This window comes from Mesorhizobium sp. CA6, assembly GCF_020165035.1.
GTDB lineage: Bacteria > Pseudomonadota > Alphaproteobacteria > Rhizobiales > Rhizobiaceae > Mesorhizobium.
The window spans coordinates 221,362-279,032 of record NZ_JAIUHI010000007.1 but is presented as its reverse complement, the minus strand read 5'-3'; the positions used below and the strand labels follow the sequence as shown (position 1 = coordinate 279,032).

Genomic DNA, 57,671 nt, shown 5'->3' with positions numbered 1-57,671 from the left:
GCCGACGTCCACTACACCGCGGCGCATTACTACAATCCCGACAAGGCGCAGTTCCAGGATTTCAATCCGTTCTGGGAATTCGTCTCCGGCCCGATCCACGCCGGCACCTTCGGCCCCAACGACCTCGACATGACCTTCGGGCCGGAGCTGAAGTTCATCAAGGCGCCAACCGCCGAGCAGGGCCAGAACCTGCCGCCGTCGGCCGGGCTGCAGTTCTTCGGTCTGGTCGACATTTCCGGCGCGACGGAACAGCTCACCGTGCGGCTGATGGATCGCGACGACAACGAGCTTTACAAGGTTACGCTCGATCCGGTGCGGTCGGCTTAGGCTGCGTTGATATTCAGGTGATGCCGGCCTGCGAACAATGGTTTCCTGCGCTTCCGGTGCTCACGTACTTTAAGTACGCTCCGCTCCGGTTCTCGGAAACCACCGTTCTCGGCCCGGCCTAACCTGAATCTCAACACACCCTGGGCCCAGCAGTCGCTCGGCCTAATGCCGCGATGTCAAAGCGCCGTGACAGTCCAGAACTGAACTCGGAAATGCCGTGAAGAGCGTCAATCCGGATAGCAAGCCGTGGGAATCTTCGGCCAGACTGCGGTGTCGCAGTTGGCATCCTTCTGGCGTTGCTTGAAGGCGGCGCTGACCGGGCCGGTGACGATCGGATCGACGCCGTCGGGGGCGTCGGCGAACATCTGCTGCGCGGTCCTGGCGTCGGGCGGTACGATCGGGTCGGTTTGCCGAAGCGCAGCCGCCGACTGCGCGGCACCGGCCGCGACGAGCACGCCAAGCGCCGCCCACGCGAAAACCGGACGCAATCTGGACATCTGATCGGTCATGAACATGGAACTGTCCGGCCCCTCAAAGGTTCCGCCTTGGTTAACGGAATCATTTCACACCAAGACGTTTAAGAATCAGTGACCATGTATTTGGGGTCGGCCTCCCCTTTCGCAATTGCGAAAAACCTTGTATGAGCCGCGCAACCGAAAAAGGCGGCGCCTCTGGGCCTGCTGCCTGCAACGCTCCCGAGACCAGACAATGAACCTCCGCAATATCGCGATCATCGCGCATGTCGACCATGGCAAGACCACCCTGGTCGACCAACTCCTGAAACAGTCCGGCGCCTTCCGCGACAACCAGCGCGTCGCCGAGCGCGCCATGGATTCCAACGACCTCGAAAAGGAACGTGGCATCACCATCCTGGCCAAGGCGACCTCGGTCGACTGGCATGGCACCCGCATCAACATCGTCGACACGCCCGGACACGCCGATTTCGGCGGCGAGGTCGAGCGCATCCTGTCGATGGTGGATTCGGCGATCGTGCTCGTCGACGCCGCCGAAGGGCCGATGCCGCAGACCAAATTCGTCGTCGGCAAGGCGCTCAAGGTCGGCTTGCGCCCGATCGTCGTCATCAACAAGATCGACCGTCCGGATGCCCGCCATATCGAAGTGGTCAACGAGGTGTTCGACCTCTTCGCCGCGCTCGACGCCACCGACGAGCAGCTCGACTTCCCGATCCTCTACGGTTCGGGCCGCGACGGCTGGGTTTCGGAAAACCCCGAGGGTCCGAAGGACCAGGGTCTCGCCCCGCTGTTCGATCTAGTCGTCAAGCATGTGCCGGCGCCGACGGTCCATCCCGGCCCGTTCCGCATGATCGGCACCATCCTCGAGGCCAATCCGTTCCTCGGCCGCATCATCACGGGCCGCATCGAGTCCGGCACGCTGAAGGCCAACCAGGCGGTCAAGGTGCTGCACCATGACGGCACGCAGATCGAGACCGGCCGCATTTCCAAGATCCTCGCCTTCCGCGGCCTCGAGCGCCAGCCGATCGAGGAAGCGCAGGCGGGCGACATCGTGGCCATCGCCGGCCTGTCGAAAGGCACCGTCGCCGACACCTTCTGCGATCCGGCGGTGAGCGATCCGCTGCATGCGCAGCCGATCGACCCGCCGACCGTGACCATGTCCTTCCTCGTCAACGACTCGCCGCTTGCCGGCACCGAGGGTGACAAGGTTACCAGCCGCGTCATCCGCGACCGGCTGCTGCGCGAGGCCGAGGGCAATGTCGCGCTCAAGATCGAGGAATCGGCGGAGAAGGATTCCTTCTTCGTGTCCGGCCGCGGCGAATTGCAGCTCGCCGTGCTGATCGAGACGATGCGCCGCGAAGGCTTCGAGCTTGCCGTGTCGCGTCCGCGCGTCGTCATGCAGAAGGGCGAGGACGGCCAACTGCTGGAGCCGGTCGAGGAAGTTGTCATCGACGTCGACGAGGAGCATGCCGGCGTCGTCGTGCAGAAGATGTCGGAGCGCAAGGCCGAGATGGTCGAGCTGCGTCCGTCCGGCGGTAACCGCCAGCGCCTGGTTTTCCATGCCCCGACGCGCGGCCTGATCGGCTATCAGTCCGAATTGTTGACCGACACGCGCGGCACCGCCGTGATGAACCGGCTGTTCTTTGCCTATGAGCCGTATAAGGGCGAGCTGCCCGGCCGCACCAATGGCGTGCTGATCTCCAACGAGCAGGGCGAATCGGTCGCCTATGCGATGTGGAACCTGGAAGACCGCGGCCCGATGATCATCGATCCGGGCGTCAAGGTCTACCAGGGCATGATCATCGGCGTCCATTCGCGCGACAATGACCTCGAAGTGAACGTGCTCAAGGGCAAGAAGCTCACCAACATCCGCGCCGCCGGCAAGGACGAAGCGGTGAAGCTGACGCCGCCGATCCGCATGACGCTGGAGCGGGCGCTGGCCTGGATCCAGGACGACGAGCTGGTCGAGGTGACGCCGAAGACCATCCGCCTGCGCAAGCTCCATCTCGACCCGAACGAGCGCAAGCGTTTCGAGAAGGCCGCCAAGGTGATGGGCGCGGCGTAAGCTTTCCCCGGAAGATTTGAGAGAGGGAGCGGGTGCTCCCTCTTTTGTTTCAGCCACAGGCAGCCGAGACGATCGCGGTGCAATCCGCATCCCCGGCCAGGTCGATGCGCACCGCCAGGCCATCGCGCACGGGCTTGCGCAAGGCCCTTCCGCCATCGGGCTCGATGGTCAATCGCTTGCGGTCGTCCAGGGCCTGAAGCCTTGACCGCGATAGGCCGAGCTCGCCGGCAAGCAGGCGGTCGAGCCGCAAAGGCGTCGTGCCCTCGAGCCGAAGTTCGAGCGCGAGCGTGGTCGCGCATCCCGGCTCGCCGGCCAGAAGCTCCTTTCGGATCGTGGCGCCGGGCGATTCCTCGATCCGGCCAGCCCGGTCGCGCAGCATCGCGCCGTCGAAGGCGTGGTGGCGGACAAGGTCCGGATCGTTGCTTTCGAGCGCGGCAAGCAGCGCCGGCTCGATGTCGCGGCGATTTCGCCGTTCCAGGATGGCGAAATTCCAGGAATTGTCGCAGTCGACGCAGCGATAGATCAGCCAGACGTCAATGCGCTTGCCGTTGGCATTGACGCGGAATTTCCCGCCGCATCGATAAGGCTTGAAGCCGCCGCAGCGATTGCAATTGATGAGAGGTCGAGGCGCGATTGCGGGCGCAATCGTCCAGCGTGCGCACAAGGTTCGAGACATGCCGGTAGGCCCTTCCCGTCGGGAAGTCCCCCAGGCCGGCGATGTCCGAGATGCCCTCACGGGCCACGGCGTGGCGAAGACTGCGTGTTTGAAAGTCAGGCGTCGGCGCGGATTGCACGCGACGGCGGCTCAGCAATGCCAAACCGGTCTCGAACCGCCGCCTGAAGAACACGTGAACAGATGCAGGGCCGCTAAAGCTGCGCCTGCGGTGCATTCAGAGGAGTTGGCGAGACCGGCGATTACTGAGGCAAAGTGATGCTCGAAATGGACGTCGGGATGGGTCTTCTAGCGGGACGTTGATGAAGGGGCAAGGTCTAGGGGGCCGAGGTTGGCGCTGCCCCTCATTGCCCTGCGGGGTATTTCTTCCCGTAAACGGGGAGAAAGAGGCTGGCCGCGACGCCGGCGCCCATTCTGCAACGTTCGCGACTGGCGAAATCGTCGGCGCCATGTCCCTTCGCTCCGTTTACGGGGAGAAGATGGCGGCAGCCAGATGAGGGGCGGCGCCGGCGCTGGCAGTTGTTGTCGCCTTGATGAACGGTCGCGCCTTGCCGGGGCGTGCCAAATATACTCTGATCGGCTATCGTTCTTTTCTATCTTATAGGAAGCGACCTCATGCATCTCGCCTCGCTGCTGATCTTCGCCGCCGCTTTGTTCGTTGCCGCCGGCTCACCCGGCCCGTCGATCGCAGCACTTGTGGCGCGGGTGATCTCGAAAGGATTCCGCGACGTCTTCCCGTTCCTGCTGGCGATGTGGATCGGCGAGGGCGTCTGGCTTTCGCTGGCGGTGTTCGGGCTCGCCGTCGTGGCGCAAACCTTCCACTACGCCTTCGTCGTCGTGAAATGGGTTGGCGTCGCCTACCTTGCTTATCTCGCGTTCAAGATGTGGACGGCGCCGGTCGAGGCGAAGGAGGGCGAGATGCCGCGCGAGGACTCGCCCCTGAAACTTTTCCTTGCCGGCATGGCGGTGACGCTCGGCAATCCGAAAATCATGATGTTCTATCTGGCGCTGCTGCCGACCATCATCGATCTGGCTTCGGTCAGCGTGATCGGCTGGGTCGAGCTGACGCTGACCATGGCGCTCGTGCTGATCGTCATCGATCTCGCCTGGGTGCTGGCCGCCTCCCAGGCGCGCCGGTTGCTGAAGAGCAAGCGCGCCATGAAGATCGCCAACCGTGTCAGCGCCACGACGATGGCGGGCGCTGCCGCCGCTATCGCCGCGCGATAGAGCGCCGGCCTCACATCATTTCGATGATCGGCGCGACCTCGACAGTGAAAGCCGGGTCCATCAGGATCGGGCAGTCCTTGGCTTTGGCGACGGCATCGTCGATATCCTTGGCTTCGACGATCGTGTAGCCGGCGGTCGGATTGCTGCCGCCATTGTTCTCGATCTTGCCGCCGGGCAGCACCGTCTTCGACATGCCGACCGGATTGCCGCCGTCGACCACGGCCGAGCCGAGCTTGTCGTACCAGCCGGTCCAGGCATCCATCGCCGCTTTGCGTTCGGCTTCGTCGGTCGGCATCTTGCCGGAACCATGATAGACATAGAGAAATTTCGCCATGTTCTCCTCCCTTTGTCGGCGGCGTCGAACCGGCATGCGGCCACGCCGCTTGCGATATGCAGTGATGCTGCAATCCGATATGCGGCCTTGCCGCAATCCTGATCATCGGACCAAAATGAAAAACAGGCAATCGATGTTAAGTTGAGTCTACTGTAACGAGCTCACCTTGCCATGGCGTGATATTCGGGATTGGGCCGCATGTCGACCGCGGCCGCCACCCGGTTCGACATGTTGAAGAAGGCGGCTGTCGAGGCGATGTCCCAGATGTCGCGGTCGGTGAAGCCGGCCTGGCGCAAGGCGGCGCGATCGGCCTCGACGATTTTAGCCGGCTCCTCGGTCAGCTTCACGGCGAATTCGAGCATGGCGCGCTGCCGGTCCGACAGATCGGCGGCGCGAAAATTCATCACCATCATCTCGCCGAAGGCCGGTTCGCCCGACAGCTGGCGCACTGCCGCGCCATGCGCGGTCAGGCAATAGAAGCAGTGGTTGATCGAGGAGACGACCACGGCGATCATCTCGCGCTCGAGCTTCGACAGACCGGACTCGCCCAGCATCAGGTCGTTATACATGTCGGTGAAGGCGCGCAGCTTCTTCTCGTCGAAGGCGTAGGCGAGAAGCACGTTTGGCACGAGGCCGAGCTTCTCCTCGCATTTGGCGAAATAGGCTTTTGTCGTCTCGCCGAGCTCCGCATGGACAAGGTCGAGCGCGGTTACTTTGCCGGTCATGGTTGTTCTCCTCGCGGGACGGCGGCGTCGGTTGGAATTTTTTTAAGCGCCGTCAAACCTTTGTCGCCAAACGGCGGTCATCTGGCTACCATAGTCGCAAAAGCATATAACGGGAGGGACTAAGCGTCATGGCCAGCGTGAAATCCAAGCCGAAGAGGAAAGCCGCCGCCGCGAAAGCGGAGGAGAAACCCGCAAGGCTTGCCGACTATCTGCTGGCGCGGGCGCCCGCCGAGGACATCGCGGCCTATGACGTGGCCGACCTCGAGCGCGCCGGCGAGCTCGCCGCCCAAGCAGTCGCCAGCCACAGGAAGGGCGAAAGCGTCGTTGCCGTCGAAGCCGATTCGGGCGTTGCCTGCGACGGCCGGCCGGTCACGGTCATCACCGTCGTCAACGACAACATGCCGTTCCTGTTCGATTCCATCCTCGGCGAAATCACCGAGACAAGCGGTGAGCCGACCTTGGTCACCCATCCGATCGTCACCGTCCGCCACGGCAAGACCGGTGTGGTCGAGGTGCTTGGCGACGGCGGCAAGGAGGATGACGACCGGCTGAGCGTCGTCCATGTGCATATCCCGCGGCTGACCGCCGAGCAGGCCAAGAGCCTCACCGGGCGGCTGCACAAGGTGCTTTCGCAGGTCCGGGCGGCCGTCGTCGACTGGAAGCGGATGCTCGCCCGCCTCGACCAGGCGATTTCCGAATTCCGCTATTCGGCGGTGCCGCTCGACAAGAAGAGCGTCGCCGAGGCGATCGCCTTCCTCGAATGGCTGCGCGACGACAATTTCACCTTCCTCGGCATGCGCGAGTTCAAATATACCGGCGGCGAGGAAAGCGGCTCGCTGGAGCGCGCCGACAAACCCGGCCTGGGCATCCTGTCGGATCCGGATGTGCTGGTGTTGAGGCGCGGCACCGAGGCGGTGACGACGACGCCGGAAATCCGCGCCTTCCTGCACGGGCCGGAGCCGCTGATCGTCACCAAGGCCAATGCCAAGTCGTCGGTGCATCGCCGCATCTATCTCGATTACATCGGCATCAAGACCTACACGTCGAAGGGGGCGCTCGCGGGCGAGCTGCGCATCGTCGGCCTGTTCACCTCGACCGCCTACACGCGCTCGGTGATGAAGATCCCCTATCTGCGCTCCAAGGCCGAGACCGTGATCTCGAAATCCGGCTTCGATCCGCACGATCATTCCGGCAAGGCGCTGATCAACATCCTGGAAAGCTATCCGCGCGACGAGCTGTTCCAGGTTCCCATTCCCATCCTGCGCAAGCATGCCAGCGCCATACTCGGGCTGATCGAGCGGCCGCGCGTGCGGGCGCTGGTACGCGTCGACCAGTTCGACCGCTTCGTCTCGATCATCGTCTTCGTACCGCGCGACCGCTACGACAGCGTCGTGCGCGAGAAGGTCGGCACCTATCTCAAGACGGTGTTCGAGGGCCGTCTGTCGGCCTATTACCCGGCCTTCCCGGAAGGCGGGCTGGCGCGCGTGCATTTCATCATCGGCCGTTCCGGCGGCAAGACCCCGAAGGTCGAGCAGTCGGCGATCGAGGCGGCGATTCGCGACATCGTGCGCACTTGGGAGGACGCGCTCGCCGAAGCCGCGGAAGCCGCCGGCAGCGATCCGGCGCTGAAGGCGATCGCGGCGCGTTTCCCCGAAAGCTATCGCGACAGTTTCTCGGCCGCCGTGGCGCTGGCCGACGCCGGCCGCATCGCGAAGATCGGGGCCGACAATCCGATCGCCATCGACTATTACCGCCATGCCGACCAGAAGCCGCACCAGGCGGCTTTGAAGATTTACCATTTCGGCAGCCCTGTCGCGCTGTCGCGGCGCGTGCCGGTGCTCGAAAATATCGGCTTCCGCGTCATCAGCGAGCGCACGTTCGAGGTCGCCGACACCGGCTCCGGCAAAGTCTTCATCCACGACATGGAGCTGGAGAACAGCTATGGCGCGCGTATAGACATCTCCGATGGCGGCGCGTTGTTCGAAGACGCCTTCCTGTCGGTCTGGCGCGGCGATGTCGACAATGACAGCTATAACGGCCTGGCCCAGACCGCCGGCCTGTGGTCTGGCGAGATCGCCATCCTGCGCGCCTATGGCCGCTATCTGCAGCAGGCCGGCATTCCGCAGAGCCAGGATTTCATCGCCGCCGCACTCAATCGCTATCCCGAGATCGCGCGCGGCCTGCACGCGCTGTTCGTCGCCCGGCTCGGCCCGGCGGCCGAAGGCGAAGGCGCGGTTGCGGCCAAGCACCTCAAGGCCAAGATCAAGGACGCGCTGGAGGAGGTGCCCAACATTGACGACGACACCATCATCCGCCGCTATCTCAACCTCATTGAAGCCTCGCTGCGCACCAATCATTTCGTAACCGATACGAAACAGAAAGGGCAGTCGCTGGCGATCAAGCTCGATTCGCAGGCGGTCGAGGGACTGCCGGCGCCGCGGCCATGGCGCGAGATCTTCGTCTACGGATCCGAGGTGGAAGGCGTGCATCTGCGCTTCGGCCCGGTGGCGCGCGGCGGCCTGCGCTGGTCGGACCGCGCCCAGGATTACCGCACCGAGGTGCTGGGTTTGGTCAAGGCGCAGCAGGTCAAGAACGCCGTCATCGTGCCGGTCGGCGCCAAGGGCGGCTTCTATCCCAAGAAGCTGCCGATGAGCGCCGGGCGCGATGCCATCTTCGAAGCAGGCACCTCGGCCTACAAGAACTTCGTCTCCAGCCTGCTCTCGATCACCGACAATATCGGCGTCGACGGCGTCATCCCGCCGGCCGGCGTGGTACGGCGCGACCAGGACGATCCGTATTTCGTCGTCGCCGCCGACAAGGGCACGGCGACCTTCTCAGACACCGCGAATGCCATTTCCGAAAAACACCATTTCTGGCTGGACGACGCCTTCGCCAGCGGCGGCTCGGCCGGCTACGACCACAAGAAGATGGGCATCACCGCCAAGGGCGCCTGGGAAGCGGTAAAGCGGCATTTCCGCGAGATGAACCGCGACATCCAGACCTCGCCCTTCACTGTGGTCGGCGTCGGCGACATGTCGGGCGACGTGTTCGGCAACGGCATGCTGTTGTCGCCGGCCACCAAGCTGATCGCCGCCTTCGACCATCGCGACATCTTCATCGATCCCGATCCGGACATGGCCGCCTCGATGGCCGAGCGGCAGCGCATGTTCGCGCTGCCGCGCTCGTCCTGGCAGGACTACGACAAGTCGAAGCTGTCGGAAGGCGGCGTCATCGTCTCGCGCAACCAGAAATCGATCACGCTGCCGGAGGCCGCGGCCGCCGCGATCGGCCTCGCCAAGACCACGGCTACGCCGGTCGAGATCATGAACGCCATCCTCAAGGCGCCGGTCGACCTTTTGTGGTTCGGCGGCATCGGTACCTATGTGCGGGCTTCGGGCGAAAGCAACGCCGATGTCGGCGACCGCGCCAACGACGCCGTTCGGGTCACGGCGCTCGACGTCCGGGCCAAAGTCATCGGCGAGGGCGCCAATCTCGGCGTCACGCAACGGGCGCGCATCGAGTTCGGCATGAATGGCGGCCGCTGCAACTCGGACGCCATCGACAATTCGGGCGGCGTCAACTGTTCCGACGTCGAGGTGAACATTAAGATCGCGCTGGCGTCGGCGATGCGCAAAGGCTCGCTGGCGAGGCCGGCGCGCAACAAGCTGCTCGCCGAGATGACCGACGAAGTGGGCGCGCTGGTGCTCGCCAACAACTATCAGCAGACGCTGGCGCTTTCGTTGGCGCGCAGGCGCGGGCTCGCCGACATCGCGCACCAGGCGCGCTTCATGTCGGCGCTCGAAGCGCGCGGCCTGCTCGACCGGGCGGTCGAGACGCTGCCGTCGCCGGCGGCGCTTGCCGAACGCGAGGCGCGCGGCGAGCCGCTGACCAGGGCCGAGCTCGGCGTGCTGCTCGCCTATGCCAAGATCGTGCTGTTTTCCGACATCGTCGCCAGCGACGTGCCGGACGATCAGCATTTCGACCGTGACCTGATGGGCTATTTTCCGGAGCGCATGACCAAGAAATTCGCCGGCGAGATCCGCGACCACAGGCTGCGGCGCGAGATCATCGCGCGGGTCGTCGCCAACGACCTGGTCAATCGCGGCGGCCCGTCCTTCGTCAACCGGCTGCAGGAATCGACCGGCCGCACGGCGGCCGATGTCGTGCGCACCTTCGCCGTGGTCCGCGACGGCTTCGCGCTGCCCGCGCTCTATAAGGAGATCGACGCGCTCGACAACCAGATCGACGGCCAGATCCAGCTCGATCTCTATCAGGCGGTTAGCCGGCTAATCTTCATGACCAGCGGCTGGTATCTGAAGACCGAAGCGAGCTCCGCGCCGCTCGGGCAGCGCATCGCCGAATTGCAGGAAGCCCGCAAGGCGCTTGAACCGAAGCTTCTCTCGCTGCTGCCCGCATTCTCGCGCGAGCGCATCGAGGATCGGCGGCACGGCCTGTTCAAGGGCGGCGCACCGGAAAAGCTCGCCGGGCAGCTCGCTCTGACCGAGGTGGCCGAACTGATCCCGGATATCGCGCTCACCGCACGCACCGCCAATGCCGATATCGTCAGCGCGGCCAAGGCGTTCTTCGCCGTCAGCGATGCCTTCCGCATCCCGCGCGTCGAGGAAGCCGCGCGTTCGATCATGCCGGCGGATTATTATGACCAGCTGGCGCTGTCGCGCGCGACCGACACGATCGGCGTGGCGCGTCGCGGCATCACGGTGGCGGCGCTCACCGGTTACGGTACGGCGGCGGATCCGGTCGCGGCCTGGCTGGAGGCCGGCGGCGAGCGCGTCGCGCGCATCCGCGAACGGCTGCAGGCGTTGACCGAAGGCGGCGACATCACCGTGTCGCGGCTGTCGGTGGCGTCCGGCCTGATGAGCGACCTGACGGGGATGTGAAGTTCCTCGCCCCACGAAGTGGGGAGAGGTGCCGAGCGCAGCGAGGCCGAGAGGGGCCTTCGCAGGGCGGAGATCTTCTTTGAATGATCAACCTGCCGGAGGTCGCCGCATTCCCCTCTCCGTCTCGGCTTCGCCGAGCCACCTCTCCCCACTTCGCTACGGCATGCACACATTTCCAAGCGGCTGGTCTTTGGCGATAGCGTGCATGGCAGCTTGGCGCATGCATTATCTTATGCAGCGCTGGTCGACCCCCACTCCGTCTCGGCTTCGCCGAGCCACCTCTCCCCCGATCGACGGGGTAGAGGAAGGCGCCAAGCTTTTTGCCGTCAACGCTCGTCCGGCAAGGCTCCCTTCCTTTCCCTCCGGAGGGGGAAAGGTGGCGCTGCGAAGCAGCGACGGATTGGGGGAACCACCGGGCAATCAAGCCTCGGCCTGATCAGTCGCGCCAGTCACAGAAGATGTGTGCATAGCATAGCCCACTTCGTGGGGCGAAGAATTGTCGCCATGCTTGTCCGTTTGCATCGGTGCCTGAAAACATGCAGACATGGCGCCCGGCGCGGGCGATGCCAGGGGAATCAGCATGGCGGCAGTAGAGACAGTGCAGCGGGCATCGGGGCGCGGCATCTGGGGCTGGATGTTCTTCGACTGGGCGGCGCAGCCTTTCTTCACCGTCGTCACCACCTTCATCTTCGGGCCCTATTTCGTCTCGCGCATGGCGAGCGACCCGACCGCCGGGCAGGCCGCCTGGGGCTACGGCATTGCCGCCGCCGGCCTGATCATCGCGGTGCTATCGCCAGTGCTCGGCTCGATCGCCGACCAGACCGGGCCGCGCAAGCCCTGGATCGCCTTTTTCGCGGCGATCAAGATCGTCAGCCTTACGTTGCTGTGGTTCGCTGCACCGGGCTCGAACCTGTTCCTGGTTGTGCTGTTGTTCTCGCTGGCCTCGGTGGCAGCCGAATTCTCGACCGTGTTCAACGATTCCATGATGCCGCGGCTGGTGCCGAAGGAAGAGATCGGCCGGATTTCCAACGTCGCCTGGGGGCTCGGCTATCTCGGCGGCATGGTGGCGCTGATCTTCGTGGTGCTGTTTCTGGCCGGCAATCTCGAAACGGGCAAGACGATCATCGGCCTCGACCCGCTGTTCGGGCTCGATCCGAAGCTCGGCGAAGACGCGCGCTTCACCGGGCCGATGTCGGCCGGCTGGTATTTCCTGTTCATCCTGCCGATGTTCTTCTTCACGCCCGACGCAATCAAAGGAATCCCGATCGGGCCGGCGGTGCGCGAGGGCCTGTCTGAATTGAAGTCGACGCTTGCCGAAGTGCGCCGGCGCAGCGGCATCCTGCGCTTCCTCCTGGCCCGCATGGTCTATCAGGACGGTGTCAATGCGCTGCTCGCGCTCGGCGGCACGTTCGCGGCCGGCATGTTCCATTGGTCGATCACCGAGATCGGCATGTTCGGCATCATCCTCAACGTCGTCGCCATCTTCGGCTGCTGGATCGCGGCGCGGCTCGATACAGCGCTGGGCTCGAAGCATGTGGTGATGATCGCGCTGGTGATGCTATCGGTCGCCACCATCGGCGTCGTCTCGACAGGGCCTGGCTTCACGCTGCTCGGCCTTGTCCCGCTGCCGACCGCCGATTCCGGCGGCCTGTTCGGCACAGCGGCCGAGAAAGCCTATATCCTCTACGGCCTGCTGATTGGGCTCGCCTTCGGGCCGGTGCAAGCGTCATCGCGATCCTACATGGCGCGTAGCGTGACCGCCGCCGAGTCCGGCCGCTATTTCGGCATCTATGCGCTGGCCGGCCGGGCGACGAGCTTCCTGGCGCCGTTCATGGTGGCGAGCATCACCACCATCAGCAATTCGCCGCGGCTCGGCATGGCGGCGATCATCCTGTTCCTCGGCATCGGCATGGCGATCCTGGCGGGGACGCCGTATCCGGCGGATAAGCCGAAGAGGTAACGCGACTTTTCCTTCTCCCCTTGTGGGAGAAGGTGGATCGGCGCGGAGCGCCGAGACGGATGAGGGGTGCTCCAGCTTGGCGAACATGCCCGTCGAAAGCTGCAATCGCCCACGCCTCATTCCCTGGAGCACCCCTCATCCGTCGCCTTCGGCGACACCTTCTCCCACAAGGGGAGAAGGAAGAAGCGCTAATGCCTGAAATGCCTTACGCCGGTGAACACCATGGCGATGCCGTGCGCGTCGGCGGCGGCGATGACGTCCTCGTCGCGCATCGAGCCGCCGGGCTGGATGACCGCCGTGGCGCCGGCCTCGATAGCCGACAGCAGGCCGTCGGCGAAGGGGAAGAAGGCGTCCGAGGCGACGACCGAGCCTTTGGTCAGCGGCTCGGCGAGGCCCGCCGCTTCGGCAGCGTCGAGCGCCTTGCGGGCGGCGATGCGCGAGGAATCGACGCGGCTCATCTGGCCGGCGCCGATGCCGACGGTCGCGCCGTCCCTGGCATAGACGATGGCGTTGGACTTGACATGCTTGGCGATGCGGAAGGCGAATTTGAGGTCGGCCATCTCAGCCGGCGTCGGCGCGCGCTTCGTCACCACCTTGAGCTCGAGATCGTCGACGACCGCATTGTCGCGGCTTTGCACAAGCAGTCCGCCGGCGACGGATTTCACCGTCGTGCCGGCGGCGCGGGGATCGGGCAGGCCGCCGGTGACCAGCAGGCGCAAATTCTTCTTCGCCGCGACGATGGCGGCGGCCTCGTCGGTGGCGTCGGGCGCGATGATGACCTCGGTGAAGGTCTTGACGATCTCTTCCGCCGCCTCGGCGTCGAGGATGCGGTTCATGGCGACGATGCCGCCGAAGGCCGAGACCGGATCGCAGGCCAGCGCCTTGGCGTAGGCCGCCTTCAGCGATGAGCCTTCGGCAACGCCGCAGGGGTTGGCATGCTTGATGATAGCGACCGCCGCCGAGCGCGCCGGATCGAACTCGCCGGCCAACTCGAAAGCGGCGTCGGTGTCGTTGATGTTGTTGTAGGAGAGCTGCTTGCCTTGCAACTGCTTTGCCGTTGCCACGCCCGGCCGCTTGTCTCCCGACAGGTAGAAGCCTGCGCCCTGATGCGGGTTCTCGCCATAGCGCATCACCTGGTCGAGCCGGCCGCCGAACGCGCGCCATGTCGGGTGCTCGATCTCCAGCGCCTCGGCGAACCATCCGGAGATCGCAGCGTCATAGGTGGCGGTGCGCGCAAAGGCCTTGGCCGCCAGCATCTTGCGGAAATCGAGCGACAGCGAGCCCAGATTCACCTCCAGCGCGTTGACGACGGAAGCATAGTCGGCCGGGTCGGTAACGATGGCGACGTAGGCGTGGTTCTTGGCCGAGGCGCGGATCATCGCCGGCCCGCCGATGTCGATGTTCTCGACGATCGAGGCATAGCCGGCGCCGGAGCGGCGGACGTCCTCGAACGGATAGAGATTGCAGACGACGAGGTCGATCGGCTCGATGTTGTGGTCGTGCATGGCCTTGGCATGCTCGGCGTCGTCGCGGATGCCGAGCAGCGCGCCATGCACCGACGGATGCAAGGTCTTCACCCGCCCATCCATGATCTCGGGAAAGCCGGTGAGCTCGGAAACGTCGCGGACCGTCAGGCCCGCCCCGGCGAGGGCCTTTGCCGTGCCGCCGGTCGAAACCAGCTCGACGCCGGCGGCGGCGAGCGCCTTGGCGAAATCGACCAAGCCTGTCTTGTCGAAGACGGAAAGCAGCGCGCGGCGCACCGGAACGAGGTCGGGCGCCGGAATGTTTTTTGTGGGCACGGCCATGGTGGGCGGCCTTTCAGAGCTGTTGGCAGGGACGTTGGCCGGCCCTAGCATATGAGCCCCGGAAATCAAGTGAGTCCGGGATCAGGCGCGCAGCCGTTTGCCAGCCAGCCTCAGTTGTTTTCGGAATAGCCGGAAATAACTGTGCGGGTCAGCTGCCAGTGGACCTCGGCAATTTCCGAGGCCTTGAAGGCGAGCACGATCTGCCGGCTGCGGCGCGGCCCGCTCAGGCCGGCAAAGTAGATCGATTCCTCGACCTCCGGCACCACTTCGGCGCAGGTGAAGACCCAGCTGTCGCCCTGCGCGCCGGCGAGCGTCAGGCGGTCGTGGTCGTCCTGCAGCAGGCTGATGTCTGGGTGGACGTGGAAGCGCACCGTGACGAAGTCGCGGCCGTTGTTGCGGATCGCGGCATTGCCCGGGCGCAGGAACCGATCGCGGCCGGCAAGCACGTTGCCGTTGCTGGTCAGCTTCAACTCGCGCTCATGCAGGAAGCCGAACTGCTGGACATAGCCGTCATGGCGGGCGACGAAGCCTTGCATGCCCTTCTGGTCGAGGCGCCTGCAGGGCACATGCTGCGGGCCGCCGATCAGCGGCGATCCCAAAAGGTCGCTGACGCGCAGCGAGTGGCTGAAGCGCGCCGACGAGGTGTCGTTGAGCGTCGCGGTCGAGTGCGCGGCGGTGGCGCGGGCCAGCGGCCGGAATTCCGGGGCGCCGTAAGTGTCGATGCCGGCATTGACGATGAAGTGCTGGCGCCCGGAGGAGAGCTCGAAGGCGAGGCAGCCGGCATGTGCTGCGTTGGAGACGTCGAGCGGCGGCGGCAGGCCGGTGTCGGCGATGACCGTCACGCCGCCCATCGACAGGCGCTCGTAGCCGGAGTGCGGCGCGTGCAGCAGCGGCGCGCCCACCGTGTCGTCATGGCGCATGATGGTGGCGATGCGGTCGTGGATGGTGGCGCCCATGCCGTTGAAGCGGGCAAGGCTGCCGTCCTGATGGCGAAAGAAACGCAGCGCCGGCAACATCCGGTCGATGGCGCCGATCAAGGCCGACGGCGGCGCCTCGGCCTGGTTGGCATAGGTCTGGCGCAACGGCAGAAGATCGGCCAGCAGCTCGAGCACCGCCATCGGCTTGCGCGAGATATGGCCGCCATCGGGCAGGATCTGATGCTCGAGCTCCTCGGCCAGGTTGCGTGTCGCGGCACGCAGCGCCGAGGCCGGCGCCGGCAGGGACAGCGCGGCGAAGGCGAGCGCGATGCGGGCGCGCAACCTGGCCTCGCCATCGGGCATCTCGCGCACCATCGAGCGGAGATAGCGGATCTGCACGGCGAGCGATTTCAGGAAGGCGCGATAGAAAGGGAATTCGGCGCCCTGCAGCACCACCGAGGAGTGCTGCAGCCAGGCGATCACCCGCTTGGCCGTCGTTCCCGGCTCCCAGGCGATGCCGGAGATCTGGTTGCCATGCATGGCGATCCAGTCGGTCACCAGGGCTCTCGCGTTGGCGGCGGCGAGCTCGGTGCCGGTGGCGCGCATGTGGCGCAGCCAGCGGAAGCCATGCAACGATTTCTGCCAGCCGCGATTGGGCACGTCGAGCTGAAAAGGCGACTTGCCGCCGGTCTCGACCAAGTGGCCCGACAGAGGATAGCGGCCGTAATAGATCTCCAGCGCGATCTGCGGATCGGCAAGCCGCAGATCCGGCGGCGCGATCAGGACGCGCTCGGGCGTGCGGCCGGAATAGCGCCAGCGATAGACCGGCCCGGCGCGGAGGCGCCGGCGCGTTTTGCGCCAGAACTCCCTCGCGACAAGCGTCCAAAGACGCGTCGTGCTGCCGGCAACAAGTGCCAATAGCCCTCCTGATGTCCCCATAACCCAAGCACAAGCTTATGCGATTCAAGAACTTATGCGAAGGCGGATTTCGCCGAAGTGAACCGCTTCACGCCGCCTTGCCCGTGCCGTCGCTAAAAAAGTCAGCAAATTTTATGAGATAACGTCTCAATCGGCCCGTCTCATCCGCGCGGCAAAGAAGCCGTCCAGGCCTGAAATCCCGGGCGTTTCCAGCGCGAGGTCGGCCGGCGTGGTGCGCAACATACCCTCCGGGGTCAGAAACGGATCGACGCCGGCAAATTCGCCAGGCCGGATCGGATCGGCGACGACGCCGGGGCTCCCGGCGAGGAAATCGCGATAAAGCTCCTCGCCTTCGATCGGGTCGAGCGAGCAGTTGGAGAACACGATCCGTCCGCCGGGCCTGACGAGGGTAACGGCATGGGCAAGCAGCCGACGCTGGAGGTCGGCGAGCTTTTCGACGTCGGCCATGGTCTTCGTCCATGGCACGTCGGGGTGGCGGCGCACCGTGCCGGTCGAGGAGCAGGGCGCATCGAGCAGCACGGCGTCGAACAATTGTGCCGGCCGGTAATCCAGGAGGTCGGTCTGGACGAGCTCGGCGGTCAGGCCAAGGCGCTCGAGATTCTGACTGAGCCGCGCCAGCCGGTTCTTCGAGGTGTCGATCGCGGTCACCTCTGCGCCGGCCAGGATAAGCTGCGCCGTCTTGCCGCCGGGCGCGGCGCACAGGTCGGCGACGCGCTGGCCTCTGATGTCGCCGAACAGGCGTGCCGGCAGGCTTGCGGCCGCATCCTGCACCCACCAGGCGCCGTCGGCGAAACCGGGGAGGTCGATGACATTGGCGGCGAGCTTCTCGACGCGTACGGTTCCGGTCGGCAGCACGATGCCGCCCAAACGCTCGGCCCAGAGCGCCGGATCGGCCTTGACGGTGAAGTCTACGGGCGCCTCGTGGCGATGGGCGGCAAGGATGGCGCGCGCCTTGTCGGCTCCGTAAGCGGCGGTCAGCCGTTCGGAGAACCATTGCGGCGCCTCGCTGGTGGCGGCAAGCGCCGGGCCAAGCTCAGCCTCCTTGGCGCGCGCCAGCGAACGCAGCACGCCGTTGACGAGCCCGGAGAAACGCAGCGTTCGCGGATCGGATTTGGCATGGGTGACGGCAAGGTCGACGGCGGCGCTGTCGGGAACATCCAGAAACAGGATCTGCGCGGCGGCGACATTGAGGATATGCGAGAGCGCCGTGGCATTGGCCGGCAGCGGCTTTTCCAGGCGCTTGGACAGCAGCCCGGCAATGGTCATGCGGTGGCGCAGCGCCGTGACCAGGATGGCGCGCACCAGCGCCCGGTCGCGGCCGTCCAGCGCCTTGTATTGCGGATGGCCATGCTCGTTGTCGGTCAACCCATCGAGCGGCGAGCCGGCATCGATGACGGCGGCAAGCAGCCGCGCCGCCGCCTTGCGTGCGGCAAGGCCGGCGACGTTCTCGTCACCAGCCCTGTGTTGCGGATTGCCTGACTGTCCGCGCCTCGGCGGCGTCACGACCAGGGACCCTTCGACCGGACATTGCGCGGTCCGGTCGGGTTGCGGCCCCAGGGATTGGGCTTTGGCGGCGCCGGCTCAGCCTCCGCTGGCGGCGGGTCCGCCGGCTTGCCCCATGGCCCCGCCGACGGCTCCTCGGGCTGAATGGGTGGCGGAGAAGCCCGGCGCCGGGCGGCCGGCGATGCGCCACCCATCGCGCGCGCCATCTCCTGCAGCGCGGCTATGCGGTTCTCGGTGCTCGGGTGGGTCGAGAACAGATTGTCCATGCGCTCGCCATGCAGAGGATTGATGATGAAAAGATGCGCCATCGCCGGATTGCGCTCGGCATCCTCATTGGGGATCCGTTCGGCGCCGCGAGCGATCTTGTTGAGCGCCGAAGCCAGCCACAACGGGTTGCCGCAGATCTCGGCGCCGCGCCGGTCGGCTTCGTATTCGCGGGTGCGGCTCACCGCCATCTGCACGATCATCGCGGCGAGTGGCGCAACGATCATCGCTACAAGCACGCCGACAAAGCCGAACGGATTGTTGTTCTCGCGGCTGCCGCCGAAGAAGAAGGCGAAATTGCCGAGCATCGAGATGGCGCCGGCGAGCGTCGCCACGATCGTCATGGTCAGCGTATCGCGATGCTGCACATGGGCAAGCTCATGCGCCATCACCGCCGCGACCTCTTCATGGGAGAGCCGCTCGAGCAGGCCGGTGGACGCCGCAACGGCAGCATTTTCCGGATTGCGGCCGGTGGCGAAGGCGTTGGGCTGCGGGTTGTCGATCAGATATGTCTTCGGCATCGGCAGGCCGGCCTGCTTGGCCAGCGCCTGCACGATCGCGTAATATTCGGGCGCGTTCTTCGCGTCGACCTCGACGGCGCGGTTCATCGACAGCACCATCTTGTCGGCGTTCCAATAGCTGAACAAATTGGTGCCGGCGGCGATCAGAAGCGCGATGACCATGCCGCCCGAGCCGCCGATCAGATAACCGACGCCCATGAACAGCGCCGTCATCGCGGCAAGAAGCATGGCGGTGCGAAGCGTGTTCATCGTTCCATCCGTCTGGTCTGATGGCGGAGGGGGTGGCGAATAGGGGTCGATCCTTCTGTCGTCATGGCTATATGATGGGAGGCGCCGGTCTTCGTTTCAATCGGCGGGAGTATCGCATGACTGAAGAACCCAGCAAAACCGAAGCAGTTGCAACGACCAAAGAGCCGCAAAAAACGCTCACCCCAGCGGCGCAGCGCGCGTTGACCGAAGCCGAAGCGCGTCGCCGGAACTACCGAGCGGCCGAAGCGCAATTGCCGAAGGAAATCGGCGGTCGCGGCGGCAAGGAGCCCGGCCGCTACGGCGACTGGGAGGTGAAGGGGCTCGCCACCGACTTCTAAGCAACCGCACGCTCGGGCGCGAGCGCGATCCAGCCACTGACGTCCGTAGCGATGCCGATTTCGTCATAGGAACGGATTGTCGGGTGCGGCGTGACCAGCGGGTGGACATGCGTGGCGCTGATCACCACCACCGACGCGCCGGAGGCCTCGCCTGCCGCGATGCCCGCTGGCGCATCCTCGAAGACCAGGCAGTCGCGCGCCTCGACGCCGAGACGGCTTGCCGCCAGCAGGAAGCAGTCCGGCGCCGGCTTGCCATGAGTGACATCTTCCGCCGTGACCATCATGGCGGGAACCGGAATACCGGCCGCCTCGATGCGCAGCAGCGCCAGCTCGCGCGGCGCCGAAGTGACGATCGCCCAGCGCTCCGGCGGCAGCGATTGCAGAAACGCGATGGCGCCAGGAATCGGGACGATGCCTTCGAGGTCCTCCGCCTCGGCCTTGAGCAGGGCATCGGCTTCGGCGACGGCGTCGACGCCCGGCAGCTTCAGTCCCGCGATCGTCTCGATCGCGCGCTTGCCATGGATCGTGGGCAGGAAGCTCGTCACGTCGAGGCCGTGACGCTCCGCCCATTTTGCCCACACCCGTTCTGCCGCGGCGATCGAGTTGAGCACCGTGCCGTCCATGTCGAACAGGAAGGCAGCGAATTTTGAGCCTGCAAACATCGAATGTCCTGGAGAATCGTTTTCGGGAGGGGCGAAACGCAAAGCCCAGTTTAGACCGGCCGGCACCGCCTGAGAAGGCGAAAGGCCCGCCATTTCATCCCGGCACGGGAACAAGCTTCGGCTCGCGGCGTTGAACGGGCAGTCTTTCCAAGATCATCAAGGGGGCATGCGATGCTGATCCGGCTCGGCTATGAAATCGCCATCGAATGCGCGGCCGTGACGCCGATCATCTCGCTTCTCGACATCCATCCGGACCGCCATGCCGACATCAAGCGGCAGACACGGCTTCTGACCTCGCCGTCGGTGCCGACCCGAACCTATTGCGACCGCCACGGCAATATCTGCCGTCGTTTCACGGCGCCGGCAGGCAACTTCCGCATCCTCTATGACGCAGCGGTCGAGGACAGCGGCGAGACCGACGAGGTGAACACGCTGGCGCACGAAACGCCGGTCGCGGAACTGCCGGACGATGTGCTGGTCTATCTGCTCGGCAGCCGCTATTGCGAGACCGATCACCTCAGCGACACCGCCTGGCAGCTTTTCGGCCAGCTGCCGCCCGGCTGGGCACGCGTCCAGGCGATCGTCGATTACGTCAACAGCCGGCTTTCCTTCGGCTACGGCTATGCGCGCGCCACGCGCACGGCGGCCCAGGCGCATGAGGAGCGTGTCGGGGTGTGCCGCGATTTCGCGCATCTGGCGATCGCGCTTTGCCGATGCATGAACATTCCGGCGCGCTATGTGAACGGCTATCTCGGCGATATCGGCGTGCCGGCCGACCCGGCGCCGATGGATTTCTCGGCCTGGATGGAAGTCTACCTCGACGGCAAATGGTACACGTTCGATCCGCGCCACAACCGGCCCCGCATCGGCCGCGTCGTCATCGCGCGCGGGCGCGACGCCACCGACGTGCCGCTGCTGCACAGTTTCGGCCCGCACCGGCTCACCCTGTTCAAGGTCTGGACCTACGAGCAGGAAGGCAACCGCTTCAATCCCCCGCATCATGGCGTCGATCGGACGGCCAGCGCGCAGATGCTGGGGTAGGTTCTGTCGATATTCAGGTGAGGCCGGCCTGCGAAGGACGGCCTCCTGCGTTTCCGGTGCTCACGTACAAGTACGCTCCGCTCCGGTTCTCGGAAGCCGTCCTTCTCGACTCGGCCTGACCCGAATCTCAACAGACCCTGCGCTGCGCCATGTTTCACCGGAGCCGCTGACCCGCTTCGGCACAGTTCGATTGTGCCGAAGAGAGAACGACCGCGACAGTCTTCAAGACTATGGTAAGCGCTTCATGAAGGTCGCGTTTCCAAGGCATTTTCGTTTACCGCCGGTTCACCTTCAGATTTGCCGAAAGTCAGCAAAAACAACGGATTAACCTCTTGTTAATCGCGTTACGGCGGCTTCTGGCCGAAATCCTGCAACGCCTCTGCCGAGCGGCACGGTGCCGCGGACAGTGGAGGCGGAAGGGATGCGGCAGTTCAGAGGTGTCGTTCGTGGGGTGGACGGCTTTGCCCGCAACCGCGAAGGCAATTTCGCGGTACTGTTCGGAGCTGCCGCATCGGTCCTCGCGCTGGGGGTGGGATTCGCGGTCAACATCTCGCAACTCTACAATGCGAGATCGAGCCTGCAGGGCGTCGTCGACGCCGCCGTGACCTCGACGGCCCGCGATCTCACCCTCGGCGTCATCACGGAAACCGATGCCAACAAAACGGTGCAGGCGTTTCTCGACGCCAACAGCACGGCCGGCATCCTGCAGGCCAACCAGATCGTGCTCGACAGGCTCACGGTCAACAGGACGGCCAACACCGTACAGGCGGATGCGCATGTCGATGTCGGCCTCTATTTTCCGCTGTTCAGCACCAGCACCATGCGCCGCGTGACTGCCTCGACCTCGGCGCTCTATTCCGACAAGACCGTTGAGGTGGCGATGATGCTCGACGTCACCGGTTCCATGGCGGGCCAGAAGATCAAGGACCTGAGGACGGCGGCGAGCAACGCGGTCAATTCCTTCCTTACCGGCCAGAACGCCGCCAATCCTCGGGTGCGGGTGGCGATTGTGCCTTATGCGAATTCCGTCAATGCCGGATCGCTTGCCGCAGGTTCGGTCTTCGTCGAGACCAAGGCCAGCGAGCGCAAGCAGGCGCCGGGCAATGACGATCCGCAGTATGTTTCGGCATCGACGCGGCCGGACAATTGCGCGACCGAGCGCAAAGGCGCCTATCAATATTCGGATGCTGGCCCCGAGGTCAGCATGGTCAACCGCGATCTCTTTTTGTCCGACTTCGCCAGGCAGAGCCGCACTCGGGCCTGTCCCCTCGCGACAATTCAGCCGCTGACCACGGATGCCTCGGCTCTGAACAACGTGATCAAAGACCTCGATGCCTCCGGCGGCACGGCGGGCCATATCGGCGTGCAGTGGGCCTGGTACATGCTGTCGGAAAACTGGGGCGGGGTGATGAAGGCCTCGGAGCGGCCGGCGAAGATGGATCCGAAGAAGGTGGCGAAATACGCGATCCTGATGACGGATGGCGAATTTAACCTGTCCTATTTCGACGCCAACGACCCGGATCAGGTCTACAACGATGCCGGCAAGGTACAGACACGCACCGCCGCGACGACACTGTGCGCGGCGATGCAAGACCAGGGCATCGAGATATTCACCATCGGCTTTGCGCTCACCGAGAAAAACGCCAAGTCGACGCTGCAGGCCTGCGCCAGCCCGGATACCGGAAACACCAAACATTTCTATCAGGCGGCCAACGGCGCCGAGCTCGATCAGGCGTTTCAGGACATCGTGCGCAACATCGACAAGCTGACGGTAACCAGATAGCGGCCGCGAGAAAATCGCACAACGATGGCGTTCAAACGGAAAAGGCCGCCGCTTCTTGACGAAGCCGGCGGCCTTCCGTGTTTCCGTCCATGACGCGGCTTCCGGCGGCAACCCCATCGGGCTACCTGCCGCGCGTCTCGCGCCTTAACGGGAAGACTGCTTCCCGAAAGTGCAATCCGCTGAGCTCACGTTATGGAAAACGAAATCACTCGACATCGGATCACCTCCTTTCAGTTCGTTGAACACACACAGATGATGGGGTGCGTCGCGGCAAATGGCAAGGTGCCGCAACGGAATGGCAGGTGGGAAATCCCTGCCCGCGGTGTTTTTGGGCAACAGATCGGGATTGCGCTGGGCAGGCCAGTTGGATGACAGTGGCGCCCGGGAGGGCCCGCATTCGACGCATCGGGAGGTGAGAATGGACGCCGCCGACAAAGCCGCGCGGATCGCACGAACGGTCGTCGAGACGCTGAAACCAGGTTTCGCGGTCAAGCTCTGGACCGGCGAGCGCATCGGTCCCGCCGGCGGTCCGGTGCTCACCATCAACGACCAGGATATCGTCTGGCAATTGCTTCGCCGGCCGCGCTTCTCGACGCTGGTCGAGATGTGGATTTCCAAGACCATCGACATCGAAGACGGCACGCTGTTCGATTTCTACGCGCTGCCTTCGCAAGGCAAGCTCAAGACGAAGCTCAGATCGCTGCCGAAGCTGGCGATTTTGCGCGACCTGCCGGCGGTGCTTTTCTCGCGCAAACAAATGACGGCGCGCAGCGATCTTTCCGGCCGCAACCCTTATGTCAGCGGGTCGAACAAGGAGGCGATCCAGCACCATTACGACATTTCGAACGCCTTCTATCGGCTCTTCCTCGACGAGCGCATGGTCTACAGCTGCGGTTATTTCAGGGATTTCGCCAACGGCATCGATCAGGCGCAGATCGACAAGCTCGACCATATCTGCCGCAAGCTCAGGCTCAAGCCGGGCGAAACGTTGCTCGACATCGGCTGCGGCTGGGGCGCGATGCTGATCCATGCGGCGAAGCATTACGGCGTCGTCGGTCACGGCGTCTCGCTGTCGCAAGCCCAGACCGAGCTTGCCCGCGAGCGCATTCGCGCCGAGGGGCTGCAGGATCGCATCACCATCGAGATAAAGTCCTATGCCGAGCTCTCCGGCAGCTTCGACAAGATCTCGTCGATCGGTATGTTTGAGCATTTGGGGATCGCCAACCACGCTGCCTATTTCTCGACTGTCCACCGCCTGCTGAAACCCGGCGGCATCTATCTGCATCATGCCATCACCCGGCGCAGCAAGGGCGACCTGAAGAAGACCCTGCGCAAGGGGCCGGAATACAAGGCCCTGATCAAATACATCTTTCCCGGCGGCGAGCTCGACACGATCGGCATGACGCTCGGCAATCTCGAGGCGCACGGCTTCCTGGTCTATGACGTGGAAAACCTGCGCGAGCATTATGCGCAAACCTGCCGCCTGTGGGCGGAGCGCCTCAGTGCACGCTTCGACGAGGCGGTCGCCGAGGTCGGCGAGCCCAAGGCGCGGCTGTGGCTGCTCTATCTGACGGGTTGCTCGATCACCTTCGAGCGCGCCTCGGCGCAGATTTTCCAGACCGTCGCCACCAGGCGCGCCCGCGGCCCGAGCGGCCTGCCGCCGACACGGGCGGATTTGTACCGGTAGACCCGACCCGCTTCAGTCCATCAAGCGCATCGGCGCGCCGAGCTCGATCCGTGCCGGCCGGTCGACCGTGCAGTAGACGCCGAGATTATGGGCGTTGTGGCGCACCAAATTGCGCAGGATGCCGGGATCGGTGTCGAAACCGTCCTGGGCGATGATGGTGAAGCCGCAGCGGCGGCACGGTTCGGAGACGGTGAGCAGCAGATCGCCGACCGCGAGCTTCCTGCCGATCCATTGCGTCTCCGGAAAGGCGCCTTCGACCGGGTCCATCTCGACGACGATGTTGGGCCGGAAGCGGCGCGGATCGGGCACGCCTTCGGGATGCAGCGCCTTCAGTCTGGCCAGCGAGGCGGTGGTGAGCAGATGGATCGGCGCCTTGGCATAGCGGGCCTCGGTCAACGGGCCGGTGTAGCCGGGCGCCGCGTTCTCCGCGCCGAACGGCCGGATCGAGGCCTCGAAGCCGAGAAAGGCCGATACCGTGCGGTCGCTTTCAGGATCCGGCGCCGGCAGCCATTCGCCGCCGGGCACCGCCACTTCGAGCCGCCATTCCTTGTTCACCGGGACCTCGCTCAACCGGGTGCGGATCAGCGGCACCTTGTGCCACTTGGCCTCGCGGTCGGGCCTGGCGATCTCGCCGTCGGAAGCGTCGACCAGTCCGAACAGCCGGTCGCCGTCGACGGTCCTCAGCCCGACGGAGATGGCATCGCGCCGCTCGCCGGCGAGCGAACTCGCCGGATAGCGCCAGAGCTGGCTGACGGTGCCGAGGATTGCCTCGCCGGTCATCAGCCCTTCTTGTTCTGCCGGTTGGCGACGAGATCGTCGACCACGGCCGGATCGGCGAGCGTCGAGGTGTCGCCGAGTGCGCCGAAATCGTCCTCGGCGATCTTGCGCAGGATGCGCCGCATGATCTTGCCCGAACGGGTTTTCGGCAGGCCAGGCGCGAACTGGATCTTGTCGGGCGTGGCGATGGCGCCGATCTCCTTGCGGACATGCGCGACCAGCTCCTTGCGCAATTCCTCGCTCGATTGGGTGCCGGCCATCAGCGTGACATAGCAGTAGATGCCCTGGCCCTTGATGTCGTGCGGGTAGCCGACGACGGCGGCTTCCGACACCTTGTCATGGCTGACCAGCGCCGATTCCACCTCGGCCGTGCCCATGCGGTGGCCGGAAACGTTGATGACGTCGTCGACCCGGCCGGTGATCCAGTAATAGCCGTCGGCGTCGCGCCGGCAGCCGTCGCCGGTGAAATATTTGCCCTTGTAGGTCGAGAAATAGGTCTGCACGAAGCGGTCGTGGTCGCCATAGACGGTGCGCATCTGGCCCGGCCAGGAATCGGCGATGCAGAGATTGCCGTCGGTGGCGCCGTCCAGCACCTTGCCTTCGCCGTCGACCAGCTGCGGCTGGACGCCGAAGAAGGGCCGCGTGGCGGAACCCGCCTTGAGGTCGGTGGCGCCGGGCAGCGGCGTGATCATGATGCCGCCGGTCTCGGTCTGCCACCAGGTGTCAACGATCGGCACCTTGGCGTTGCCGACGACGTTGTAATACCACTCCCAGGCTTCCGGATTGATCGGTTCGCCGACCGAACCCAGCACGCGCAGCGACTTGCGCGAGGTCTTCTTCACATGGCTGTCGCCGGCGCCCATCAGCGCACGCAGCGCCGTCGGCGCGGTGTAAAAGATGTTGACCTGGTGCTTGTCGATCACCTCCCAAAAGCGCGACTGCGAGGGATAGTTCGGCACGCCCTCGAACATCAGCGTCGTGGCGCCATTGGCCAAAGGCCCGTAGACGATGTAGCTGTGGCCGGTGACCCAGCCGACATCGGCCGTGCACCAGTAGATGTCGCCATCATGGTAATCGAAGACATATTGGTGCGTCATCGAGACATAGACGAGATAGCCGGCGGTGGTGTGCAGCACGCCCTTCGGCTTGCCGGTCGAGCCGGAGGTGTAGAGGATGAAAAGCGGGTCTTCCGCCTTCATCTTTTCCGGCTTGCAGTCGGCCTTAACGGTCTGCGCCTCTTCATGGTACCAGACGTCGCGTCCCGGCACCCAGCCGGTCTTGCCGCCGGTGCGGCGCACCACCACGACCTTTTCGACCTTGGTGCCGGCCTTGGCGGCGATGTCGATCGCCTTGTCGGTGTTGTCCTTGAGCGGGATCGGCTTGCCGCCGCGCAGGCCCTCGTCAGCGGTGATCACGATGGTCGATTTACAGTCGTCGATACGGCCGGCCAGCGCATCGGGCGAGAAGCCGCCGAACACGACCGAATGGATCGCGCCGACACGCGTGCAGGCGAGCATGGCATAGGCCGCTTCCGGAATCATCGGCATGTAGATGGTGACGCGGTCGCCCTTCTTGACGCCATGCTTCTTCAGCACGTTGGCGAAGCGGCAGACATGCGCGTAGAGCTCATTATAGGTGACCTTGCGGTCGTCATAGGGGTTGTCGCCTTCCCAGATGATGGCGGTCTGGTCGCCGCGCTTCTTCAAATGCCGGTCGATGCAATTGTAGGAAACGTTGGTCTGGCCGTCCTCGAACCACTTGATCGAGACCTTGCCGTCGAAGGAGGTGTTCTTGACCTTGGTGAAAGGCTTGAACCAATCGATGCGCTTGCCGTGCTTGCCCCAGAACTTATCCGGATTTTTCACGCTGTCGGCATACCATTTGAGATAGGTGTCGTTGTCGATCAACGCGTTCTTCTTCCACGCCGGCTGGACGCGGTGGACATGCACATCGGACATTTCTTTGCTTTCCTCCCAAACCATCCACCGGCTTGCGCCGCCGGCGCCATCGCGGCGAAGCGGCCGCGAATTCGCGGGCATTATTAACAGTTCCGCGGTGACGGCAACATTAGACGTTGGATTCGCGTGGCGGGATGACGCAGGGGCAATTGGACCAGCCATTAGCACTCTCGCTTCGCGGCTGCTAACCGCCTGTTTTAACGACAAAAATTTTGCAGAGTCTCGAAGAAATCCATAGACAGTTAAGCAACCGTGGGCACAATTCAGCGTTGGGAGGAAGGAGAATCAACCAAGGAAACGCAATGCGCGACAATTCCGAAATGGATCTGATGCTCAGGGGATACGGGCTGACTACGGCTAAGATCCTTTATCATTACCCCGATCACCCGCACCTGCTGCAAAGCTATGTCTGGCAGGACTATGACCTAGCTCCGGAATTCCCGGTGCTGATCCGCTTCATCGAGTTCTGGAAGACCAAGCTCGACGGCCCGCTGCATTCGGTCACCTACACGCATCAGAAGCTGATCGCGCCGAACGAGTGGCGGAAGGTGGATGGGGAGTTTCGGGTGCACTGAGGCGGCGGTACAGCTGATCTCCCCCGCAAGGGGGAGATTGGCAGTTTCAGCGCTGGCTTCACACCGCCGGCGGGTTCAACCGGGCGAAGCCTTCCTGGCGGCGATAGGGGAAGTACGGGTAAGGCGCCGTCACCGCGCTTGCTTCATCGAGCGCCGCGATCTGCTCCGCCGTCAACGCCCAGCCGACGGCGCCGAGATTCTGGCGCAGCTGCTCCTCGTTGCGCGCGCCGATGATCACCGATGCTACGGTCGGCCGCTGCAGGAGCCAGTTGATGGCGACCTGCGGCACGGTCTTGCCGGCCTCGGCGGCGACCGCTTCCAGCGCATCGATCACCTTGAAAAGCTGCTCGTCCTCGACCGGCGGGCCGAAATCGGCGGTGCCGTGCAGCCGGCTCTTCTCCGGCAAGGGTTTTCCGCGGCGGATCTTGCCGGTGAGCCGGCCCCAGCCGAGCGGGCTCCATACCAAGGCGCCGACGCCCTGGTCGAGGCCGAGCGGCATCAGCTCCCATTCATAGTCGCGCCCGACCAGCGAATAATAAACCTGATGCGCGACATAGCGCGGATAGCCGTGCTTTTCCGCCAGGCCGAGCGATTTCATCACCTGCCAGCCGGAGAAATTGGAGACGCCGACATAGCGCAGCTTGCCGGAGCGCACGAGGTGATCCAGCGTCGACAGCACCTCCTCGATCGGCGTCGAGGCGTCGAAGGCGTGGAGCTGAAGCAAGTCGATATAATCGGTGCCGAGGCGCTTCAGCGCCGCGTCGACGGAGCGAATCAGGCGCGAGCGGGACGAGCCCCAGTCGGCCGGGCCATCGCCCATCGGCAGGGACGTCTTGGTCGAGATCAGCACCGCGTCGCGGCGGCCCTTGATGGCCTCGCCCAGCACCTCCTCCGAAGCGCCGTTCGAATAGACATCAGCCGTGTCGAAGAGGTTGACGCCCGCCTCCAGGCAGATGTCGACCAGGCGGCGCGCTTCCTTCGCGTCGCTGTTGCCCCAATGGCCGAACAGCGGGCCGGAGCCACCAAAAGTTCCGGCGCCGAAGGAAAGGGCGGGCACTTTCAGGCCGGAGGCGCCGAGAGGTCGATAATCCATGTTTTTTCTCCTGATTGGATGTCGAAGGGAGTCAGCGCTCAGCACTGCGCGGTGACCGGCCTGCCGATCGCCCGGCCGCGTTCGAGACGCAGCGCCATGAACACGACGCCGAGCGCGGCGAGCGGCACTAAGCCGGCCACAAGGGGGACGGCGCCGAGGCCGGGGCCGTGGTCGATGACGAAGCCGCCAAGCCAGGCGCCGATGGCGTTGCCGAGATTGAAGGCGGCGATGTTGAAGGAGGAGGCCAGGCCCTGGCCGGCGCCCTCGGCCTTCTCCAGCACCCACATCTGCAGCGGCGCGACGGTGGCGAAGGCGGCGGCACCGAGCAGACCGACGGCGACAATCGCTGCCACCGGCTGGTGGATCGCCGCGGCCATGACGAACAGCATCGCCGAAAGTGCGACCAGCGTGCCGATAACCGTCGGCACCAGATGGCGGTCGGCAAGGCGCCCGCCAAGCAGATTGCCCGCCACCAGGCCACCGCCGAAAACCAGCAGGATCGGCGACACGGCTGCCTCGGAAAAGCCGGTGACGCGGGTGAGGATGGGCGCCAGATAGGTGAAGGCCGCAAAGACGCCGACCCAACTCAGCACCGTGGTCAACAAGCCGAGCAGCACCGGCCGGCGGCCGAGCACGGCGAGCGTGCCTTCGGAGGTCTCCTCTTCCTCCGTGGCGGTAGGCTCGTCGCGCGGCACCAGCAGCGCGATCACGGCAAAGGCGATGACGCCGATAAGCGTGACGGCCAGGAAGCTCGAACGCCAGCCATAGGCTTGGCCAAGCCAGGTGCCGAAGGGCACGCCGAGGATGTTGGCGACGGTAAGGCCGGTGAACATCAGCGCGATGGCCGAGGCCTTACGGTTGGGCGCGACAAGGCTGGTGGCCACGACGGAGCCGATACCGAAGAAGGAGGCATGGGCGAAGGCGGTGAGCACACGGGCCGCCATCAGCGTCCAGTAGTCGGGCGCCAGCGCGCAAGCGAGGTTGCCGACGGTGAAGACCACCATCAGGGCAAGCAGCAGGGTCTTGCGCGGCAGGCGTCCGGTCAAGGCGCCAAGCAGCGGCGCGCCGACGACGACGCCCAGCGCATAGCCGGAGATGAGCAGGCCCGCGGCCGAGATCGAGACGCCGAGATCGGCGCTGACATCGAGCAGCAGGCCCATGATGACGAATTCGGTGACGCCGATGCCGAAGGCGCCGGCGGTGAGGGCATAAAGAGCAAGAGGCATTGGCGATGGTCCATTTGGTGCTGAAGGACGCTCAGGCCCGCGCCCCGACACGCAAGATCGTGATCCGCCAAGCTGTGAACCAGCCTTGCATCGGGCATATTTTCTGTGAAATAGATTCACGAATGGCGAGACCGGACATCAACCGCTCCGGCGAGGTCGAAGTGTTCGTCCGCGTCGTCGAGGCGGGCAGCTTCTCGGCCGCGGCGCGGGCGCTGCGCATGACGCCGTCGGCCGTGAGCAAGCTGATCGCGCGGCTGGAGGCGCGGCTTGGCGCGCGGCTGATCAGCCGCTCGACGCGCAAGCTGCAGCTGACGCCGGAAGGGGCTGCCTTCCATGGCAGCGGCCTGCGCATCCTCGCCGATCTCGACGCGGCCGAGCGCGAAGCGGCGGCGGGCGCGGCGCCGCGCGGCAGGCTGAGGGTCAACTCCTATGTGCCGTTCGGCCAGCACCGGCTGATGCCGCTCTTGCCGCGCTTCCTGGAAAATTATCCCGAGATTTTCGTCGAAGCCGTGCTGACCGACAGTGTCATCGACCTTCTGGAAGAGCGCGCCGATGTCGCCATCCGCGCCGGGCCGCTGCGCGAGTCACGCCTGGTTGCGCGCAAGCTCGGCCAGAGCCGGATGGTCCTGGTCGCGTCGCCTGCGTATCTTGCAGCGCGCGGCAGGCCACGCGCATTGTCCGACCTCGCTCGCCACAACATGCTGGCCTTCGGCTTCGCCAGGCACATAGAGGGCTGGCCGTTTGTCGATGCGACAGGCAAATCGATCATCATGCCGATTGTCGGAAACATGTCGCTGACCGACGGCGAAGCGATGCGGCGAACGACGCTGGCAGGGGCCGGCATAGCCCGGCTGGCGCGCTGGCATGTTGAACCCGATATCGCCGCTGGGCTGCTCGTGCCGTTGCTGGAAGAGTTCAATCCCGGCGACGAGGAGCCGACGCATGCCGTCTATGTCGGTCAGGGCAAGCATCTGCCGGCCCGCGTCCGAGCGTTCCTCGATTTTCTCGCGGAAAGCGTTCGTCTCTGAATGAGGAAAGAGCCGCGCGCCAATGGCACGCGGCTCCGACCTGTCTGCCCGAGCGGAATTACGCCTTCGGCACGAACGGCGCGGGACGCCGGCCGGCGCCTTGCCGCTCCAGCATCCAGCCGGGATACTCGGCAGGCAGCGCGCTCACCTCGTCGAGCCTGGCGAGGTCGTCGGCGTCGAGCTTCAAGCCGGTCGCGGCGAGGTTCTGCTCGAGCTGGTCCATGCGACTGGCGCCGATGAGGACGCTCATCACAAAAGGTTTGGCCAGCACATAGCCCAGCGCCACCGTGGCGACGCTGACATCGTGCTTTCCGGCGACCTCGCGCATGACCGCAACCGCCGCCCAGGCGCGGTCCTCATTGACCGGCGGGAAGTTGAAGGAAGCGCGGCGGCCTTCGCCATTGCCGGGCGCGCCGGGGCCGTATTTGCCGGAAAGCAGCCCGCCGGCCATCGGCGACCAGACCATCAGGCCAAGCTTTTCCTCGTTGATCAGCGGCACGATCTCGCGCTCGAGATCGCGGCCGGCGATCGAGTAGTAGGATTGGATAGTCTCGAAGCGGGCATAACCTTTGCGCTCCGCGATGCCCAGCGCCTTGGCGATACGCCAGGCCTGCCAGTTGGAGACGCCGACGTAACGGACCTTGCCGCTGGCGACGAGGTCGTCGAGCGCGCGCAACGTCTCGTCGATCGGCGTGACCGTGTCGGTGCCGTGCAGCTGGTATAGATCAATATGGTCGAGCTGCAGCCGCTTAAGGCTGCCGTCGACCGAATCCATGATGTGACCGCGCGAGGAGCCGCGCTCGTTCGGCCCGTTGCCCATGGCCCCATGCACTTTGGTGGCGATGATAACATCCGAACGTTTCACGCCGAGGTCCTTGAGCGACTGTCCCAGCAACTGCTCGGACTGGCCGAAGGAATAGACATCCGCCGTGTCGAAGAAATTGACGCCGGCGGCGATCGAGCGGCCGACGATCTCGTTGACGCCCTTCTGGTCGAGACTGGCGATCAGGCCCCATTGGGCATTCTCGCCGGCGGCGCCGAATGTCATGGTGCCGAGGCAGAGTTCGGAAACGAACAGGCCGGTGTTGCCGAGCTGATTATAACGCATGGTGAGATTCCCCGAGAAAGGAGTGAATATGCACCAAGCAAATAGGAACGGTCCGTTTCGTTTCAAGTTCTGGCGCAAGCGCGGTGGTCAACTTGATGTGAAGTTGCCAATCAGCGGATCTTGAAACGTCAGACTTCCCAAGGATTGACGACCGTCACGCCCATGCCTTCGAAGTCGGCCACGTTTCGAGTGACCAGGATCAGGTCGTGCACGAGGGCGGTTGCCGCAATGAGGGTGTCGGCGTTCCCTCGCGTACGTCCGGCCGTGGTACGGCCCCACGCGAGGGCGACCTCTTCCGTGATCGCCAGGATGCGGTCCGCATTGTCTCGGCGCAGTTCCCGCAGCCAGACGTCAAGCCGCGCTGCCCTGTCGGGGTCGGTCTTGCGCTGCTTGACGGTCCCACGTTCGATCTCACCAATGGTGATCACACTGAGACTGATCGAGGTCGGATCAACCGAAGCCAGCCAGGCGGTTGGTTTCGGCAGTCGCCTCTGCGCGTCTGAAACAACGTTCGTATCGAGCAGATACATCAGAGGTCGACGTCCCGGATCATCGTATCCGAGCGGCGGGTGATTTCCTTATGAAACTCATCGTCCCAGCCGGGGCCGGTCAGAAGATATTCAGCGAGCGATTTCTTCTTCCCGGCCAAGCGGTCGTAGTCCTCGGCGGACAGCACGACCGCAGCCCGTTCGCCGCGAAGCGTCACGGTCTGCGGCCCTTCTGTTCGCGCGCGCTGGACCACTTTTGAAAAATTGTTCTTCGCGTCCTGAAGATGCCAGTTCATCCGCAGCTCCTAGCTAGCTTGGCTAGATATAGCGTGGCGGCAGCGGATCATCAATCAACCCCACGGAAAGATAGCGGGTGACGGCGTCACCGGTTGCCGAAGATTGCCGACCCGACCCTGACGCTGGTCGCGCCGAAGGCGATGGCGGTCTCGTAATCGCCGGACATGCCCATCGAGAGCTTCGCGACACCGGCCTCGCGGGCGAGCTTTTCCAGCAGCGCGAAATGCGGGCCGGGGTTTTCATCGGCCGGCGGGATGCACATCAGGCCTTGGATGGCGAGACCGTGCATGTCGCGGCAGCGTTTGACGAAAGCGACCGCCTCGCGCGGCTCGATGCCGGCCTTTTGCGGCTCGGAGCCGGTGTTGACCTGGACATAGAGTTTCGGCGCCCGGCCCTGCCGCGCCATTTCTTTTGAAAGCTCGGCGGCGATCTTCTCACGGTCGACCGTCTCGATGATATCGAAAAGCGCCACCGCTTCCTTGACCTTGTTGGATTGCAGCGGGCCAATCAGGTGCAGCTCGATATCAGCGAATGCCGCCTTCAGCGCCGGCCATTTGCCTTGCGCTTCCTGCACGCGGTTCTCGCCGAACACGCGCTGGCCTGCCTCGATGACGGGGCGGATGTCCTCGGCCGCGAAGGTCTTCGACACCGCCACAAGCGTGACGGCGCCGGGCGCTCGCTTCGCCTCGCGCTCGGCGTTCGCGATCTTCGCCCTGACCGCGTGAAGCTGCTCTACGGCGTTCGTCATGCCACTATCCTGCCTATAGTTTTCATGGTCGGCCGGCTCGCCGCAGTTGACGGGTCCGGCAATCCATGGTGAACACCGCGACGACATTGTCTCGGCTGCCGGCCCAGGCGTGTCGATATTCAGGTGATGCCGGCCTGCAAATGCCGGTTTCCTGCGCTTCCGGTGCTCACGTACTTAAGTACGCTTCGCTCCGGTTCTCGGAACCCGCCATTTTCGGCTCGGCCTGACCTGAATATCGACACGCCTTAATCCAGCACCGCGCACCTGCTTTTTAAGTGAAAAACATCCGATGGCAACCGAACGATACAATCCGCGCACGTCAGAGCCCAAATGGCAGAAGGCCTGGGCCGAAAAGAAGCTGTTCGAGGCCCGCAACGACGATCCGAAGCCGAAATACTACGTGCTCGAGATGTTCCCCTATCCATCGGGCAAGATCCATATCGGCCACACCCGCAACTACACGATGGGCGACGTGGTGGCGCGCTACAAACGCGCCAAGGGTTTCAACGTGCTGCATCCGATGGGCTGGGACGCGTTCGGCATGCCGGCCGAAAACGCCGCCATGCAGAATAAGGTCCACCCCAAGGACTGGACCTACGAAAACATCGCGGTCATGCGCGAGCAGCTCAAGATGATGGGCCTGTCGCTCGACTGGGCGCGCGAGTTCGCGACCTGCGACGTCGACTATTACCACCGCCAGCAGATGCTGTTCCTCGACTTCGTCGAGAAGGGGCTGGTGACGCGCAAATCCTCCAAGGTCAACTGGGACCCGGAGGACATGACGGTGCTCGCCAACGAGCAGGTCATCGACGGCCGCGGCTGGCGCTCGGGCGCGCTGGTCGAGCAGCGCGAGCTGACGCAGTGGTTCTTCAAGATCACCGACTTCGCACAAGATCTGCTGGACTCGCTCAACGGACTCGAAGAGTGGCCGGAAAAGGTCAAGCTGATGCAGCACAACTGGATCGGCCGCTCGGAAGGGCTGCTGATCCGCTGGCCGCTGGCAAAGCCCGTCGGCGATATGCATGAGCTGGAAGTCTACACGACAAGGCCGGACACCATCTTCGGCGCCTCCTTCATGGCGGTCGCCGCCGACCATCCGCTGGCGAGAAAAGCCGCCGAGAGCAATGTCGAGCTGGCGAAGTTCATCGACGAGGTCCGCCACATGGGCACCTCGGTGGCGGCGCTCGAGACGGCCGAAAAGAAGGGCTTCGACACCGGCATCCGCGTCGTCCACCCGTTCGACGAGAATTGGACGCTGCCGGTCTATGTCGCCAATTTCGTGCTGATGGAATACGGCACCGGCGCCATTTTCGGCTGCCCGTCGGGCGACCAGCGCGACCTCGACTTCGCCAACAAATACGGCCTGCCCGTGATTCCGGTGGTGATGCCGGAAGGCGAAACCCAAGGGAGCTTCCAGATCATCGAGGAGGCCTATGACGGCGACGGCGTGATGATCAATTCGCGCTTCTTAGACGGCATGAAGCCCGAGAGGGCTTTCGATGAAGTGGCGAAGCTCCTGGAGCAGAAAAGCATCGGCGGCCGGCCGATGGCGGAGCGCAAGGTGAATTTCCGCCTGCGCGACTGGGGCATTTCGCGCCAGCGCTATTGGGGCTGCCCGATCCCGATGATCCATTGCGAGGCCTGCGGCGTCGTGCCGGTGCCGAAGGCCGACCTGCCGGTCAAGCTGCCCGACGACATCGAGTTCGACCGCCCGGGCAACCCGCTCGACCGTCATCCGACCTGGCGGCATGTGAAATGCCCGCAATGCGGCCGCGATGCGCGGCGCGAGACCGACACGATGGACACCTTCGTCGATTCGTCCTGGTATTTCGCGCGCTTCACCGCGCCCTGGGCAAACGAACCGACCGAGCCGAAAGCGGCCGACGAATGGCTGGCGGTAGACCAGTATATCGGCGGCATCGAGCACGCGATCCTGCATCTGCTCTATTCGCGCTTCTTCACCCGCGCCATGCGCGAGACCGGTCACCTCAATCTGGCAGAGCCGTTCAAGGGGCTGTTCACGCAGGGCATGGTGGTGCACGAGACCTACCGCGTCGGCGGCCCGTCCAACAACGGACGCTGGCTGTCGCCGGGCGAGGTCAGGATCGAGGACGTCGGCGGCAAGCGCCGCGCCGTCGAGATCGCCACCGGCGAGGAGGCGACGATCGGCGCGCTGGAGAAGATGTCGAAGTCCAAGAAGAACACGGTGAGCCCGGAAGAGATCACCGACGGCTACGGCGCCGACACGGCACGCTGGTTCATGCTGTCGGACTCGCCGCCGGAGCGCGACGTCGAATGGACCGACGAGGGTGCGGCCGGCGCGCACCGCTTCGTGCAGCGCATCTGGCGCCTGGTGCAGATAGCGGCCGAATCTCTGCCCGGCATCAAGCCCGCGGCGGCGAAAGATGGCGAGGCGGGCGTGATTTCCAAGGCCGCGCACAAGATCCTGAAAGCGGTTGGCGAGGACATCGAGAAGCTCGGCTTCAATCGCGCGATCGCCCGCATCTATGAGCTCGCCAATGTGCTGGCTGCACCGCTCAACGACGTTGCCGAGGGCAAGGCCGACCCCGCGCTGAAGGGCGCCTGCCGCGAGGCGGTGGAAATCCTGGTGCACATCATCGCCCCGGTCATGCCGCATCTGGCGGAGGAATGCTGGCAGGCGCTGGGCGGCACGGAGATGGTCGCCGAGCGGCCTTGGCCGGTCTACGATCCGGCGCTGGTGGTCGACAACGAGATCGTGCTGCCGGTGCAGGTCAACGGCAAGAAGCGCGGGGATTTGACAATTGCGCGCGACGCGGATCAAGGTGCCGTCGAAAAAGCGGTGCTGGCTCTCGACTTCGTGCAAAAAGCACTGGAAGGTAAGGCTCCGCGCAAGGTGATCATCATCCCGCAGAGGATCGTCAATGTCGTTGCCTGATCCGGTGAAGTCACAACCGGTCCGCCTGCGCGGCCGCCTGGCGGTCTGCGGCATGGTCGCCGCGCTTGCGCTGGTTTCGGCCTGCACCGTGCGGCCGCTCTATTCCAGCCAGCCGCTGTCGCCCGGATCGCACCTCAGCGCATCCGCCGAGCTCGGCTCGATCTCGATCAAGCCGGTCAACACCCGCTACGCGCAGCAGGTGCGCAACAATCTGATCTTCGCCTTCGGGCAGGGCTCGGGCGAGCCGGCCTCGCCGGCCTACACGCTCGATCTCGGCGTCACCGAGCTCGTCGAATCAGCGGCCATCGTGCAGGTGCAGACCCAGGAGGACGAGCCGACGGCGGGCACGGTCACGCTGACCGCCAACTACGTGCTCAGGGACACCGCGACCAACACGGTGATTGCCGTCGGCAAGCGCTCGATCCCCTCGTCCTTCGACCGGCCGCGCCAGGAATTCGCGGCCTATCGTGCGCAGATCGATGCGGAGAACCGCGCTGCGCGTGAGTTGGCCGACCTGCTGCGGCTTTCCATCGCCCAGGATTTGGCCAGGCACGGCAAAAAGGCCTAGTTCCTCGCCGGAGATTGGCTGAAGCCTTCCGAACTTCGTCGTCCTAGGGCGGAGCAGCCGCGAAGCGGCGTCGCGCAGACCCTAGGATCCATTCCGTTACCTCGGCCTGAAGGTGCGGCGGAGCAGAATTCTGCACCGTTGCGACGCTCGTATGTCACGGAGTGGATCCTCGGGTCTGCGCGCGTCGCTTCGCTCCTTGCTCCGCCCGTGGATGACGATCGCGATGGGCGTTCCGGCCAATCGCCAAGGCAGGTGACCTGGCAAGGCATAGGCACTTTGCCGCGAAAAAAGGCCGGTGCCCGGCCTTCTTTCCTACTCAGTTGCTTTTTGCCTTGCGCAATTCCCGGACGGAAAATCGTTACACACTTTTCCTGGAATTGCTCCGGCCTCAGCCGATCTTCTGGCCGGTTTTGGCCCAGTCGGCGAGAAAGGCGGCGAGGCCTTTGTCGGTCAGCGGGTGATTGACCAGCGCCTTCAGCGTCGCCGGCGGCGCGGTGACGATATCGGCGCCGATCAGCGCGGCTTGCTTGACGTGGTTCACCGTGCGCACCGAGGCGGTCAGGATCTCGGTCTTGAAATCGTAATTGTCGTAGATGGTGCGGATTTCCGAGATCAGCTCCATGCCGTCCGAGCCGGTGTCGTCGATGCGGCCGACGAAAGGCGAGATGAAGGAGGCGCCGGCCTTGGCGGCGAGCAACGCCTGGTTGGCCGAGAAGCAGAGCGTCACGTTGACCATGCGGTTCATTTCGGTGCGGATGGTCTTGCAGGACTTGAGGCCGTCCAGCGTCAGCGGCACCTTGATGGCCACGTTCGGCGCGATCTTGGCCAACACCTCGGCCTCGGCCATCATGTCCTTGTATTCGGTCGCCACGACCTCGGCCGAGACCGGGCCTTCGACGATGTCGCAGATCTGCTTGGTGACTTCGGAAATCTTACCACCCGATTTCAGGATCAGCGAGGGGTTGGTGGTGACTCCGTCGAGCAGCCCCAGATCGTTGAGCTCCTTGATTTCCTTGATGTCAGCGGTGTCGACAAAAAATTTCATGGCGGTCTCCTTGGGGATTGCCGGGCGCCAGCCAGGCAGATGCGAGGGTCCCCTTTGATCTAGACCAAAGTCAGGGCAAGGTCACGCCTGATGATGGAAGATTCGCCCTTTGTCGCAGCCGCGCCCGTGCTGGTGCCGATGCCGGCCGAGCGGCCCTACACCTATGCCGTGCCGCCTGGCATGCGCGTGGTGCCGGGCTCGATCGTGCGCGTGCCGCTCGGGCCGCGCCAGGTCGCGGGCATCGTCTGGGACCGCGCCGTCGAAACCGTCGATACGAAGAAATTGCGGCCGATCGAGGAGGTGTTCGACTGCCCGCCGATCGACAGGGCGATGCGCCGCTTCGTCGACTGGATCGCGCAATACACGCTCTCTGCCCCCGGCATGGTGGCCCGTATGCTGCTGCGCGCGCCCGAGGCTTTCGACCCCGAGCCGTGGATCGAAGGGCTGCAGCGCACGCTGGCCGGGCCCGACCGGATGACCGACGCGCGGCGGCGCGTGCTCGAGACGGCCGAAGGCGGGCTTGCCTGGACGCGCTCGGGGCTGGCACATGCCGCGGGCGTCTCCTCGACCGTCATCGACGGGTTGCGGGCACAGGGCGTGTTCGAGACGGTGATGATCCCGCCGCGTCCGGTGGTGGCGGCGCCCGATCCTTCTTATGCCGTGCCGGAATTGATGCCTGACCAGAAAGCGGCGGCGGACAAGCTGCGCGCCGCGGTCGCCGCCGACGCTTTCAACGTCACGCTGCTCGACGGCGTCACCGGCTCCGGCAAGACGGAAGTCTATTTCGAAGCGGTGGCAGCGGCGCTCGACAAGGGCAGACAGGTGCTGATCCTGTTGCCGGAAATCGCGCTGACGCACGCCTTCCTGGAACGTTTCCAGGACCGGTTCGGCGCCAAGCCGGCGGAATGGCATTCCGACCTGCCGCCGCGGATGCGCGAACGCGTCTGGCGTCAGGTGGCCGAGGGCGGCGTGCGCGTCGTCGCCGGCGCGCGCTCGGCGCTGTTCCTGCCGTTCAAGGAACTCGGCCTGATCGTCGTCGACGAGGAGCACGATCCCGCCTACAAGCAGGAAGACCGCGTCTTCTACAATGCGCGCGACATGGCCGTGGTGCGCGGCCATATCGGCGGCTTCCCGGTCGTGCTCGCCTCGGCGACGCCCTCGGTTGAAAGCCGGGTCAACGCCAGCCAGGGCCGCTATCATCGCGCGGTGCTGTCGGCCCGTTTTGCCGAGGCGGCGCTCCCCGACCTGAAGCCGATCGATATGCGACGCGCGCCGCCGGCGCGGGGCGGCTTCCTGTCGCCTGTCCTCCTGGAGCAGATGCAGCGCACTCTGGAGAGACAAGAGCAGTCGCTGCTTTTCCTCAACCGGCGCGGCTATGCGCCGCTGACGCTCTGCCGCGTCTGCGGCCATCGATTCGGCTGCCCGGTCTGCTCGGCCTGGCTGGTCGAGCATCGCTTTCGCGGCCAGCTCGTCTGCCATCATTGCGGCCACAATGAGCGGCGGCCCGAAGCCTGTCCGGAATGCGGCACGCTCGACCATCTGGTGGCATGCGGCCCAGGCGTCGAGCGCATCGCCGAGGAAGTGGTCGGGCATTTTCCCGATGCCCGCACCATCGTGCTGTCGTCCGATCTTCTGGGCGGCGTGCGCCGGCTCAGGCTCGAGCTCGAGGCCGTCGCCAGTGGCGAGGCCGATATCGTCATTGGCACGCAGCTGGTCGCCAAGGGTCATAATTTTCCCGGCATGACGCTGGTCGGCGTGGTCGATGCGGATCTGGGATTGGCCAATGGCGATCCGCGCGCCGCCGAGCGCACCTTCCAACTGCTCAGCCAGGTGACGGGGCGCGCCGGCCGCACCGGCAAGAAGAGCCTCGGCCTCCTGCAGACCTACCAGCCGGACCATCCGGTGATGCGGGCAATCGTCTCCGGCGATTCGGAAGCGTTTTACGAGCGCGAGATCGCCGAGCGCGAACGGGCGGCGCTGCCGCCCTTCGGCCGGCTCGCCGGCATCATCGTCAGCGCCGCGACACGCGGCGAGGCGGAAAGCCATGCGCGGGGGGTAAGGCGCGCGGCGCCGCAGGCTACCGACCTCTTCGTGCTCGGCCCGGCCGAGGCGCCCTTGTCGCTGATCGGCGGCCGCCACCGCTTCCGGCTGTTGGTGCAAGGCGAACGCCGCGCCGACATGCAAGGCTTTATTCGGGCCATGTTGGCGAATGGACCGAAGCTGCGCGGCTCGGTCAGGGTGCAGGTCGACATCGACCCGCAGAGCTTCTTATAACCGGGAGAGACAGCCCCAACGGAGTGGTCGCTTGTGAAAACCCTCGGCCTGATCGGCGGCATGAGTTGGGAATCGACGGCGATCTATTACCGCCTGCTCAACGAGATCGTGCGCGAGCAGCTGGGCGGGCTGCATTCGGCCAAGCTGTTGCTGTGGTCGTTCGATTTCGCCGAGATCGCCGAACGCCAGCATGCCGGCGACTGGGAAGGCGCCGGCGCTCTTCTGGTGGAAGCCGCGCGCAAGCTGGAGGCGGGCGGGGCCGAGGGCTTGGTGATCTGTACCAACACCATGCACAAGCTCGCCGACACGGTGCAGGCGGCCATATCGATCCCGCTCATCCATATCGCCGACGCCACGGCGCAGGCTGTCCTCGATGCCAGAGTGAAGCGGCCGGCGCTGCTGGCGACACGCTTCACCATGGAACAGGATTTCTACAAGGGACGGCTCGCGGAGAAATACGGGCTGCAGCCGATCGTGCCCGACCAGGGCGGCCGCGACATGGTGCATCGGGTGATCTATGACGAGCTCTGCCAGGGCATCGTCCGGTCCGAATCGAAATCCGCCTATCTCGACGAGATCGGCCGGATGCGGCGCACCGACCGGGTGGACGGCGTCATCATGGGATGCACCGAGATCACCATGTTGATCGGCCAGGGCGATTTCGACATTCCGGTCTTCGACACGACGCGCATCCATGCCGCGGCCGCGGTCGATTTCGCGCTCGCCTGATGCGCTGTACCTAATGTGCCCGCCGTCCTCTGGCGCGCCTTCATTCCCTGGCTAGAATGCCGCTGTTTCAGAACAAGAAATAAGAGGGGGATTTTATGGACTTCGCGTTTCCGTGGCCCGCCAGCCAGGGTGAGTGGCTGGCTTGGTCGAGCGCCGTCGTGACCTTGGCGCTCGGCCTATTCCTGTTCCTGGCGCCCGGGCTTGCGTTTCGCGCGCTGCGCCTGCAGCCGAGGCCCGAGAAAGCGGCGGCGATCGCCGAGGGACGCGGCCGCATGTCGGGCTTTTATCTCGGCGTCAGCCTGTGCTGCATTCTTCTGGCGCAGCCGCTGCTTTACATGGCGCTGGGCTTCTCTTGGCTGTTCACCGCCTTCGGCCGGCTTCTGTCGATGATGTCGGACGGCGCCAACACCCCTTTCAACTGGGTGTCGATCGTGGTTGAATTGGCGCTGGCGGCGCTGCCGCTGGCCTTTGCCTTCGGCTTTGTACCGTGAATCCGGCGCTTGGGATCGGCGCCAGCCGCCTGATGCGACAAAAGTGCCTGAAAACCATGCCGGACGATGCATTGCGGTCTTAAAAAGCCTGTGCTAGACGGCAATCGACTTTCGACCGGGGATAGCGGAAGCCGCGCCTCCGTGCTTGGAAAAATGCAGTAAGGTCAAAGATTTAGCCAGAGTTCTCGCTCGCGCCAACAATCTGCGGCCTGTCAGACAAGAGAAAAGACGGTCCGTGGCCCAATCGTCATCGCCAATCTCAGCTGTCGCCGAACGCTATGCAGGCTCGCTGTTCGAGCTAGCGCTACAGGACAATTCAGTCGCCAAGGTCGAGGCCGACCTGGCCAGCTTCGAGGCAATGCTCAACAGCAGCGACGATCTCGCGCGGCTGATCAACAGCCCGGTGTTTTCCGGCGAGGACCAGGCAAGGGCCGTCGCCGCCATCGCCGACAAGGCCCAGATCACCGGCCTGGTGGGCAATTTCCTGCGCGTCGTCGCCAAGAACCGCCGCCTGTTCGCGGTACCCGGCATGATCAAGGCATTTCGCCAGATCGCAGCCGACCATCGCGGCGAGGCATCGGCCGAGGTCACCTCGGCGCATGCGCTGACGGCGGCGCAGCAGGCTGAACTCCAGGCGACGCTGAAGGGCATCGCCGGCAAGGACGTAGCCATTACCATGACCGTCGATCCGTCACTGCTCGGCGGCCTGATCGTCAAGATGGGCTCGCGCCAGATCGATACGTCGCTCAAAACCAAACTCAATTCGCTCAAGCTTGCACTGAAAGAGGTCGGCTGATGGACATCCGCGCCGCGGAAATTTCCGCAATTCTGAAAGACCAGATCAAGAATTTCGGCAGGGAGGCCGAGGTCTCCGAAGTCGGCCAGGTTCTGTCCGTCGGTGACGGCATCGCCCGCGTCTACGGCCTCGATAACGTCCAGGCCGGCGAGATGGTCGAATTCCCGGGCGGCATCCGCGGCATGGCGCTGAACCTCGAAGCCGACAATGTCGGCGTCGTCATCTTCGGTGCCGACCGCGACATCAAGGAAGGCGACACCGTCAAGCGCACGGGCGCCATCGTCGACGCGCCTGTCGGCATGGGCCTGCTCGGCCGCGTCGTCGACGCGCTGGGCAATCCGATCGACGGCAAGGGCCCGATCAAGGCGACCGAACGCAAGCGTGTCGACGTCAAGGCGCCCGGCATCATCCCGCGCAAGTCGGTGCATGAGCCGATGTCGACCGGCCTCAAGGCCATCGATGCGCTGATCCCGGTCGGCCGCGGCCAGCGCGAGCTGGTCATCGGCGATCGCCAGACCGGCAAGACCGCCATCATCCTCGACACGATGCTGAACCAGAAGTCGGTGCACGACAACGGCCCCGAGAAGGAAAAGCTCTACTGCGTCTACGTCGCCGTCGGCCAGAAGCGCTCGACCGTCGCGCAGTTCGTCAAGGTGCTGGAAGAGCGCGGCGCGCTCGAATATTCGATCATCGTCGCCGCCACCGCGTCCGATCCGGCGCCGATGCAGTTCCTGGCGCCGTTCACCGCCTGCACCATGGGCGAATATTTCCGCGACAACGGCATGCATGCGCTGATCAGCTATGACGATCTGTCGAAGCAGGCCGTCGCCTACCGCCAGATGTCGCTCCTGCTGCGCCGCCCGCCGGGCCGTGAAGCCTATCCGGGCGACGTCTTCTACCTGCACTCGCGCCTGCTCGAGCGTGCCGCAAAGCTCAATGACGACAACGGCAACGGGTCACTGACCGCGCTGCCGATCATCGAGACGCAGGCCAACGACGTGTCCGCCTACATTCCGACCAACGTGATCTCGATCACCGACGGCCAGATCTTCCTCGAAACCAACCTGTTCTTCCAGGGCATCCGCCCTGCAGTGAACGTCGGCCTGTCTGTGTCGCGTGTCGGCTCTTCGGCGCAGATCAAGGCGATGAAGCAGGTCGCCGGCTCGATCAAGGGCGAGCTCGCGCAGTATCGCGAAATGGCTGCCTTCGCGCAGTTCGGCTCCGACCTCGACGCGGCGACGCAGCGTCTGCTCAATCGCGGTTCGCGCCTGACGGAGCTGCTCAAGCAGCCGCAATTCTCGCCGCTCAAGGTCGAGGAGCAGGTCGCGGTGATCTTCGCCGGCGTCAACGGCTATCTCGACAAGCTGGCGTTGAACCAGGTCGGCAAATTCGAGCATGGGCTGCTCAGCCACATGCGCTCGGCCGGCAAGGACGTGCTCGATGCTATCCGCAAGGAGAAGGCGCTGTCGGACGATTTGCGCGCCAAGCTCAAGGCCGAGATCGACGCCTTCGCCAAGACCTTCGCTTGAACGAAGCTGGACGGGATCAGGTTTGAAGCATGGCTTCGTTAAAAGACCTTCGTAACCGTATCGCCTCGGTCAAGGCGACGCAGAAGATCACCAAGGCGATGCAGATGGTCGCCGCGGCGAAGCTGCGTCGCGCGCAGGAAGCGGCGGAAGCAGCCAGACCCTATTCCGAGCGCATGGGCGCGGTTCTGGCCAACATCACCCAGGCGATCGGCGGCGGCGGCGATGCCCCGGCGCTGATGACGGGCACCGGCCGGGACGATGTGCATCTGCTTATCGTCTGCACGGCCGAGCGCGGCCTGTGCGGCGGCTTCAACTCGCAGATCGCGCGTCTCGCCCGCGACCACATCCGCAGGCTGCTGGCCGACGGCAAGCAGGTGAAGATCATCTGCGTCGGCAAGAAGGGCTATGACATCCTGCGCCGCGAATACGCTTCGATGATCCTCGAGCGCGTCGACCTGCGCGAAGTGAAGACGCTCGGCTTCGCCAATGCCGATGCGATCGCGCGCAAGGTCATCCACCTCTTCAACGAGGGCGGCTTCGACATCGGCACGCTGTTCTATTCGCAGTTCAAGTCGGTGATCAGCCAGGTCCCGACGGCGCAGCAGATCATCCCGGCGGCGGCCGTCGGGTCGACCGCTCCCGAGGCGACCAGTGGCGGCAATGCCGTCTACGAATACGAGCCGGAGCCGGGCGAGATCCTCTCCGACCTCATCCCGCGCAACATCGCCGTGCAGATCTTCCGCGCGCTGCTTGAAAACGCGGCCGGCGAGATGGGCGCCAAGATGAGCGCGATGGACAATGCGACGCGCAATGCTGGCGACATGATCAACAAGCTGTCGATCACCTACAACCGCCAGCGGCAGGCGCAGATCACCAAGGAACTGATCGAGATCATTTCGGGCGCCGAGGCGCTCTAATCACGCCCCGCCCGGGACACCCGGCCAGCGGCGTGAACAACGGATAGACGAAAAGGGCAAAGACGATGGCGAAAGCAGCTACCCCGAAGACCGCCGCCAAGGCGGCACCGGCCCCCAAGGCGGCGAAGGCCCCGGCAGCCGCCGAGAAGGCCGCCGCTCCGGCGAAGAAGGCGGCCGCTCCGGCCAAGGCCGCGGCTTCCGCAGCCAGCGTCGCGGCCAAGCGCGTCGGCGCCGCCGGCAAGGTCCGCCAGGTCATCGGCGCCGTCGTCGACGTGCAGTTCGAGGATCACCTGCCGGCCATTCTGAACGCGCTGGAAACCGACAATGTCGGCAACCGCCTGGTGCTCGAGGTGGCCCAGCATCTCGGCGAGAACACCGTGCGCTGCATCGCCATGGACTCGACCGAAGGTCTGGTTCGCGGCCAGGAGGTCTATGACACCGGCGCGCCGATCTCGGTTCCGGTCGGTCCTGGCATGCTCGGCCGCATCATCAACGTCATCGGCGAGCCGGTCGACGAGGAAGGCCCGGTCGACGGCGTCGAAATGCGCGCCATCCACCAGCCGGCTCCGGCCTATGTCGATCAGTCGACGGAAGCGCAGATCCTGGTCACCGGCATCAAGGTTCTCGACCTCCTGGCGCCTTATGCCCGCGGCGGCAAGATCGGCCTGTTCGGCGGCGCCGGCGTCGGCAAGACCGTGCTGATCCAGGAACTAATCAACAACGTCGCCAAGGCGCATGGCGGTTTCTCGGTGTTCGCCGGCGTCGGCGAGCGCACCCGCGAAGGCAACGATCTCTATCACGAATTCATCGAATCGGGCGTCAACAAGAAGGGCGGCGGTGCCGGCTCCAAGGCCGCGCTCGTCTACGGCCAGATGAACGAACCGCCGGGCGCGCGCGCCCGCGTCGGTCTGACCGGCCTCACCGTCGCCGAATATTTCCGCGACCAGGGCCAGGACGTGCTGTTCTTCGTCGACAACATCTTCCGCTTCACGCAGGCGGGCTCGGAAGTGTCGGCGCTGCTCGGCCGCATTCCTTCCGCCGTGGGCTACCAGCCGACTCTCGCCACCGACATGGGCGCGCTGCAGGAGCGCATCACGACCACGACCAAGGGCTCGATCACCTCGGTGCAGGCGATTTACGTGCCGGCCGACGACTTGACCGACCCGGCGCCGGCGACCTCCTTCGCCCACCTCGACGCCACGACCGTGCTCAACCGCGCGATCTCGGAAAAGGGCATCTATCCGGCCGTCGATCCGCTGGATTCCACCTCGCGCATGCTCGACCCGATGGTCGTCGGCGAGGAGCACTATCAGGTCGCCCGCCAGGTGCAGTCGATCCTTCAGCGCTACAAGTCGCTGCAGGACATCATCGCCATCCTTGGCATGGACGAGCTTTCGGAAGAGGACAAGCAGACGGTTGCCCGCGCCCGCAAGATCGAGCGCTTTCTGTCGCAGCCGTTCTTCGTCGCCGAAGTGTTCACCGGATCGCCGGGCAAGCTGGTCGACCTCGCCGACACCATCAAGGGCTTCAAGGGCCTTTGCGCCGGCGACTACGACCACCTGCCGGAAGCCGCCTTCTACATGGTCGGCGGCATCGACGAGGCGGTCGAGAAGGCACAGCGCCTGGCGGCTGAAGCGGCATAAGAAAGCGAATAGCGAATAGGGAGTAGCGAATAGGGAGCAACGGGTTTGGCGAGTTTCTTCACTACTCGCTACTCGCTATTCCCTACTCGCTAAATTGAACATGGCTGAAGCTTTCAAGTTCGAACTGGTCTCGCCGGAGCGGCTGCTCGTTTCCGAGCAGGTCGAGTCGGTCGTCATCCCGGGCGCCGAAGGCGAGATGACGGTGATGGCGCAGCACGCGCCGGTCATGACCACGATCAAGCCCGGCGTCGTCACGATAAAGACCGCGGGCGGCAAGGAAGAGCGCTTCGTCGTGTTCGGCGGTTTCGCCGACATCCTGCCTTCCGGCTGCACGCTCCTTGCCGAATCGGCGACGCATGTGAACGACATCGATCGCGCCGATCTTGCTCGTCGCATCCAGGAGGCCAAGGAAGACGCGGCCGACGCCAAGGACGACGAGAGCCGCAGCAAGGCTGAGCAGTTCCTCAGCCAGCTCACCACGCTGGAAGGCGCGCTGCTGCCGGCGTAATTTCGGCTGCCGATAAGCGATTGAGAAAGGTGGGGCTTGCTTGCCCCGCCTTTTTTGTTGGTGCTTTCCGTTTGCGAAACAGTCCCGAATGCGAGTGGGGTCGATCATGCCCGCGCTGCAGGTAGTGAACGGGTCGGTCGGCAAACAGTGAATCCGTCCCGGCGCACCGTCGAGCCATGCCGGGCACAAACGCTATCCAACCGTTCCACTCTTGTTGCCGATGCCGAGCGCGGCGAGAGCCAGCTGCGAACCGCCCTGCTTGAAATGGACGAGATGTGTAGCGACAAATTCGATCAATTTCCGCCGTTCCGGGTGACCCTTGGCAAATCCTGCGAGATCGAACACCGCCGCCGTCATTTCTGCCGTCGGCAGATTGCGGCCGAACAGCTCGTTAAGGGCAGCATCGAGCGGGTCGGTGAAATGGCCCTCAGGCAAGCTGCTACCGCGCGCGGCGCAGGCGGCGATCCAAGCGGCGACAACCAGCGACAGATGTTCCGGCAGCAAGCCGGCCTCTAGCCGGGCGAGGGCGGATGCGACGACGCGTTGCGGCAGCTTCTGGCTGCCGTCATTGGCGATCTGCGCAGTGCGGTGGGCGAGCGCGGTGTTGGAAAAGCGCTCGGCGAGCTCGGCCGTATAGGCGCTTGTGTCGAGCCCGGCCTCCTGCGGCAGGGTTGGAATGGCCTCGGCCCAGAGCCAATCGACGAACTGCCGGATCGACGGATCGGCAAAGGCGCGGTCGACGGTGGCGTGGCCGCTGAGCAGGCCAAGATAGGCAATGCCGGAATGCGCGCCGTTGAGCAGCCTCAGCTTCATGTCCTCGAAGGGGCCGACATCCTCGACCATGGTGACGCCGAATTTCTCCCAGGCAGGCCGCCCGGCGGGAAAGCGGTCCTCGATCACCCATTGCCGGAACGGCTCGGTCATCACCGGCCACGCATCATCGATGCTGAGCTCGCCAGCGATGCGGGCGCGATCGGCGTCCGTGGTCGCCGGCACGATGCGATCGACCATTGAGGACGGGAAGGCCACTTCATCGGCGATATGGCCTGCCAACGGCCGGTCGCCGGAGCCTGTCTGGGCGTCGCGCAATTTCGCGAACTCGACCAACAACCGATGCAGCGTCGCGCCGTTGGCCGGCAGGTTGTCGCAGCAGAGCACCGTGAAGGGCGGCGTGCCGGCGGCGCGGCGGCGCGCGAGCGACTCGGCGAGAAATCCATGCGCCGTCTTCGGCGATACCGGGTTGGCGAGGTCGTGGACAATTTCGGGGTGCGCGCTGTCGAGCGTGCCGTCGGCTGCTCTCAGATAGGCCTTTTCGGTGATGGTGAGCGTGACGATGCGGATGCGCGGATCGGTGAGCGCGGTGAGCACCGCGCCCGGGTCCTCCGGGGCGACGAGCAAGGACTGGATCGAGCCGATGACCTGCAGCTGTTCGCCGGCGCTGTCCCTTATTGCCAGCGTGTAGAGCCCGTCCTGCGGCGCCAGCGCATCGCGCGTGTCGAAGCTGCGCAGCGAGACGCCGATGATGCCCCAATCGCTCTCGCCATCCGCCAGACAGGCATCGACATAGGCGGCCTGATGGGCGCGGTGAAAGGCGCCGACGCCAAGATGGACGATGCCGAGCGCGACGGACTTGCGGTCATAGCGAGGCACCAGAACTTCGGCCGGCAGCTCCGCAAGGGTGGCATTGGAAAGGCGGCCGTTCATGGAAGCTGGTCTCCGATCGGAAAACGACGGCAGCGACGTAACACCCGCTGCCGCCGTGCACAATGGCCGCGTTCCTTTCGAAAGTCATCATACAACTGCATAATATTTGTATGTTGACATTATCTCTGGCCGATCTACCAATAGCGAAGCCTGGGAGGAGCTGCGTGGCCGTATTGACCGATCCGGACCTGCTGTTCGCGCCGGAAACGCGATCATTGGCGCGCGCCCTTTACGCGGGTGTGAAGGACCTGCCGATCGTCAGTCCACACGGCCACACCGACCCGCGCTGGTACGCGCTCAACGAACCGTTTTCCGACCCGGCGCAGCTATTGATCGTGCCGGACCATTACATTTTCCGTATGCTGTTCAGCCAAGGCGTGCGGCTGGAGGAACTCGGCGTCCCGGCGCTCGACGGCGCACCCGTCGAAACCGACGGCCGGGCGATCTGGCGGCGCTTCGCCGAGCATTATTATCTCTTCCGCGGCACGCCCACACGGCTGTGGCTCGATCATGTGTTCGAGCATCTGTTCGGCATCGGGGAGCCGCTTACCGCGGCCAGCGCCGACCGCATCTACGACACGATCGCCGCGCTGCTGCAACGCGACGACTATCGGCCGCGCGCGCTGTTCGAACGCTTCAACATCGAAGTGATCGCGACGACCGAAGGCGCGCTCGACGACCTCAAATGGCACCGGACGATCCGCGACAGCGGCTGGAAGGGCCGCGTCGTCACCGCGTATCGGCCGGACGCCGTGGTCGATCCCGATTTCGAAGGCTTCGCGGCCAATCTGGATAGGCTCGGCGAGATCACCGGATGCGACACCGGCAGCTGGTCCGGCTATCTCGATGCGCATCGAAAGCGCCGCGCCTATTTCAAGGAGTTCGGCGCGACCTCGTCCGATCACGGTCATCCGACGGCCGAGACCGCCAATCTCTCCGACACCGCGGCGCAGGAGCTGTTCAACCGCATCCGGCGCGGCTCCGAGGATGAGCGCGAGCGAAAACTGTTCCGAGCCCAGATGCTGACCGAGATGGCCAAGATGAGCCGTGACGACGGCCTGGCGATGCAGATCCATCCTGGATCATGGCGCAATCATTCGCCTTCCGTTTTCCGGAAATTCGGCCGCGACAAGGGCTTCGATATCCCGACGCGGACCGATTATGTGTCGGCGCTGAAGCCGCTGCTCGATTGCGTCGGGCTGGAGCGCGATCTCACGATCATCCTGTTCACGCTCGACGAGACGAGCTATGCGCGCGAGCTGGCGCCGCTCGCCGGCGTCTATCCGGCGCTCAAGCTCGGGCCGGCCTGGTGGTTCCACGACAGCCCGGAAGGCATGCGCCGCTTCCGCGAGATGACCACGGAGACGGCGGGCTTCTACAACACCGTCGGCTTCAATGACGACACGCGCGCCTTCCCGTCGATCCCGGCGCGCCACGACGTCGCGCGGCGTGTCGACTGCGCCTTTCTGGCGCGGCTGGTCGCCGAGCATCGCCTCCGGGAGGAGGAGGCGCATGAGCTGGCCCGGGAGCTTGCCTACTCGCTTGCCAAGAAGGCGTACCGGCTCTGAGCCAAGGTATTCGTGATTTTGAAGGGAGGAAAGACATGTTGCGTATTTCGAGATTGCTGGCCGCGACATTCGCCATCGGGTCTTTGGTGATCGGAGCCGCGCAGGCCGAAACCGTCCTGCGCTCTTCGGACACCCATCCGGACGGTTATCCGACAGTCGAGGCGGTCAAATACATGGGCGAGCTGATCAAGCAGCGCACCAACGGGCGCTATTCGATCGAGGTCTATCATTCGGCGCAGCTCGGCGAGGAAAAGGATACGATCGAGCAGACCCAGGCCGGCGTCATCGACCTCGATCGCGTCTCCATGGGGCCATTCAACGGCATCGTGCCGGAAACCGCCGTGCCGTCCTTGCCCTACATCTTCCGCTCGGTCGAGCATATGCGCCATGTCATGGACGGGCCGATCGGCGACCAGATCCTGAAGGCGTTCGAGGCGCATGACCTTGTCGGACTCGCCTTCTACGATTCCGGCGCGCGCTCCTTCTACAACACCAAGAAGGACATCGCCTCGATGGCAGATATGAAGGGCATGAAGTTCCGCGTCATCCAGTCGGACGTCTTTGTCGACATGGTCAATGCGCTCGGCGCCAACGCCACGCCGATGGCCTATGGCGAGGTCTATTCGGCGCTGCAGACCGGCGTCATCGACGGCGCCGAGAACAACTGGCCGAGCTTCGAATCCGCCAAGCATTACGAGGTCGCCAAGCACTACACGCTGGATCAGCACCAGATCGTGCCGGAGGTGCTGGTGATGTCGAAGGCAAGCTGGGACAAGCTGGCGCCGGAAGACCAGGCGATCGTGCGCCGGGCGGCCAAGGACAGCGTCGTCAAGATGCGCGAGCTGTGGGACGCGCAGGAGAAGAAGTCGCGCGACATCGTCGAGAAGGCCGGCGTCAAGATCAGCGAGATCGACAAGCAGCCGCTGATCGACGCCATGAAGCCGGTCTACGACAAATATCTGTCGACGCCCGAGCTCAAGGACCTCGCCGCCCGTATCCAGGCGACGAAATGACCGGGATCGGCAACAGGCCCGGTGGCACGGAGGCCTCCGTGCTGCCACCCAGCCGGTCGGGTACGAAAGGGTTCTGGCTGCGGGTGGAACAGGCCCTTTCTGGGCTTGCGCGATTGGCCTTATGGGTCAGCGGCACGGGGTTGACGCTGATGACCGTCATCATCTTCTGGCAGGTCTTCTCGCGCTACATGCTGAACCGCTCGCCGAGCTGGACCGAATCCTCATCCGTGCTGCTGATGGGCTGGTTCATCTTTCTCGGCGCCGCCGTCGGCGTGCGCGAGCGCACGCATCTCGGCTTCGACGTGCTGCTCTATGTCTTGCCTGCCTCGGCCAAGGCGGTGCTGCGCAGCATTTCCGATCTCGTCGTATTGGCCTTCGGCGCCGGCATGATCGTCTATGGCGTGCAGCTCGCCAGGCTGACCTGGAACACGGTGATGCCGTCGCTCGCCTTGCCCGGCGGCGTCAGCTTCCTGCCGGTCATCCTGGGAGGCGCGCTGGTCTGCCTGTTTTCACTCGAGCGGCTGGCGGGGCGCTTTGCCGGGCTGCCGGTCGATGCCGACAGCTACGCAACCGGCGAGGAGCTCTGAACCATGGCGCTGATCGTGCTTTTCGGCACTTTCGTCTTCCTGCTGATTATCGGCACACCGATCGCGTTCTGCCTCGGCGTCGCCAGCTTCGCGACGATCCTCACGATCGGCCTGCCACCCGTCGTGGTGTTCCAGCGGCTCAATTCCGGCATCAGCGTCTTTTCGCTGATGGCCATCCCGTTCTTCATCTTCGCCGGCGATCTTATGGTTCGCGGCGGCATCGCCGCCCGCCTGGTGGCATTGGCCGGGTCCCTGGTCGGCCATCTGCGCGGCGGCCTGGGTCAAGTGAACATTGCCGCGTCGACCATGTTCGGCGGAATTTCCGGTTCGGCGGTGGCCGATGCCTCAGCGGTCGGCGGGCTGATGATCCCGCAGATGAAGGCGCGCGGCTACGGCGTCGACTATGCCGTCAACATCACCTCCGTCGGCGCCATCATCGCGCTGCTGATCCCGCCGTCGCACAACATGATCATCTATTCGATCTCGGCCGGCGGCCGCATCTCGATCGCGGATCTTTTCACCGCCGGGGTTCTGCCGGGGCTGTTGCTGGCCCTGTCGCTGATGGTCACCGCCTATCTGGTGGCAAGCCGGCGCGGCTATCCGACCGAACCGTTTGCCGGTTTCGGCCGGGCCTTGCAGCTGCTTGTCGCCGCCATTCCCGGGCTGATCCTGATCGGCATCATCTTTGGCGGCGTCCGCTCCGGCATCTTCACCGCCACCGAAAGCTCCTGCATTGCCATCGTCTATGCTTTCCTGGTGACGTTGATCATCTACCGGTCGATGAGCTGGAACGATTTCGTCACCGCGACCACGGCGGCGGTGCGCACGACAGCGATGGTGCTGATGATCATCGGCTGCGCCGCGGCCTTCGGCTGGCTGCTGGCCTATCTCCGGGTTCCGGCAGCGCTTGTCGCGTTTTTGCAGTCCGTGTCCGACAACAAGCTGGTCATACTGCTCCTGATCAATGTCGTCCTGCTCATCCTCGGCACATTCATGGATATGTCGCCGCTCATCATCATCACCACGCCCATCTTCCTGCCGGTGGTGATGGCCTATGGCGTCGATCCCGTGCATTTCGGCGTCATCCTGATCCTCAATCTCGGCATCGGCCTCTGCACGCCGCCGGTGGGCGCGGTGCTGTTCGTCAGTTGCGCGATCGGCCGCATTCCCATCTGGACGGCAATGCGCTCGATCTGGCCGTTCTATGGAGCGGCGTTCGTGGTGCTGATGCTTGTCACCTACATACCGGAGATCTCATTGTGGCTGCCGAGCCTGTTCCATTAGGAGGGCACCACGTGTCCCAAACAGTTGCCGACCTCAGGGTCGAACGGAAGCCGAAACTATCGGAGACCGTGGTCGCGGCGATCCGCAAGCAGCTCTTGGCAGGCGAGATTCCGCCCGGACAGAAGCTGCCAACCGAAGGCCAGCTGACGGAGACTTTCGGCGTCAGCCGCACGGTCATCCGCGAGGCGCTGGCCAAGCTTGCCGCCGATGGCCTGGTCGAAGCGCGGCAAGGCGCCGGCGTCTTCGTCAGCGAGCACATCTCGACCACCTTCGGCGTTTTGGCCGCCGACATGGGAGCCAAGGATTCGGTCGCGCTCAACGTGCTCGAGGTCCGCCTCGCGATCGAGATCGAATCGGCGGGCCTGGCCGCCATCCGCCGCAACGCCGCCCAGGAGGCCGCGATCCAGGAGGCCTTCTTCGAGTTCGAGCGGCTGCTGCTCGCCAGCCAGCCGACCGGCCCGGCCGACCTCGCCTTCCACCGCGCGATCGCCAGCGCCACCAACAACCCGTTCTATGTCGAGATGCTCGATGTGCTGGGACGCCGCGCCATTCCCTGCGACGTGACCTCGCCCTGGTCGACAGAGCTCGTCCAGTCGGACGAGTACCAGCGCGGCCTGCAGCGCGAGCATCTCGTCATCCTCAATGCGATCTCGGCAGGCGATGCCGAGGCCGCGCGCGAGGCGATGCGCACGCATCTGACCCGCAGCCAGCAGCGCTACCGCGAGCGGCTGCAGGCCAGACAGGCCTATTATGCCAATTCGCTGAAAGCCGCATCGACCGAGTGACCATCAGACAAGGCCTAGAAATGGACCATACACAATTTTCCTCGCGCTTCGCCATCGATCCCATCACCGCCGCGGCCATGGGAACAGACGAGCTGCGCCACCATTTCCACGTCGAGGGGCTTTTCCAGCCGGGCCTCGTCAGCCTGACCTACACGCATTACGACCGCATGATCGTCGGCGGCGCCATGCCTATCGACAAGATCCTGCCGCTCGAGGCTATCAAGCCGACCGGAACCAAGGCTTTCCTCGACCGCCGCGAACTGATCGCCGTCAACATCGGCAGTGCCGGCACCGTCACGGCCGACGGCGTGGCTTACAAATTGGCGGCGCGCGACATGGTCTATCTCGGCATGGGCGCCGAGCAGGTGTCGTTCGCCTCGGCGGAGCCCGACAAGCCGGCAAAATTCTACCTGCTTAGCGCACCGGCGCATCGGCCCTATCCCAGCCAGTTGATCCGCATCGGCGACGCCAGGCGGCTCGACCTCGGCAGCCAGGCGACCAGCAACGAACGCTCGATCTTCCAGTTCATCCACGCCGACGGCGTCAAGACCTGCCAGCTCGTCGTCGGCATCACGCAGCTCGCGCCAGGCTCGGTGTGGAACACCATGCCTTGCCATGTGCATGACCGGCGCATGGAAGCGTATCTCTACTTCGATCTGCCGGAAGGGCAGCGCGTCTTCCACTTCATGGGCGAACCGGACGAGACGCGCCACATCGTCATCCGCAGCGAGGAGGCGGTGCTGTCGCCGGGCTGGTCGATCCATTCGGGCGCCGGCACATCCAACTACGCCTTCATCTGGGCGATGGCCGGAGACAATGTCGACTATACCGACGTCGACCAGGTGGCGATGGATCAATTGCGGTGAGCGATCTTTCCGCCTTCAGCCTCACGGGCAAGCGCATCCTGGTCACCGGCGCCAACACCGGCATCGGCCAAGGCATCGCCGTGTCGATCGCGCGCGCCGGCGGCCTGGTCGTCGGCGTCGGCCGTTCGGCGATGGATGACACCGCCGGGAAAGTCGCGGCCGCGGGCGGCAGCTTCGAAGCGGTGAAGACCGATCTCGGCGACCCGGCCGAGGCGGCCGCCATGCTCGACCGGGTTTGGGACGAGAGCGGCCGGCTCGACGGCCTCGTCAACAATGCCGGCATCATCCGGCGCGCCGATGCGGTCGACCTGAGCGAAACCGACTGGGACGAGGTGATGGACGTCAATTTGAAGGCGGTTTTCCGGCTGTGCCAGAGCTTTGCCAGGCGCGTGCTGGCGGAGCCCGGACGGCGCGGCAAGATCGTCAATATCGCCTCAGTGCTGAGTTTCCAGGGCGGCATCCGCGTTGCTTCCTATACGGCCTCGAAGCACGGCGTGCTCGGCCTCACAAGGCTGCTCGCCTGCGAATGGGCGGCGAAAGGCATCAACGTCAACGGCATCGCGCCGGGCTATATCGAGACCAACAACACCGAGGCGCTGCGCGCCGACCCGGACCGCAGCGCGGCCATCCTCGGGCGCATCCCCGCGGCGCGCTGGGGCCGACCCGACGATATAGGCGACGCAGCCGTGTTCCTGCTGGCGCGGGCGTCGGACTATATGCATGGCGCGGTGGTGCCGGTCGATGGCGGCTGGTTGGCGCGGTGACCGTCTCCCGCCGGAAAACCGCGCCGGACCTTTCCTGGATTTGCTTTACAAGCCGAACGGAAGCTGAGCGATGACCGATATCTTTTCCCATGCGGGCGAAAAAGCCTGGGAGCCGACAGCGGACGGCAACAGGCGGCGCGTGCTGGTGCATACCGATGAATTGATGATGGTCGAGTTCGCCTTCGACAAGGGCGGCGTCGGCGCGCTGCATTCGCATCCGCATGTCCAGGCAAGCTATATTGCCGAGGGTCGCTTCGAGGTCACCATCGACGGCCGATCGGAGATCCTCGAAACAGGCAGCAGCTTCATCGTGCCATCCAATCTCGTGCATGGCGTCAAGGCGCTGGAGGCCGGGCGGCTGGTCGACAGTTTTGCGCCTTGCCGGGTCGATTTCCTCGGTTAGGGCAGGTCGGCGGTTCTATCGGACGCCGATTGCTCCGCAGCGGTTTCACGCCTTTCCGGAACCGCTGCGACCGCCATGTGATCGCGGCGGCCTGCCGCGAGCAGGCGATGCGCGGCATCGAGTATGGCCTCGACCGGCGCGTCGGCGACATAGGCCGAACGGCCTCGCCTTGGCGCCGTGACGACTTCGACCGCATTTGAAAGGGGGCGCCAGCGCTCCATATTGGCGCCGTTGTTGACGATCACCGCCGGCGTCATGACAGCGGCCATGAAATGCGCCAGTCCGCCCTCCATGCCGATATAGGCGACCGCCATCTCGCCCAGCGCAAGCAGGAGATCGTCGAAGCTTGCAATGTCCGGCGCCAGTTCCGGACCGGCCACCTGGAGGCGGCCTTCCCTTGCGAGGAGCGCCGGTGGCGCCGGTCCGCTGCCGGGGGTCGCCAGATACAGGACCCGGTAGCCGGCATCGATGAGATTGCCGGCAACGGCCACCACCTGATCTTCGCTCATGCACTTCCTGCCATGGGCATTGCCGCCAAGCAGGACAAGCGGACGGCCGCAACCGCCGCGCAGCTGGCGCGCCAGAGCCCGCGCGGCGTCCGGCACATCGAGCCTGTGATCGAAAGGCAGATGCCGCCCCGCCAGACGCTCGACCAGCCGGTGGTAGCGCCAGGCATTGTGTTCCGGCCGCAGCGTCAACCGCGTGCCCCAGCGCAGCGACAGAAGATGGCCGGCAAAGTTCGCTTCGTAGCGGATGCCCCGGCCTGCAAGTCGAAGAGCCGTGAGGATGAGGCCCGGCACGCCGGTCCGCAGATCAACGACGATGGTCTTGCGGCCGCGCGGCGCGAATTCGGCGAGGATGGCTGAAAGCGGCGTCTTCGTCCTGAAATCGTCGACGAGATGCGCGACATGCTTGTGCAACGCATGCGAGAGCGATGAGCCGCGCATGGCGCCGTAGACGACACGGCTTTGCGGAAAGGCCGTCCTCGCCGCCCGCAGGGCCGGAATCCGCAGCAAGCCGTCGCCAAGCGCGTCGTTGCGGGCATAGAAGATCAGCACGGGCGCGGACGAATCCATGGCGGAGACGGATTCCATTGCTGTGGTGTCGGAGAAGCAGGACGACTGCGGAAGAATAATATCAGCAAGCCCCGGCTGAGTTCTGCAAGAATATGCTTGGTTTCTTTTATAAAGAAAGCGCGATCTCGTCACCCCGCCGACGCCGGCTAAGCGGGCCTTCTGTTACGAATTCAGCTATGACATGCCTGCCTGGGACCGGCGCCGCCGGGTGAAGCGTTTCAGCGCTGCTGCAGCGCCAGGCGTATGCCGAGCGCGCAATATATGCCGCCGACCACCTTGCCCTGCCATTTCGACACCGCCAGATTGCGGCGCAGCAAGGAACCCAGGCCGCCCGCACTGACGGCGAAGACGACCGTGCTGAAGAGCCCGAGCAGGACAAAGATGATGCCCAGCAGCATCAGCTGCAGCACCACGAAACCGCCTCGCGGGTGCACGAATTGCGGCAGAAAGGCCAGGAAGAACAGCGCGGTCTTCGGATTGAGCACTTCGGTCAGGATCGCCTGCCGGAAGGCCCG

49 protein-coding genes and 1 pseudogene (2 of these 50 only partly in view) are annotated in these 57,671 nt (G+C 64.7%); 29 read left to right on the top strand and 21 right to left on the bottom strand.

The features are described 5' to 3' along the window. A protein-coding gene (locus LB526_RS13390) for an alkaline phosphatase D family protein (RefSeq protein ID WP_224627975.1) crosses the window boundary here: on the top strand, positions 1-327 show its 3' end. Its footprint begins 1,248 nt before the window's first position; 327 of the gene's 1,575 nt are visible here — the last part of the coding sequence; its start codon lies off the left edge, out of view; the stop codon is at positions 325-327. 227 nt (positions 328-554) lie between these two features. On the opposite strand, the gene LB526_RS13385 is transcribed toward LB526_RS13390, so the two are convergent. After that, entirely contained in the window at positions 555-842 is a 288-nt protein-coding gene (locus LB526_RS13385; protein ID WP_224627974.1) for a hypothetical protein, read from the bottom strand. Positions 843-1,035: 193 nt separating this feature from the next. Here LB526_RS13385 and typA point away from each other — a divergent pair, with 193 nt between their 5' ends. Next, positions 1,036-2,865 (top strand): translational GTPase TypA, encoded by a 1,830-nt coding sequence (gene typA / locus LB526_RS13380; RefSeq protein WP_224627973.1) that lies wholly within the window; start codon positions 1,036-1,038, stop codon positions 2,863-2,865. A gap of 49 nt (positions 2,866-2,914) precedes the next feature. Here the strand turns inward: typA and LB526_RS13375 are convergent, their stop codons facing one another. Next, positions 2,915-3,541: a DUF1062 domain-containing protein gene (locus LB526_RS13375; protein WP_224627972.1), complete on the bottom strand. Its 627-nt coding sequence runs from the start codon at positions 3,539-3,541 to the stop codon at positions 2,915-2,917. A 612-nt stretch (positions 3,542-4,153) separates the two neighbouring features. Here LB526_RS13375 and LB526_RS13370 point away from each other — a divergent pair. Next, the gene (locus LB526_RS13370) at positions 4,154-4,765 is read left to right on the top strand and encodes a LysE family translocator (RefSeq protein WP_224547305.1); all 612 of its coding nucleotides are present in this window, start codon (positions 4,154-4,156) and stop codon (positions 4,763-4,765) included. A 10-nt stretch (positions 4,766-4,775) separates the two neighbouring features. On the opposite strand, the gene LB526_RS13365 is transcribed toward LB526_RS13370, so the two are convergent. Further along, a complete protein-coding gene (locus tag LB526_RS13365; protein WP_224627971.1) occupies positions 4,776-5,099 on the bottom strand; it encodes a hypothetical protein in 324 nt (107 codons plus the stop codon). Between the two features lie 161 nt (positions 5,100-5,260). Then, entirely contained in the window at positions 5,261-5,824 is a 564-nt protein-coding gene (locus LB526_RS13360; protein ID WP_224627970.1) for a peroxidase-related enzyme, read from the bottom strand. Positions 5,825-5,952: 128 nt separating this feature from the next. Here LB526_RS13360 and LB526_RS13355 point away from each other — a divergent pair, with 128 nt between their 5' ends. Continuing rightward, positions 5,953-10,722: an NAD-glutamate dehydrogenase gene (locus tag LB526_RS13355; protein ID WP_224627969.1), complete on the top strand. Its 4,770-nt coding sequence runs from the start codon at positions 5,953-5,955 to the stop codon at positions 10,720-10,722. A gap of 580 nt (positions 10,723-11,302) precedes the next feature. After that, entirely contained in the window at positions 11,303-12,682 is a 1,380-nt protein-coding gene (locus tag LB526_RS13350; protein WP_224627968.1) for an MFS transporter, read from the top strand. Positions 12,683-12,870: 188 nt separating this feature from the next. On the opposite strand, the gene purH is transcribed toward LB526_RS13350, so the two are convergent. The 4 genes from purH to htpX form a co-directional block, all read right to left on the bottom strand. Beyond that, the gene (gene purH / locus LB526_RS13345; RefSeq protein WP_224627967.1) at positions 12,871-14,487 is read right to left on the bottom strand and encodes a bifunctional phosphoribosylaminoimidazolecarboxamide formyltransferase/IMP cyclohydrolase; all 1,617 of its coding nucleotides are present in this window, start codon (positions 14,485-14,487) and stop codon (positions 12,871-12,873) included. A gap of 110 nt (positions 14,488-14,597) precedes the next feature. Next, positions 14,598-16,343, bottom strand: coding sequence for a heparinase II/III family protein (locus tag LB526_RS13340; protein WP_411967530.1), 1,746 nt, complete (start codon positions 16,341-16,343; stop codon positions 14,598-14,600). A gap of 126 nt (positions 16,344-16,469) precedes the next feature. Further along, positions 16,470-17,846, bottom strand: coding sequence for an RsmB/NOP family class I SAM-dependent RNA methyltransferase (locus tag LB526_RS13335; RefSeq protein ID WP_411967528.1), 1,377 nt, complete (start codon positions 17,844-17,846; stop codon positions 16,470-16,472). Continuing rightward, positions 17,843-18,880, bottom strand: a complete 1,038-nt coding sequence (gene htpX, locus LB526_RS13330; RefSeq protein ID WP_224547317.1) for a zinc metalloprotease HtpX — start codon at positions 18,878-18,880, stop codon at positions 17,843-17,845. The genes LB526_RS13335 and htpX overlap by 4 nt, the downstream gene beginning before the upstream one ends. Before the next feature lie 116 nt (positions 18,881-18,996). On the opposite strand from htpX, the gene LB526_RS13325 reads away from it, so the two are divergent. Continuing rightward, positions 18,997-19,218 (top strand): DUF1674 domain-containing protein, encoded by a 222-nt coding sequence (locus tag LB526_RS13325; protein ID WP_140841867.1) that lies wholly within the window; start codon positions 18,997-18,999, stop codon positions 19,216-19,218. Here LB526_RS13325 and LB526_RS13320 read toward each other — a convergent pair. Continuing rightward, positions 19,215-19,880 carry an HAD-IA family hydrolase gene (locus tag LB526_RS13320; RefSeq protein ID WP_224547319.1) on the bottom strand — a complete coding sequence of 222 codons (666 nt, stop codon included), beginning with the start codon at positions 19,878-19,880 and terminating at the stop codon, positions 19,215-19,217. The two genes, LB526_RS13325 and LB526_RS13320, sit on opposite strands and share 4 nt — an antisense overlap. 171 nt (positions 19,881-20,051) lie before the next feature. Here LB526_RS13320 and LB526_RS13315 point away from each other — a divergent pair, with 171 nt between their 5' ends. The 3 genes from LB526_RS13315 (at position 20,052) to LB526_RS13305 (ending at position 24,391) form a co-directional block, all read left to right on the top strand. Then, entirely contained in the window at positions 20,052-20,921 is an 870-nt protein-coding gene (locus tag LB526_RS13315; RefSeq protein WP_224627965.1) for a transglutaminase-like domain-containing protein, read from the top strand. 421 nt (positions 20,922-21,342) lie between these two features. Continuing rightward, a complete protein-coding gene (locus tag LB526_RS13310) occupies positions 21,343-22,704 on the top strand; it encodes a pilus assembly protein (RefSeq protein ID WP_224547323.1) in 1,362 nt (453 codons plus the stop codon). A gap of 418 nt (positions 22,705-23,122) precedes the next feature. Then, complete coding sequence (locus tag LB526_RS13305) at positions 23,123-24,391, top strand: SAM-dependent methyltransferase (RefSeq protein WP_224547325.1); 1,269 nt, start codon at positions 23,123-23,125, stop codon at positions 24,389-24,391. A 12-nt stretch (positions 24,392-24,403) separates the two neighbouring features. Here LB526_RS13305 and LB526_RS13300 read toward each other — a convergent pair whose 3' ends face one another. Then, positions 24,404-25,171 carry an MOSC domain-containing protein gene (locus LB526_RS13300; RefSeq protein WP_224547327.1) on the bottom strand — a complete coding sequence of 256 codons (768 nt, stop codon included), beginning with the start codon at positions 25,169-25,171 and terminating at the stop codon, positions 24,404-24,406. Continuing rightward, positions 25,171-27,126, bottom strand: coding sequence for an acetate--CoA ligase (acs, locus tag LB526_RS13295; protein ID WP_224547329.1), 1,956 nt, complete (start codon positions 27,124-27,126; stop codon positions 25,171-25,173). Before acs ends, LB526_RS13300 begins: the two co-directional genes overlap by 1 nt. A gap of 302 nt (positions 27,127-27,428) precedes the next feature. On the opposite strand from acs, the gene LB526_RS13290 reads away from it, so the two are divergent. Beyond that, a complete protein-coding gene (locus LB526_RS13290) occupies positions 27,429-27,701 on the top strand; it encodes an usg protein (RefSeq protein ID WP_095769745.1) in 273 nt (90 codons plus the stop codon). Positions 27,702-27,759: 58 nt separating this feature from the next. Here LB526_RS13290 and LB526_RS13285 read toward each other — a convergent pair whose 3' ends face one another. Together LB526_RS13285 and LB526_RS13280 are read right to left on the bottom strand one after the other, a co-directional pair. Further along, on the bottom strand, positions 27,760-28,794 hold the full coding sequence (locus tag LB526_RS13285; RefSeq protein ID WP_224528312.1) for an aldo/keto reductase: 1,035 nt from the start codon (positions 28,792-28,794) through the stop codon (positions 27,760-27,762). Between the two features lie 38 nt (positions 28,795-28,832). After that, entirely contained in the window at positions 28,833-30,020 is a 1,188-nt protein-coding gene (locus LB526_RS13280) for an MFS transporter (protein ID WP_224528310.1), read from the bottom strand. Between the two features lie 122 nt (positions 30,021-30,142). Here LB526_RS13280 and LB526_RS13275 point away from each other — a divergent pair, with 122 nt between their 5' ends. Then, on the top strand, positions 30,143-31,048 hold the full coding sequence (locus LB526_RS13275) for a LysR family transcriptional regulator (protein WP_224528308.1): 906 nt from the start codon (positions 30,143-30,145) through the stop codon (positions 31,046-31,048). 58 nt (positions 31,049-31,106) lie between these two features. On the opposite strand, the gene LB526_RS13270 is transcribed toward LB526_RS13275, so the two are convergent. The 4 genes from LB526_RS13270 to LB526_RS13255 all read right to left on the bottom strand — a co-directional run bounded on the left by LB526_RS13270 (position 31,107) and on the right by LB526_RS13255 (position 33,689). Then, on the bottom strand, positions 31,107-32,156 hold the full coding sequence (locus LB526_RS13270) for an aldo/keto reductase (protein WP_224528306.1): 1,050 nt from the start codon (positions 32,154-32,156) through the stop codon (positions 31,107-31,109). Between the two features lie 128 nt (positions 32,157-32,284). Then, entirely contained in the window at positions 32,285-32,686 is a 402-nt protein-coding gene (locus LB526_RS13265) for a type II toxin-antitoxin system VapC family toxin (RefSeq protein WP_224528303.1), read from the bottom strand. Further along, the gene (locus LB526_RS13260; protein ID WP_095769739.1) at positions 32,686-32,940 is read right to left on the bottom strand and encodes a type II toxin-antitoxin system Phd/YefM family antitoxin; all 255 of its coding nucleotides are present in this window, start codon (positions 32,938-32,940) and stop codon (positions 32,686-32,688) included. Before LB526_RS13260 ends, LB526_RS13265 begins: the two co-directional genes overlap by 1 nt. A gap of 86 nt (positions 32,941-33,026) precedes the next feature. Continuing rightward, positions 33,027-33,689 (bottom strand): YggS family pyridoxal phosphate-dependent enzyme, encoded by a 663-nt coding sequence (locus tag LB526_RS13255; protein WP_224528302.1) that lies wholly within the window; start codon positions 33,687-33,689, stop codon positions 33,027-33,029. Between the two features lie 289 nt (positions 33,690-33,978). On the opposite strand from LB526_RS13255, the gene leuS reads away from it, so the two are divergent. Both leuS and lptE read left to right on the top strand, forming a co-directional pair. Further along, entirely contained in the window at positions 33,979-36,606 is a 2,628-nt protein-coding gene (gene leuS, locus LB526_RS13250) for a leucine--tRNA ligase (protein ID WP_224528298.1), read from the top strand. Continuing rightward, entirely contained in the window at positions 36,593-37,174 is a 582-nt protein-coding gene (gene lptE / locus LB526_RS13245) for an LPS assembly lipoprotein LptE (protein ID WP_224627964.1), read from the top strand. Before leuS ends, lptE begins: the two co-directional genes overlap by 14 nt. Positions 37,175-37,562: 388 nt before the next feature. Here the strand turns inward: lptE and fsa are convergent, their stop codons facing one another. Then, entirely contained in the window at positions 37,563-38,219 is a 657-nt protein-coding gene (gene fsa / locus LB526_RS13240; RefSeq protein ID WP_224627963.1) for a fructose-6-phosphate aldolase, read from the bottom strand. 90 nt (positions 38,220-38,309) lie between these two features. Here fsa and LB526_RS13235 point away from each other — a divergent pair, with 90 nt between their 5' ends. The 8 genes from LB526_RS13235 (at position 38,310) to LB526_RS13200 (ending at position 47,106) form a co-directional block, all read left to right on the top strand. Continuing rightward, positions 38,310-40,493 (top strand): primosomal protein N', encoded by a 2,184-nt coding sequence (locus tag LB526_RS13235; protein ID WP_224627962.1) that lies wholly within the window; start codon positions 38,310-38,312, stop codon positions 40,491-40,493. 33 nt (positions 40,494-40,526) lie between these two features. Continuing rightward, positions 40,527-41,222 (top strand): aspartate/glutamate racemase family protein, encoded by a 696-nt coding sequence (locus tag LB526_RS13230; protein WP_224528291.1) that lies wholly within the window; start codon positions 40,527-40,529, stop codon positions 41,220-41,222. A 95-nt stretch (positions 41,223-41,317) separates the two neighbouring features. Beyond that, on the top strand, positions 41,318-41,713 hold the full coding sequence (locus LB526_RS13225) for a DUF4345 family protein (protein WP_140546140.1): 396 nt from the start codon (positions 41,318-41,320) through the stop codon (positions 41,711-41,713). Positions 41,714-41,948: 235 nt separating this feature from the next. Next, positions 41,949-42,509 carry a F0F1 ATP synthase subunit delta gene (locus LB526_RS13220; RefSeq protein ID WP_224528289.1) on the top strand — a complete coding sequence of 187 codons (561 nt, stop codon included), beginning with the start codon at positions 41,949-41,951 and terminating at the stop codon, positions 42,507-42,509. Further along, entirely contained in the window at positions 42,509-44,038 is a 1,530-nt protein-coding gene (atpA, locus tag LB526_RS13215; RefSeq protein ID WP_224627961.1) for a F0F1 ATP synthase subunit alpha, read from the top strand. Before LB526_RS13220 ends, atpA begins: the two co-directional genes overlap by 1 nt. Positions 44,039-44,067: 29 nt before the next feature. Further along, positions 44,068-44,955 carry a F0F1 ATP synthase subunit gamma gene (locus tag LB526_RS13210; protein ID WP_224627960.1) on the top strand — a complete coding sequence of 296 codons (888 nt, stop codon included), beginning with the start codon at positions 44,068-44,070 and terminating at the stop codon, positions 44,953-44,955. A gap of 65 nt (positions 44,956-45,020) precedes the next feature. Continuing rightward, positions 45,021-46,598: a F0F1 ATP synthase subunit beta gene (gene atpD / locus LB526_RS13205; RefSeq protein ID WP_095769728.1), complete on the top strand. Its 1,578-nt coding sequence runs from the start codon at positions 45,021-45,023 to the stop codon at positions 46,596-46,598. 100 nt (positions 46,599-46,698) lie between these two features. Further along, entirely contained in the window at positions 46,699-47,106 is a 408-nt protein-coding gene (locus LB526_RS13200) for a F0F1 ATP synthase subunit epsilon (RefSeq protein WP_095769727.1), read from the top strand. Positions 47,107-47,298: 192 nt separating this feature from the next. Here LB526_RS13200 and LB526_RS13195 read toward each other — a convergent pair whose 3' ends face one another. Then, complete coding sequence (locus LB526_RS13195) at positions 47,299-48,810, bottom strand: mannitol dehydrogenase family protein (protein WP_224627959.1); 1,512 nt, start codon at positions 48,808-48,810, stop codon at positions 47,299-47,301. A 164-nt stretch (positions 48,811-48,974) separates the two neighbouring features. Between LB526_RS13195 and uxaC the strand changes: the two genes are divergently transcribed. The 8 genes from uxaC to LB526_RS13155 all read left to right on the top strand — a co-directional run bounded on the left by uxaC (position 48,975) and on the right by LB526_RS13155 (position 56,080). Beyond that, positions 48,975-50,378, top strand: a complete 1,404-nt coding sequence (gene uxaC, locus LB526_RS13190; protein ID WP_224627958.1) for a glucuronate isomerase — start codon at positions 48,975-48,977, stop codon at positions 50,376-50,378. A 35-nt stretch (positions 50,379-50,413) separates the two neighbouring features. Continuing rightward, positions 50,414-51,391, top strand: a complete 978-nt coding sequence (locus LB526_RS13185) for a TRAP transporter substrate-binding protein (RefSeq protein WP_224627957.1) — start codon at positions 50,414-50,416, stop codon at positions 51,389-51,391. Further along, a complete protein-coding gene (locus LB526_RS13180) occupies positions 51,388-51,978 on the top strand; it encodes a TRAP transporter small permease (RefSeq protein ID WP_224627956.1) in 591 nt (196 codons plus the stop codon). The genes LB526_RS13185 and LB526_RS13180 overlap by 4 nt, the downstream gene beginning before the upstream one ends. Before the next feature lie 3 nt (positions 51,979-51,981). Then, positions 51,982-53,262: a TRAP transporter large permease gene (locus LB526_RS13175; RefSeq protein ID WP_224627955.1), complete on the top strand. Its 1,281-nt coding sequence runs from the start codon at positions 51,982-51,984 to the stop codon at positions 53,260-53,262. Between the two features lie 11 nt (positions 53,263-53,273). Continuing rightward, positions 53,274-54,047 carry a FadR/GntR family transcriptional regulator gene (locus LB526_RS13170; protein ID WP_224627954.1) on the top strand — a complete coding sequence of 258 codons (774 nt, stop codon included), beginning with the start codon at positions 53,274-53,276 and terminating at the stop codon, positions 54,045-54,047. Between the two features lie 20 nt (positions 54,048-54,067). After that, entirely contained in the window at positions 54,068-54,913 is an 846-nt protein-coding gene (gene kduI, locus LB526_RS13165) for a 5-dehydro-4-deoxy-D-glucuronate isomerase (RefSeq protein ID WP_224627951.1), read from the top strand. Further along, a complete protein-coding gene (gene kduD / locus LB526_RS13160; protein WP_224627949.1) occupies positions 54,910-55,677 on the top strand; it encodes a 2-dehydro-3-deoxy-D-gluconate 5-dehydrogenase KduD in 768 nt (255 codons plus the stop codon). Before kduI ends, kduD begins: the two co-directional genes overlap by 4 nt. 70 nt (positions 55,678-55,747) lie before the next feature. Beyond that, positions 55,748-56,080: a cupin domain-containing protein gene (locus tag LB526_RS13155; protein WP_224627947.1), complete on the top strand. Its 333-nt coding sequence runs from the start codon at positions 55,748-55,750 to the stop codon at positions 56,078-56,080. On the opposite strand, the gene LB526_RS13150 is transcribed toward LB526_RS13155, so the two are convergent. Continuing rightward, the gene (locus tag LB526_RS13150; protein ID WP_224627945.1) at positions 56,077-57,156 is read right to left on the bottom strand and encodes a glycosyltransferase family 9 protein; all 1,080 of its coding nucleotides are present in this window, start codon (positions 57,154-57,156) and stop codon (positions 56,077-56,079) included. The genes LB526_RS13155 and LB526_RS13150 overlap by 4 nt on opposite strands. Positions 57,157-57,374: 218 nt before the next feature. Then, positions 57,375-57,671: pseudogene (locus LB526_RS13145) on the bottom strand (LysE family translocator); it runs 329 nt beyond the window's last position.

Excerpts from the sequence above, each read along its gene's own strand:
- leuS (WP_224528298.1), top strand. The coding sequence starts at position 33,979 with ATGGCAACCGAACGATACAATCCGCGCACGTCAGAGCCCAAATGGCAG.
- LB526_RS13305 (WP_224547325.1), top strand. The coding sequence starts at position 23,123 with ATGGACGCCGCCGACAAAGCCGCGCGGATCGCACGAACGGTCGTCGAG.
- LB526_RS13290 (WP_095769745.1), top strand. The coding sequence starts at position 27,429 with ATGCGCGACAATTCCGAAATGGATCTGATGCTCAGGGGATACGGGCTG.
- LB526_RS13320 (WP_224547319.1), bottom strand. The coding sequence starts at position 19,880 with ATGTTTGCAGGCTCAAAATTCGCTGCCTTCCTGTTCGACATGGACGGC.
- LB526_RS13185 (WP_224627957.1), top strand. The coding sequence starts at position 50,414 with ATGTTGCGTATTTCGAGATTGCTGGCCGCGACATTCGCCATCGGGTCT.
- LB526_RS13210 (WP_224627960.1), top strand. The coding sequence starts at position 44,068 with ATGGCTTCGTTAAAAGACCTTCGTAACCGTATCGCCTCGGTCAAGGCG.
- LB526_RS13180 (WP_224627956.1), top strand. The coding sequence starts at position 51,388 with ATGACCGGGATCGGCAACAGGCCCGGTGGCACGGAGGCCTCCGTGCTG.
- kduI (WP_224627951.1), top strand. The coding sequence starts at position 54,068 with ATGGACCATACACAATTTTCCTCGCGCTTCGCCATCGATCCCATCACC.
- LB526_RS13155 (WP_224627947.1), top strand. The coding sequence starts at position 55,748 with ATGACCGATATCTTTTCCCATGCGGGCGAAAAAGCCTGGGAGCCGACA.
- purH (WP_224627967.1), bottom strand. The coding sequence starts at position 14,487 with ATGGCCGTGCCCACAAAAAACATTCCGGCGCCCGACCTCGTTCCGGTG.
- LB526_RS13275 (WP_224528308.1), top strand. The coding sequence starts at position 30,143 with ATGGCGAGACCGGACATCAACCGCTCCGGCGAGGTCGAAGTGTTCGTC.
- LB526_RS13300 (WP_224547327.1), bottom strand. The coding sequence starts at position 25,171 with ATGACCGGCGAGGCAATCCTCGGCACCGTCAGCCAGCTCTGGCGCTAT.
- LB526_RS13285 (WP_224528312.1), bottom strand. The coding sequence starts at position 28,794 with ATGGATTATCGACCTCTCGGCGCCTCCGGCCTGAAAGTGCCCGCCCTT.
- LB526_RS13310 (WP_224547323.1), top strand. The coding sequence starts at position 21,343 with ATGCGGCAGTTCAGAGGTGTCGTTCGTGGGGTGGACGGCTTTGCCCGC.
- acs (WP_224547329.1), bottom strand. The coding sequence starts at position 27,126 with ATGTCCGATGTGCATGTCCACCGCGTCCAGCCGGCGTGGAAGAAGAAC.
- LB526_RS13200 (WP_095769727.1), top strand. The coding sequence starts at position 46,699 with ATGGCTGAAGCTTTCAAGTTCGAACTGGTCTCGCCGGAGCGGCTGCTC.
- LB526_RS13255 (WP_224528302.1), bottom strand. The coding sequence starts at position 33,689 with ATGACGAACGCCGTAGAGCAGCTTCACGCGGTCAGGGCGAAGATCGCG.
- LB526_RS13225 (WP_140546140.1), top strand. The coding sequence starts at position 41,318 with ATGGACTTCGCGTTTCCGTGGCCCGCCAGCCAGGGTGAGTGGCTGGCT.
- LB526_RS13340 (WP_411967530.1), bottom strand. The coding sequence starts at position 16,343 with ATGGGGACATCAGGAGGGCTATTGGCACTTGTTGCCGGCAGCACGACG.
- LB526_RS13360 (WP_224627970.1), bottom strand. The coding sequence starts at position 5,824 with ATGACCGGCAAAGTAACCGCGCTCGACCTTGTCCATGCGGAGCTCGGC.
- LB526_RS13195 (WP_224627959.1), bottom strand. The coding sequence starts at position 48,810 with ATGAACGGCCGCCTTTCCAATGCCACCCTTGCGGAGCTGCCGGCCGAA.
- LB526_RS13175 (WP_224627955.1), top strand. The coding sequence starts at position 51,982 with ATGGCGCTGATCGTGCTTTTCGGCACTTTCGTCTTCCTGCTGATTATC.
- LB526_RS13355 (WP_224627969.1), top strand. The coding sequence starts at position 5,953 with ATGGCCAGCGTGAAATCCAAGCCGAAGAGGAAAGCCGCCGCCGCGAAA.
- LB526_RS13375 (WP_224627972.1), bottom strand. The coding sequence starts at position 3,541 with ATGTCTCGAACCTTGTGCGCACGCTGGACGATTGCGCCCGCAATCGCG.
- typA (WP_224627973.1), top strand. The coding sequence starts at position 1,036 with ATGAACCTCCGCAATATCGCGATCATCGCGCATGTCGACCATGGCAAG.
- LB526_RS13265 (WP_224528303.1), bottom strand. The coding sequence starts at position 32,686 with ATGTATCTGCTCGATACGAACGTTGTTTCAGACGCGCAGAGGCGACTG.
- LB526_RS13150 (WP_224627945.1), bottom strand. The coding sequence starts at position 57,156 with ATGGATTCGTCCGCGCCCGTGCTGATCTTCTATGCCCGCAACGACGCG.
- lptE (WP_224627964.1), top strand. The coding sequence starts at position 36,593 with ATGTCGTTGCCTGATCCGGTGAAGTCACAACCGGTCCGCCTGCGCGGC.
- LB526_RS13365 (WP_224627971.1), bottom strand. The coding sequence starts at position 5,099 with ATGGCGAAATTTCTCTATGTCTATCATGGTTCCGGCAAGATGCCGACC.
- atpD (WP_095769728.1), top strand. The coding sequence starts at position 45,021 with ATGGCGAAAGCAGCTACCCCGAAGACCGCCGCCAAGGCGGCACCGGCC.
- atpA (WP_224627961.1), top strand. The coding sequence starts at position 42,509 with ATGGACATCCGCGCCGCGGAAATTTCCGCAATTCTGAAAGACCAGATC.
- LB526_RS13315 (WP_224627965.1), top strand. The coding sequence starts at position 20,052 with ATGCTGATCCGGCTCGGCTATGAAATCGCCATCGAATGCGCGGCCGTG.
- htpX (WP_224547317.1), bottom strand. The coding sequence starts at position 18,880 with ATGAACACGCTTCGCACCGCCATGCTTCTTGCCGCGATGACGGCGCTG.
- LB526_RS13260 (WP_095769739.1), bottom strand. The coding sequence starts at position 32,940 with ATGAACTGGCATCTTCAGGACGCGAAGAACAATTTTTCAAAAGTGGTC.
- fsa (WP_224627963.1), bottom strand. The coding sequence starts at position 38,219 with ATGAAATTTTTTGTCGACACCGCTGACATCAAGGAAATCAAGGAGCTC.
- LB526_RS13385 (WP_224627974.1), bottom strand. The coding sequence starts at position 842 with ATGTTCATGACCGATCAGATGTCCAGATTGCGTCCGGTTTTCGCGTGG.
- LB526_RS13270 (WP_224528306.1), bottom strand. The coding sequence starts at position 32,156 with ATGCGTTATAATCAGCTCGGCAACACCGGCCTGTTCGTTTCCGAACTC.
- LB526_RS13325 (WP_140841867.1), top strand. The coding sequence starts at position 18,997 with ATGACTGAAGAACCCAGCAAAACCGAAGCAGTTGCAACGACCAAAGAG.
- LB526_RS13235 (WP_224627962.1), top strand. The coding sequence starts at position 38,310 with ATGATGGAAGATTCGCCCTTTGTCGCAGCCGCGCCCGTGCTGGTGCCG.
- LB526_RS13350 (WP_224627968.1), top strand. The coding sequence starts at position 11,303 with ATGGCGGCAGTAGAGACAGTGCAGCGGGCATCGGGGCGCGGCATCTGG.
- LB526_RS13280 (WP_224528310.1), bottom strand. The coding sequence starts at position 30,020 with ATGCCTCTTGCTCTTTATGCCCTCACCGCCGGCGCCTTCGGCATCGGC.
- LB526_RS13370 (WP_224547305.1), top strand. The coding sequence starts at position 4,154 with ATGCATCTCGCCTCGCTGCTGATCTTCGCCGCCGCTTTGTTCGTTGCC.